Genomic DNA, 54888 nt, shown 5'->3' with positions numbered 1-54888 from the left:
AATGCGCTGACGCAGCAGGTCCAGGCTGCCAAGCAACAGGCCAAGGCGGCCGCCCCGGCGCCCGCCGCCGAAGAGGCCGCCAAGACCGCAACCACGGTCGCCGCCGCGGGCGGAACGCCCGTGACGTTCTCCAGTGCCGCCAAGGCGCTGGACCCGTCGCTGCGCAGCAGCGCGGATTTCGACGCCAACAAGGTCAAGGCCGTGCGCGCGGCCATCGAGAAGGGCACCTTCACGGTCGATGCCGATGCCATCGCCGACAAGCTGCTCTCGAACGCCCAGGAAATCATCGCCCACTCTCCCAAGAGCCACTGACCCGGCCCTTGTCCCGGCGCGGCCGTAGCGCACACGGTCCGCGTCCTGCATGGGCCGGTCGGCACAGGACCGACCCATGCACCACTCTCCCGCTTCACCTTCTTCCCCCCGCTCGCCCGAAGCCCTGCTCGGCACCGTCGAGTCGCTCCTGGCCGACGTGGGGGCCCTGCTCCTGCAGGCGGATGCTCCCGCGCTGGAGCACCGTGCCCCGCTGCTGCAGCAGGCAGCGCTCGACCTGTCCCGCTCCCTGGAAAACCGCCCTGCCTCCGCTCCGCCCCTGCCGGCCGACTGGGCACGCCGTGTCCAGGCCGTGCGCAGCCAGCTGTCCCTGCAGCGCGAGCAACTGGCCCGGCTCGCTGCGCTCACGAACCGCCAGGTGGCCACCTTCCTGCCGCCGGACCAGAACGGCGCGACCTACGGCAGCCGCGGCCCTGCCGGCAACGGCATGCACGGCGGCGCCGCCCGGATCTACCGGTCACAGGGCTGAACGGCGGCCGCCTGGCCGGGCAGGAGACGGCCGCGCCACAAAAAAAGGGCCCCCGAGGGGCCCTTCTTTCATCCGGCAGCATCAATGGCTGCGCATCTTCGCCCGCAGCCGGGCGATCGACTGGCTGTGCAGCTGGCAGATGCGCGATTCGGTCACACCCAGCACGGCGGCGATCTCCTTCAGGTTCATGTCGTGCTCGTAGTACATGCCCATGATCTGCTGCTCCCGCTCCGGCAGGGCCTTGATCGCCGTCACCAGGGAGGCGCGCAGGCGCTGGTCGCGCAGCATGGCCATGGGGTCGGCCGCGCCGTCGGCCACGTGGCGGTCGAGGAAGCCGTCATCGTCGTCGTCGCCGCGCGTCATGTCTTCCAGATAGACCAGCTGGGTGCCACGCACCTTGCTCAGCAGGGACTGGTATTCGGAGAGGCTGAGTTCGAGCTCGGTGGCGATCTCGGACTCCAGCGGGCTGCGGCCGAGCTTCTGTTCCAGCCGGGTCACCGCATGCTCGATCTCCTTCTGGCTCTTGCGCGAACTGCGCGACATCCAGTCGCCCTCACGCAGCTCGTCGAGCATGGCGCCGCGGATGCGCTGGGAGGCGAAGGTCTCGAACTGCACGCCCTGTGTCACCTCGTAGCGCGACAACGCCTCGTTGAGCCCGATCATGCCGACCTGGATCAGATCGTCCAGCTCCACGTTGGGCGGAAGCTTCGCGATCATGTGGTGCGCGATCCGTCGGACCAGCGGCGCGTGCTGGCGGATCAGTGCATCGCGGTTGAGCTGTCCTTTGGCGGTGTACATCGGATCAGTGGCTCCGTGCGAAGGGCTGGGCAGGCCGCTGCGTACCGAAGGGCGGGACGGCAGCGACCGGCGCGGCACCAATGGTGCCCGCGTTTTCCAGCAGTTGCAAGGCCAGGCGCTGCAGATCCTGCGGATGGTTGGCCCGCAGGGTGGTGGTGCGCAGTTCGCTGCCCAGGTGCCGCTCGGCGCAGCGCTGCAGGGTGGCGAGCGTGGCATGGACGCGGTGCAGGCTGGCGGGCCGGTCGGTGGGCAGCACCGAGGCCACCGTGCAGGGTACGCCGGCATGCAGCGCCATGTGCTTGAGCTGGCGGTAGCTGCGCATCGCATGGTCGCCGCCCTCGGCGATCAGCAGCGGCACCGCGGCCGTGTCGCGCACCAGAGGCGCCAGCGCCTCTGCCGGGGCATAGATCGCCAGCACCGCGTAGGAGCGGAAGAAGGGCTGCAGGGTCTGCTGGGCCGCGACCGCATCGGTGCTCTGGCGGGCCAGCCGTCGCAGTCCGTAGGCGGCCGGCAGCACGGCCAGCGAGGCCGCTGCGGCGGCGCCCGTGTCCAGCGGTGCACCGTCCTGCCAGGACGGCTCGGCCAGCAGATGGGCCAGGCCGGGGGAGGCATCGGTCTCGCGCGCGGTGCCGTCGAGCACCGCCACGGGGTAGCCCATGCGCTGCAGTGCCGAGCACACCTGGAAGAACGTCTCGAGCCCGTAGGCGGCATCCGGCTGCGCCAGGATGGCCAGCAGGCGCAGGGGTGACCCGGGCATCAGGCGCAGCAGGCTCGCGCCCTGGTGGAAGGCAGTGTCAAGCATCGACCAGGGCCCTTTCCGTGGCGAGTTCGGGAGAGTGCGAGAAGAAGAAGTTCAGGTCCGAGGCTTTCGGGTCGAACGCCGACTTCGCGGGCGAACGCATGGAGGTGGCGATCAGCTTCTGGGCATCGGCCGCTTCCCAGTCCTCGGGCACGCGCTGGCCGTTGGTCACGCCGCGCAGCACCATCTGGTGGCGGATCAGCGCATCCACTGCCGGGCCGAGCTTCACGGCCTCGTCCACCTTGGAGAGGATGGCCTGCTGCGAGCCGCCGGTCCGGAAACCGGTGAGCACGTCGTCCAGCGTGTCGCCGTGGCAGCCCGCGTTGAGCACCAGCAGGCGGTTCACGCCGGGCAGGTCGAGCACATCCAGCATGTCGCGCTTGCGCGGGTCACGCGGGGCGATGCCGGTGGTGTCGATCAGCACCATCTTCTTGCCGGCCAGCAGACCGAGCAGGTCCTGCAGGGCGGCGCGGTCGTGGGCGAGGTGCGCCACCACGCCGAGCATGCGGCCGTAGGAGCGCAACTGCTCGTGGGCGCCCACGCGGTAGGTGTCCAGGGTGATCAGGCCGACGCTGGCCGGGCCGTGGATGCGGGCGCACAGGGCGGCGAGCTTGGCGGTCGTGGTGGTCTTGCCCACGCCGGTGGCTCCCACCATCGCGTACACGCCGCCTTCCTCGTACAGGGGGCGCTGGTGCGCATCGGTCTTGAGGTTGCGCTCCAGCACTTCCATCAGCCAGCGCACGGCATGGGCGGCGCCCAGTTCCTCCGGCAGCCGCTCCAGCACGGCGCGCGCCAGCGAAGGCGAGTAGCCCGCCCGGATGAGCTTGAGCATCAGGTTGGACTGAATCGGGTTCTGCCGTGCCTGGCCCAGCCAGGCCAGCGTGTTGAAGCGGTCCTCGATGAGGTCCTTCATGGACTGCAGCTCGCTCATCAGGTTCTGCTGTCCGGACTCCTGGGCCAGCGAGGGCACGGGGGCCTGCACGCGGCGTTCGCGCACGGGCTGCTCGGGCGGCAGGCCCAGGGGGATGGCGTGCATCGGGTTGTGCCGCGGCAGGGGGGCGCTGGCGGGCGCCATGGCGCGCTCGGCCATGCGCGGGGCCTCGGTGCGGGACAGCGGTGCGCGCTGGGGCTGCAGCAACTGCTGCGGCGCGGCAACGGGGGCTGGCGCCGCGCCGTGCATGGCCTCGTGGCGGCGGCGCAGCATGCGCTCGCGCACATAGTCCTGGAAGGAGAGGGTGCTCATCGCCAGCTGTTCCGTATCCTGCGCCACCGGGTTGCGCGGTGCCTCGGCCCGCTGCGCCGCGCGCAGCGGCCGGCTCGACTGCGCCGGGTTGGCGGCCATGTCGGCGGCGCGTTCCTGCAGCCGGGAGGCGGACGGGGCGCGTTCCTGCTGCCTGGAGGCGGCGGGCGCGGGCTCGGCGGCGGTGCTCTCCAGCGAGGACAGCGTGTCCTCCGCGGTGGCCATCACCTCGACGCCGCCGGCGATCTGGCGGTTCGACAGGATCAGCGTGCCGTCTCCGAAGGCCATGCGCGCCTTGGCCAGGGCCTCACGGGAGGTGGGAGCGGTAAAGCGTTTGATGTTCATGCTGCACCTTTGAGGATCGGGCCGATGCGGATGGTGTGGGTTTCAGGGATCTCGCTGTGGGCGAGCACCTGCAGGCGCGGGGCGACGCGGCGCACGAGGCGCGAGACGGCGTTGCGGATGGCGTCGGGCACGAGCAGGCAGGCGGGCATGCCCATTTCTTCCTGCCTCATGGCCACTTCCGCGGCCTTCTGCGTGAGGATGTCGGCCACGCCCGGGTCGAGCGAGGGGCCGGAGGCGTTGCCCAGGGCCTGCACCAGCAGGCGCTCCAGGCCCGGCTCGATCGCGATGACGTTGAGCTCGCGGGTCGGGCCGTAGATCTGCTGCACGATGGCCGGCGAGAGGGCGATGCGCACGCGGCGTGCCAGCTCCACCGGATCGTTGATCGTGCCCGCATGCTCGGCGAGGGTCTCGATGATGGTGCGGATGTCCCGGATGTGCACGGACTCTTCCAGCAGCAGCTGGAGCACCTTCTGGAACGTTGCGATCGACACCATTTTCGGGACCACTTCCTCGATGAGCTTGGGGGCCAATTTGCCGACGTGTTCCACGAGCTGCTGCGTTTCCGTGCGGCTCAGGAGCTTGGCGGCCTGGACTTGCATCAAGTGTGACAAATGGGTGGCCATCACGGTTTCGGAATCAACGACCGTAAAACCCGCCATTTGTGCGGCTTCCTTCTGGTGGTCGTCGATCCAGTGGGCCGGCAGGCCGAAAGCGGGATCGGTGGTGGGCGTGCCGATGAGCGGCGTGCTGATGCCGCCGGGGTTGATCGCCAGGAACATGCCCGGGAAGGCCTCGCCTTCGCCCACCACCACGCCGCGCAGCGTGATGCGGTAGGCGCTGGGCTTGAGCTCGAGGTTGTCGCGCACGTGCACTGCCGGGGGCAGGAAGCCCACTTCCTGGGCGAACTTGCGGCGCACCCCCTTGATGCGGGTCAGCAGGTCGCCCTGGCGGCTCTTGTCCACCAGGGAGATCAGCCGGTAGCCGAGCTCCAGGCCCAGCAGGTCCACCGACTGCAGGTCGTCCCAGCTGGCTTCCCCGTCGCCCGCGGGGGCGGGCGGCGCCTCCACCGGCTTGGGGGCGTTGGCGCGCTGGTACAGCAGCCAGGCGGCATAGCCGATGCCGCTGCCCAGCACCAGGAACACGGCGTGCGGCATGCCGGGGATCAGGCCGAGCATGATCAGGATCGCGGCGGCCACGCCCAGCACGCGCGGCGACATGAAGAGCTGCTGCACGATCTGGCGGCCCATGTCCTGGTCCTTGCCCACGCGCGAGACCACCATGGCGGCGGCCACCGAGATCAGCAGGCCGGGAATCTGCGCCACCAGCGCATCGCCGACGGCCAGCAGGATGTAGCTGTTGGCGGCCTGCGAGGCGGACAGGTCGTGCTGCAGCATGCCGATGGCGAAGCCGCCCACGATGTTGATGAGCAGGATCAAAATGCCGGCGATGGCATCGCCACGCACGAACTTCGAGGCACCGTCCATCGAGCCGAAGAAGTTGGCTTCCTCCTGCACTTCGGCGCGGCGGCGCTTGGCCTCCTTCTCGTCGATCAGGCCGGCGTTCAGGTCGGCATCCACCGCCATCTGCTTGCCGGGCATGGCGTCCAGCGTGAAGCGTGCCGAGACTTCCGCGATGCGCTCGGCGCCCTTGGTCACCACCACGAAGTTGATCACCACCAGGATGGCGAACACGATCAGGCCGACGGCGAAATTCCCGCCGATCAGGAAGTGCCCGAAGGCCTCGATCACCGCGCCGGCGGCGCCGGGGCCGGTGTGGCCTTCCAGCAGCACCACGCGGGTGGACGCCACGTTCAGCGACAGCCGCATCAGGGTGGTGAGCAGCAGCACGGACGGGAAAGCCGCGAAATCCAGCGGCCGCAGCATGTAGGCCGCCACCATCATCACCATCAGCGCCACGGCGATGTTGAGCGTGAAGAAGGTATCCAGCAGCCAGGCGGGGATGGGCAGCACCATCAGGGCCAGGATGGCCACCACGAGCAGCGGGGCCGACAGGCCCTGCAGCGCGGAGGCATTGGTGCCGGCCCACTGGCGTGCGGAGGCGATCGTGGGGGTCTTCATGGCGCGTCACCTGCAGTGGAAGCGTCGGACGGGGCGGCCTTCGTGAGCGGATCGAGCTCCGGCGGCACGTAGGGGTCGGGCTGGGCGTCGGGCATGCGGCCTTCGCCGCGCAGGGCGGCCTTGAGCCGGTACACGTAGGCCAGGATCTGCGCCACGGCCGCGTACAGCTGGGCGGGAATCGGCTGTTCCAGCTCGGCATTGGCGTAGAGCGCACGGGCCAGCATGGGCGACTGCAGCACCGGCACGGAATGCTGGTTGGCCAGCTCGCGGATCTTGAACGCCAGCAGGTCGGTTCCCTTGGACACCACCTGCGGCGCGCCCATGCTGGCCTCGTCGTAGCGCAGCGCCACGGCGTAGTGGGTCGGGTTCATCACCACGAAGTCGGCCTTGGCCACGTTGCCCAGGCTGGCGCGGTTGGCGATCTCTCGTGCGCGCTGGCGCTGGCGGCCCTTGACCTCGGGGCTGCCCTCGGACTGCTTGTGCTCCTGCTTCACTTCCTCGTGCGACATCTTCTGCCGCGACTTGAAGAAGAAGGCCTGGAGCGGAACGTCGATGAGGGCCGCGAGGAACACGACCAGCAGCAGCAGCGCCATGCCGCCGGTGATCCACTCGGCCACGTAGCGCAGGGCCACGGGAGAGGGCTGCAGCACCAGCATCGCGATCTTCTCGATGCTGGTGCTCATGAAGCTCCAGGCCACGGCGGTGAGGATGCCGGTCATCAGCACCATCTTGATCACGGTGACCATCTGCTGCTTCGAGAACAGGTTCGAAAAGCCGGAAATGGGGTTCACCCGGCTGAAATTGGGCATCACCGGCTTGAAGGTGAAGAGCCAGCCGCCGGAGCCTATCGCGCTCGCCACGGCGGCCACGGCGGTCAGCAGGGCGAAGGCAAAGCTCGCGGCCACCCCGACGAAGGCCATGTCCTGCAGCCGCTGCAGCATGGAGCCGGTGGAGTGCACCGTCTCGGCGTTGAACGAGAGGTGGTGCGCGATGGCCCGCTGCAGGTGCTCGATCAGCGTGGGAGCCAGGGCATAGGTGCTGACCGCGCCCATGCCGAGGACGGCGAGGTGGGAAAGATCCCGGGACCGCGCAGCCTGGCCTTCCTCGCGCGCTTGCTGGAGCTTGCGCTCGGTCGCGGGTAGCTGTTTGTCTTGGCTGGAGGAGTCCATGGTGGCATGACGGAGGGGGTCATGCCGATTGTCGTGAGGGGGGCCGGAATCTAAAGCGCGAATAGACGGCCGGGGAGCCGCTTATTCGGCCATGCCGGCCTGGGTGGTGGGCCGGAGGCGGCGCACGATGGCCGGAGGCCGGGAAGGCCGCCGGCCAGCCCGGCCGTGCAAGGGGACGGGTGGGGCGTGGGCAGGGCGGCCATCCCCTGTCGCCGGGCTGCCGCGGTGCCGGCCGGGCGGGTCAGAAGCCCAGGCTGGCCAGCAGGTCGTCCACTTCCGACTGGTTGGTGACGATGTTCGGGGTGTTTTCCGGGTCCACCACCGGGCCGGCGAGGTGTTCGCGGCGGGGTTCGGGAGCGGCGGCGACCGGGGCAGGCGCGGGCGCCGGCATGGCCTGCGGGGGCGCCGTCTGGATGAGCAGTTGCACCAGCTGCTGCTCGATCGTGCCGGCCAGGCTCACCACGCGCGCGATCACCTGTCCGGTGAGGTCGTGGAAATCCTGCGCCATCATGATCTCGGTGAGATGCACGTCGGCTTCCTTGGTCACGCGTTCCACGTCGTGCAGGAAGTTCATGATCTCGCCCTTGGCCACTGCGGCAACCGGGTCTTTCACGAGGGACGCCACCACACGGCGCGTCTCCTCGGCGATGAAATCGTGCTGGGCCTTGGCCTGCTCGACGCGGTTGAGCACCTTCTCCGCGGCCTCGCCGGTGAGCCGGGCGATGTAGGAGAGGCGGCTCTGGGCGTCGGGCAACTCGCCCATCGAGCCCTTCAACTGCTCGGCATAGCCCAGTTCCCGCAACGCATCGTGCAGCTGGCGGGTGAGCTGGCCGATCTTGTTGTGGACATCCGCAGAGTCCGGGGCGTTGTGGTCCGGCGTGTCCATGGTCAGAGTCCCAGCTTCTTGAGGATCAGCGTGACTTTCTCTTCCAGCGTCGCCTTGGTGAAAGGCTTCACGATGTAGCCAGCCGCGCCGCCCTGGGCGGCCGCGACGATGTCTTCCTTGCGCGCCTCGGCCGTGACCATGAGGACGGGCAGGTGCTTGAGCTTGTCGTCCTTCTTGATCTCGGCCAGCAACTGGAACCCGTTCATGTTAGGCATGTTGATGTCGGTGACCACGAAATCGAACTTGCTGTTGCGCAGCTTGTTCAGCGCCGCGACGCCGTCTTCGGCCTCGTCGGCGTCGGTGAACCCGCTTTCCTTGAGCAGATTGCGCACGATGCGCCGCATGGTGGAGAAGTCGTCAACGATCAAAAAGCGAAGGGCAGTGGTCACGTGGGACCCTTTCGGTCGGAAATTGCAGGAGCTATTGTCAGGGGCAGCCGCTTTGGTGACAAGACGTTACGGCTGCTGTGTCGATGCAGGATTTTCACGCTTTTCCGCCGCCAGTTCCGATATGGGGATCTGCGGGGCCTTTTTGCCCAGCAGCCGTTCCTCGGCTTCCTTGGTCAGAACCGTGATGGTGATGCGCCGGTTCACGGGCGCGCGCGGGTTCTCGGGCTCCAGCAGGTCGCTCGCCGCGAGCCCCACCACGCGGCCCAGCTTGGCATCGGGCATGCCCGCGGCCACCAGCTCCCTGCGGGAGGCATTGGCACGGTCGGCCGACAGCTCCCAGTTGCTGTAGCCCCGGTCCCCGTTGCCGTAGGGCGCGGCATCGGTGTGGCCGGACAGGCTGATGCGGTTTTCCACCCCGCCGAGCGCGGCGCCGATTTCCCGCAGGATGTCGCGCATGTAGGGTTTTACCAACGCACTGCCGCTGTCGAACATCGGCCGGTTCTGGTCGTCCACGATCTGGATCTGCAGGCCGTCGGGCGTCACGTCGATGCGGATCTGCGACTTGAACTCCTTCAGGCGCGGGTTTTCCGAGATCAGCGCGTCTATCTTGGCCTGCAGGGCCTTGATGCGCATCTGGTCCTGCCGGGCCTGCTCGGCGCGCGCGTTCTCGATGTTGGTCCGCCGGCTGGTGGCGGTGTCGGAGTCCGAGCGACGGACCTGGCCATGCACCTTGGACAGGTCGTTGCCCCCGCCGGGAATGATGCTGGAGCTGTTGCCCGAGCCGTCGCCCCCCTGCATCGCCACCTTGAGCGGGGAGGCGAAATACGCGGCTATGCCCTGCAGCTCGCCCTTGGCGGTCGAGCCCAGCAGCCACATGAGCAGGAAGAACGCCATCATGGCCGTCACGAAGTCGGCATAGGCGATCTTCCAGGCGCCTCCATGGGCGGCGTGGCCGCCCTTCTTGATGCGCTTGATGATGATGGGCTGGAGCTTCTTGTCGGCCATGGCGTGCGCCTTTCGGCGGGTGTCCGGGTTACTTCTTGCCCTTCACGTGGCTTTCCAGCTCGGAGAAGCTGGGCCGGTCGCCCGAGAAGAGCACCTTGCGGCCGAACTCGATGGCCGTGGCGGGGTTGTAGCCCTGCATGCTGGCCAGCAGAGTGGTCTTGATGCACTGGAGTTCCTTGGCGGCGTCCTCGAGCTTCTGCTCCACGAGGCCGCCCAGCGGCTCCACCACGCCGTAGGCGAGCAGAATGCCGAGGAAGGTGCCCACGAGGGCCGAACCGATCATCCCGCCCAGCACCGAGGGCGGCTGGCCCACCGAGCCCATGGTGTTCACCACGCCGAGCACGGCCGCCACGATGCCGAAGGCGGGCAGGGCGCCGGCCAGCCGGGCCAGGGCCGCCACGGGGGCATGGGCTTCCTGGTGATGGGTCTCGATCTCGCTGTCCATCAGCGATTCGATCTCGTGCGCGTTCAGGTTGCCCGACACCATCATGCGCAGGTAGTCGGTGGTGAACTCGATCACGTGGTGGTCGTGCCCGACCGTGGGGTATTTCTTGAAGATTTCCGACTCGTGGGGCGCTTCCACGTCCTTCTCGATCGCCATCAGGCCTTCCTTGCGGGCTTTCTGCAGGATCTCGTAGAGCATCGCCATCAGTTCCATGTAGCGCGCCTTGGTGTACTTGGAGCCCTTGAACGCCATCGGCAGGGCCTTGAGCGTGGCCTTGAGCACCTTGGGCTGGTTGTTCACCACGAAGGCGCCCAGGGCGCCGCCCAGGATGGTGACGATCTCGAACGGCAGCGCATGCAGCACCACGGAGATATTGCCGCCGTGTGCGATGAAGACCCCGAAGATGCACCCCAGGCAGACGATGTAACCGATGATGACGAACATGCTTGAGCGAAGTGCGGCGGCGTGGTGGAGCGCTCCCGGCCGGGGGCGCGTCAGCAGCCTAATGTAAATGTATCGAGGTATTTATCGGCCGGAAAACCCGGTTCTGTAGCGTGCATGCCGCGCCGGGCCACATGGCCGCGCCCCGGCGCCGGTGTTGGCGCGAGAAAGCGGGCAAACCCCGCGTTTTCCACCCGTTGCCTGGTCGCCGGCCTCTCTAGAATGAACCCTGCGGCAGCTTCGGGCACCGTCCGCCACCCTTCTTCCAACCGCCGCCGCTCGCGCGCCGGCATGCAAGCGGCACCGAGCCGGCAGGAATCCATGGCAGCGATCGACGGCAAACACATCACGCTCGGCAACGAGACGCAGCTTCTGCTGGAGCTGGTGAACGGCGAGCAGTGCCTGGCGTCGGACAACCTGCCCGGCGCCATCAAGCACTTCACCTCGGCGCTGGCGCTCGATCCGCGCCGCCCCGATGCCTGGCTGCTGATGGGCCGCACCTTCCTCAAGATGGAAAACTGGGCCAACGCGATTGCCGCGCTGGAAACGGCCCTGGAACTCCAGCCTCAGATGGCCGATGCGCAGCACGGCCTGTCGCTCGCGCTCTTCAACATCGGGCGGCGCGAAGAGGCGCTGCGCATGATCGACGACGTCTGCCAGCGCGGCGGCAGCTCCGCCATGTGGGTGATGCGTGCCTTCCTGCACAGCCAGGCCGACCGCGATCCCGTCCGTACGCTGCAGGTCTACCAGGAATGGGGCCGCCGCTTCGCCGATCCGCTCACGCGCAAGGCGCCGCCACTCACGGGCATCGACCGCGATCCGCGGCGGCGCCTGCGCATCGGTTACGTGACCGCCGACTTCCGCGAGCACTCGATCGCCTTCTTCATGCTGCCGGTGCTGCGCCACCACGATCCCGCGGCGGTCGAGGTGCACGTCTATTCCGGCGGGCGGCGCGATGCCATCACCGACGCCATGCAGGCCTGCGTGCCCCATTGGCACGAGATCCAGGGGATGAGCGACGACCAGGTGCACGGCCTCATCCGCTCGCACGCCATCGACGTGCTGGTGGACCTTTCCGGCCACACGGCGGGACACCGGCTGTCCGTGTTCGCGCGCCGTGCGGCGCCCGTGCAGGTGACATGGCTGGGGTTCATGCTGCCGCTGGGCATGAAGGCCATGGACTACCGGCTGACCGATGCCGGCATCACGCCCCCCGGGCACGAGGGCTACTACAGCGAGCGCCTCTTCCACCTGGCCTGCATGGCGAGCTATGCGCCGCCGACCTACGCGCCGCTGTGCGCCACGCCCCCCGTCGCGGACGGTGCCCAGCCCACGTACATATCGCTGAACAATTCGGCCAAGATCACGGACGCCATGCTGCGCGTGTGGGCCCGCATCCTGGAAGCGAGGCCGGATGCGCGCCTCATCATCATGGTCAAGGAGCGCACGCCGGAGGCCGCGCAGGCGGCGATGCAGCCCCGGGTGGAGGCGGCCGGCCTGCCGCAGGACCGCGTGTTCGTGATGCACCAGCAGCCGCTCGCGCAGTTCATGGAACTGGGCCATATCGCCGACGTCGCGCTGGACACCTCGCCGATCTCGGGCGGCACCACCACCCTGCACGCCCTGTGGATGGGGCTGCCCGTGGTGGCGCTGGACGCGGAACGCGGCGTGGACGCCAGTTCCGCGCGCACCCTGCAGGGCGTGGGCTACGGCGAGTGGGTCGCGCAGGACGAGGACGGCTACGTCGAACGTGCCCTGGCCCTCATGGCCGACACCGCCACCCTGGTGCGGTTGCGGCACGAGACCCGCGAGCGCCTGTCCGCCTGCGCGCTCATGGACTACACGGGCCGCACGCGCGAGCTGGAGAAGGCATTCCGGCTGATGTGGCTGAATTTCCTGGAAGGCCGCGACCAGTTCCTGAATGTGTTCGCCGATCCGGAGCCCGCCATGGCGCGCCTGGAACGCGGGGACCGCGGCAGGACGCCGGCGCGCGGCGCCGCCCCCGCATGAGCGCAGGCAGCTCCACCGATCCCATCCCCCTGCTGGTGCCGGACGTGCCGGACCCGCAGGCGTTGCTGCCTTACCTGCAGCGCATGCATGCGTCCCGCTACTACTCGAACGGCGGCCCGCTCGTGCGCGAGCTGGAGGCCCGTTTCGCGGAGCGCTTCGGAGTGTCCCGTGCCCAGGTCGCGACCGTGGCCAGCGCCACCCTCGGCCTGGAACTGGTGCTGCAATCGCTGGGATTGCGCGAGGGAGCCCGCGTACTGGTGCCCACCTTCACCTTCGCCGCGACGGCGACGGCCGTCCTGCGGGCCGGCCATGTGCCGGTGCTCTGCGACGTGGAGGATGGCAGCTGGCTGCTGACGCCGGAGATCGCCGCCGCCGCCCACGCCGCCGGTGCCGTGGATGCCGTCCTGCCCGTGGCAGCCCTCGGCATGCCGCATGACATGGCCGCCTGGCGACGCTTCGAAGAGACCACGGGCCTGCCGGTGGTGATTGACGCGGCGGCCGGTTTCGGCAGCCAGTGGCTCGCGGATGCCCACGGCACCCTGGTGTTCAGCCTGCATGCCACCAAGTCGCTGCCGGCCGGAGAGGGGGGATTCGTGGTGTCGTCGCGTCCCGGGCTGGCCGAGCGGGTGCGCCAGTTGTCCAACTTCGGCATCAATCTCGACCCTGCCTCGCATCTGCCCGTGGGCGCATTGGCCGCCGCCGGCACGAATGCCAAGATGAGCGAACTGCACGCCGCGGTGGCGCTGGCATCGCTCGCCTGCTGGGAGCAAGGTGCCCGGACGCGGCGCACGCAGCATCGCGCCATGCAGGAGGCCCTGGCCCGCGCGGCGGGCGGAAGGCTCGCCTGGCAGCAGGTCGGGCCGGCCGGCGGCATCGCCGCCCCGACGCTGCTGTGCGCGCGCATGCCGGACGCCGCCTGCCGGGACCGGCTCGAAGCCCTGTGCGCCGGGCAGGGCATCGCCACCCGGCGCTGGTACCAGCCCCTCATGCACCGCATGGAGGCCCTGGTCCCCCGGAGCATCGTGCGGCCCGCGCCGCGGGCGGAAGCCCTTGCCGGCACATTGATCGGATTGCCTTTCTTCCCGCACATGCCCGGTGCGCAGATGTCGCGGCTCATCGGTGTGATGGAGCAGGCAATGCGGGGGTAGGCGAAGGCCATGAGCGGAACGTCCTTCGCGAGAATCGGCGTTCCGGGTTTCCGTCCGGTCCGCCTTACGCCGACCGGAATCCCCAGCAGCCTTCGCAACATTCCAGAGAAGAGTCGACCATGCCGATGAGTGCCGTTTCTCCCCACTTCTACCGCGATGCCGGGCACCATGCTGCGGAGATGCAGGGCCTGTTCCGTGAGAGCTGGGTCTTCGTCTGCATGCGCCTGGAGCTCGAGGGCCTCGTGCACCGCGGGGTGCAGGTGGCAGGGGTGTCGCTGCTGCTGCAATGCGACAGCCAGGGCCGGCCACGTGCCTTCCTCAACGTCTGCTCTCACCGGCATGCCCAGTTGTGCGGATCCGGTGCCCACCGCGGCCCGGCGCGATGCCCCTACCATGGGTGGGTGTACGACCGGGAAGGGGTGCCGGTCGGCATTCCGGCGAAGCAGTGCTTTCCGGAAGTGGTTGCCGAGCCGTCCCGCTTCCGCCTGCAGGAGTTCGGCTGCGAGGCCGTGGGCCAGTTCGTTTTCGTCCGCATTGCGGAGACCGGCCCTTCCCTGCGGGAATACCTGGGCGGGCAATATGGCTTCCTCGAGCGGGCAAGCCAGGGCATGCAGGGCGTGCTGGACGAATTCCGCGAGCCGGTCGAGGCCAACTGGAAGATCGTGATCGAGAATGCCCTGGAGGGCTACCACGTGCCTGCCGTCCATTCGCGCACCTTCATGCAGATCGATGGAATGGACCGGGCCGAGGCGGCCCCGCGCTTCTTCCTCGAAGACCGGCTGCACAGCCACCTGGAGCACGCGGCCGATGCGGAATGGGTCGCACGGTTCGCCCGCATGGAGCGCAAGATCGGACAGTGGCCCTGGCGCTTCGAGCACTACACGCACCACCACATCTTTCCCAACCTGACCGTCACGTCGTTCATGGGGTACAGCTTCCACGTCCAGTCGTTCGAGCCGACCGAGGCACGCCGGACCACCGTCCATTCCAGGACCATCGGCGTGGAGTTCCAGAACTCCACGCCCGCTGGCGCCAGGATGATGGAGCACATCCATGAGGATGGCCACGCGTTCACCCGCAAGGTGTTCGCGGAAGACGGCGGCATCTGCGCCAGGGTGCAGGCGGGCGTGGACCAGGCGCAGCGGCCGGCCGTCGTCGGCGAGGGCATCGAGGACCGGGTCGCCCATTTCCAGAATGCCTATGTGCATGCATTGTCCCGGGGGCGGCAGGCCCTGGCCGGCCCTTCCGGGAGCGGGGCGGCATGAAAGCCATCATCCTGGCCGGGGGCCTGGGTTCGCGCCTGAGCGAGGAAACCCAGCAAAAGCCCAAACCCATGGTGGAGATCGGCGGGCGGCCCATCCTGTGGCACATCATGAAGATGTACTCGCACCATGGCATTCACGATTTCGTCGTGTGTTGCGGCTACAAGGGATATGTCATCAAGGAGTATTTCGCCAATTACTTCCTTCACATGTCGGACGTCACGTTCGATCTGGCAAGCAACCGCATGGAGGTGCATGAACGCTATGCGGAGCCCTGGCGGGTGACGCTGGTGGATACCGGCGACGCGACCCAGACGGGCGGCCGGTTGCGCCGTGTGCAACGGTATGTCAGCAACGACGAGGCGTTCTGCTTCACGTATGGCGACGGTGTGGGCGACATCGACATCGCGGCGCTCATCCAGTTCCACAAAGCGCATGGGCGGCTGGCCACGCTCACATCCACCCGCCAGCCGGGGCGTTTCGGCGCGCTGGACCTGGAAGACGATCGCGTGCTGTCCTTCCGGGAAAAACCCGACGGCGGCGGCGGCATGGTCAATGGCGGATTCTTCGTTCTCTCTCCGGCCGTGTTCGATCTGATCGAAGCCGACGACACGGTCTGGGAAGGGCCTCCGCTCGAAGCACTCGCCCGCAACGGTGAACTGCGGGCCTATCGGCACGAGGGGTTCTGGCAACCGATGGACACGCTGCGCGACAAGAATTATCTGGAGCAGCTCTGGCAGGGCGGCCGTGCGCCGTGGAAGACATGGTGAATGCCGCAGTGGTGCCTGCAGAAGGCTTCTGGGCCGGGAAAAAGGTCTTCCTCACCGGCCATACCGGGTTCAAGGGGACATGGCTTTCGCTCTGGCTGCAGCGGCTCGGCGCCGAAGTGACCGGCTATGCCCTGGGGCCCGAATCCACGCCCTCGATGTTCGCGCTCACCCGGGCTGCCCACGGCATGCGCTCGGTCATCGGCGACGTGCGCGATGCGGCGCTGCTGTCCGCCGCCCTGGAGGAGGCGGCACCGGAGGTCGTTTTCCACCTGGCTGCGCAGCCGTTGGTGCGCCAGTCGTATGCCGATCCGGTGGCCACCTATTCGACGAATGTCATGGGCACCGTCCATCTGCTGGAGGCCGTACGGCGCACGCCCGCGGTGCGCGCGGTCGTCGTGGTGACGAGCGACAAATGCTACGAAAACCGGGAGTGGCTCTGGGGCTACCGGGAGGACGACGCGCTGGGGGGCTTCGATCCGTACAGCAACAGCAAGGCCTGTGCGGAGCTGGTGGCGGCCTGCTACCGGAATTCCTTCTTTTCGCTCCAGCAGCACGGAAGGCATGGCGTGGCGCTCGCCACTGCGCGCGCGGGGAACGTGATCGGGGGCGGCGACTGGTCCGCGGACCGCCTGATTCCGGATTTCCTGCGTGCGGCCGGGCAAGGCACCGCGCTGGAGTTGCGCCATCCTGCCGCGGTGCGGCCGTGGCAGCACGTTCTCGAGCCGCTGGCGGGCTACCTTTGCCTGGCCCGGCAGATGGTGGAGCAGGGCGGCGCGATATCCGGGGCGTGGAACTTCGGGCCTTCCGATGAGGATGTCCGCAGCGTAGGCGACGTCATCCGGCAACTGGCTGCTGCATGGCCGCAGCCCGTCGATTGCCGCTTTGCCGCGGCAACTGGCGGCTTGCACGAAGCCCGCATGCTCAGGCTCGACAGCAGCAAGGCGCATGCCGTGCTCGGATGGCGCTCCCGGTGGACGCTCTCCCAGGCGCTGGAGCGCATCACGGACTGGCACGCCGCCCATGGGCGCGGCCTGGACATGCGGCAGGTCACCGAAGACCAGATCGACTCGTATTGCGCCGCCGGGCGCTGAAATTCCATGGACAAGCTGCACCACATCCGCGAGCAGATCGCCGCACTCGTCGGGGAATACGCTGCCCTGGCGTATCGCTCCCAACCGTTCCTGCCGGGCGCGACGGCCATCCCGCCCTCCGGCAAGGTCATCGGGGAACCCGAGCTGCAGAACATGGTGGCCGCCTCGCTCGACGGCTGGCTGACCACGGGCCGTTTCAACGATGCCTTCGAACAGCGCCTGCGCGAGTACCTCGGGGTGCGCCATGCGCTCACGACGAACAGCGGCTCGTCGGCGAACCTGCTGGCCTTCTCGGCACTCACTTCTCCGGCCCTGGGCGAGCGGGCCATCCGCCCCGGCGACGAGGTGATCGGCGTGGCCGCAGGCTTTCCCACCACGGTCAATCCCATTCTCCAGAATGGAGCGGTGCCGGTTTTCGTGGACGTGGAACTCGGCACCTACAACATTGACGCCAGCCTGATCGAAGCGGCCATATCACCGCGCACCAAGGCCATCATGCTGGCCCATACATTGGGAAATCCCTTCAACCTGGAAATGGTGCAGGCGCTGTGCCGCAAGTACGGGCTCTGGCTCGTCGAGGACTGCTGCGATGCGCTGGGCTCCACCTACGATGGCCGGCTGGTGGGCACCTTCGGCGACATCGGCACCCTGAGCTTCTACCCCGCGCACCATATCACCATGGGGGAAGGCGGCGCGGTCTTCACCAACGACGATGAACTGGCGCGCATCGTCACCTCGTTCCGGGACTGGGGCCGGGATTGCTATTGCGGCCCTGGCAAGGACAACACCTGCGGAAAGCGCTATGGCTGGCAACTGGGGGATCTGCCGCACGGCTACGACCACAAGTACACCTACTCGCACGTGGGCTACAACCTCAAGATCACCGACATGCAGGCCGCGTGCGCGCTGGCGCAGATGGACCGGCTGCCAGGCTTCATCGCGGCGCGGCAACGCAATTTCGAGCAACTGCTGTCCCGGTTGAAGTCCTGCGAGGAATTCCTCGTGCTGCCGCGGGCGACAGAAAATTCGCAACCCTCCTGGTTCGGCTTTCCCTTGACCCTGAGGGAAGCGGCCGGAACCCGCCGTGTCGATCTGCTGGAATACCTGGAACAGAGCCGCATCGGCACGCGCCTGCTGTTCGCCGGCAACCTGACGCGGCAGCCCTCCATGCAGGGGCAGAACTATCGCGCGGCCAGCAGCCTGAAAAATACCGACACCGTCATGGAGAGCACGTTCTGGCTGGGCATCTATCCAGGGCTGACCGAGGCGATGATCGATTTCACCGCGGATCGCGTCGAAACCTATCTCGGCCTCAACTTCTAGCAGGCGCACCATGCATTTCGAGGAGAGCACCCTGCCGGGCTGCTACGAGATCCTGCTGCCCGTGCATCCGGACGAGCGGGGCCGCTTCGTGAAGACCTTCAGCAGGGCCGCGTTCGCCGCACGGGGCCTTGAATGCGACTGGGCGGAAAGCTTCTACAGCGTCTCGCGGCGTGGCGTGCTGCGGGGGCTGCATTTCCAGCTGCCTCCCCATGCACATGCCAAGCTGGTGCACTGCAGCCACGGCCGGCTGTTCGACGCCGTGGTCGATCTGCGCAAGGGCTCGCCCACGCACGGGCAAGCCGCCCTCTTCGAATTGGACGCCGAGCGGGGCAACCAGGTCTATATCCCGCCAGGGTTCGCACACGGCTGCTATGCGCTCACCGAGGGCGCGACCATCGTCTATCACGTCACCTCGGCCCACGCGCCGCAGCACGACGCGGGAATCCGCTGGGACTCGGCCGGCATTCCCTGGCCGGACCAGGACCCGATTCTTTCCAAGCGCGACCGTAGCCACCCCGGCCTGGATGCGTTCGCCAGCCCCTTCACGATGCCCGGGGAGCTGCGCCATGGCGGCTGAGCAGCATGTGTTCCTGACGGGAGGCACCGGATTCATCGGCCGGCACGTGCTCGCCGCCTTGCTGGACGCGGGGCACCGCGTCACTGCGCTGCGCCACCCGCAAGACGCCCGGCTCGCCGGGCATCCCCGCCTCGGCTGGCACACCCATCCCATGGACCGTCTGGAGGCCGCCGACCTGGCCGGGGTGGACGTGCTGCTGCATCTGGCATCGCCCGGCGTGCCGCCGCAGCAGGCGTCCTGGCAGGAGCTGTTCTACTGGAACGTCAGCGTGCTGGTGCGGTTGCTGGACGCGGCCCGGGCGGCCGGAGTGCGCCGCGTGGTGGCGGCGGGCACCTTCGCGGAATACGGGCGCAGCGCGGATGCCTACGATGCCATTCCCCCCGGTGCGCCCCTGGCCCCCACCTACGGCTACGCGGCCTCCAAGGCCGCCGGTTTCCAGGCGGCGCACGCCCATGCGATCGAGCACGCCATGGAGCTGTGCTATCTGCGCATCTTCTCGGTCTTCGGTGAAGGCCAGTACGCCGGCAACTTCTGGCCGGCGCTGCAGCTTGCGGCCCAGGGTGGGCACGACTTCCCGATGACTCCCGGCGCGCAGGTGCGCGACTATGTGGCGGTCGAGGCCGTGGCCCGCGCCTTCCTGCATGCCGTGGAGCGCCAGGACATCGAGGCGGGCATTCCCTGGGTGCGCAACGTGGGTTCCGGCGAACCCGTGTCGATGCTGGACTTCGCGCAGCGCTGGTGGGCGCTCTGGAAGGCTCCTGGCCGGCTGCTGTCAGGTGCCTTGCCTTACCGTCCGAACGAGGTCATGCGCTGCGTTCCCGAAATCGCGGACGACCTGTTTCTTGCTCCGCTTCCGACCGAAAGAGATACCCATGCGCGATCCTGATGAACTCTCCGGCCTGCAGGGTGCCCGCGTGCTCATCACGGGTGCCGGGGGCATGCTGGGAAGCGCATTCGCCCGCCACCTGGCCGCACACGTCCCCACTGCCGTGGTCGCGGCGCTGGACCGGAGCGCATTCGACGTGCGCCACCGGGAGCAGGCCGAAGCACTGCGTGCATGGAGGCCGGATATCGTCATCCATTGCGCCGTGTGTTCGGACGTCAATTGGTGCGAGGACCATCCCGACGAGGCGGCGCAGGTGCAGGTCCTTGGCTCCCGCCATGTGGCCGCGCTGGCCCGGGAATGCGAAGCCCGCTTCTTCTTCCCGCAGACGTTCCTGGTCTACGACGGGAGTGAGACGGTGGACGAGACCACGCCCGCCCGGCCGCTGAGCGTGTATGGGCGGCTGAAACTGGAGGCGGAGCAGATGGCGCTGCAGCACGCGCCCGATGCGCTGGTGGTGCGCATGGGCGGATTTTTCGGCGAGCAGGCACGTGACAAGAACTTCGTCGGCAAACTGATTCCCCATCTCGCGGGCATGTTGTGCTCCGGGGCGGACCGGATGGAAATCGGCGACCGGGTCTGGCAGCCCACGCTCACGGACGACCTGGCCTACAACGGCCTGCTGCTGCTGGCGCGTGGCGAGACCGGCCGCTTCTGCATGGCTTCCCACGGCCAGGCTTCCTTCTTCGAGCTCGCATCGGAGATCGTGCGGTTGCTGGGCCTGGACGGGCGGATCGAGATCGCCCGGGTGGCTGCGGAAACCATGGCCCGCAAGGAGAAAGCCATGCGGCCGGCCGCCGTCGTGATGCGCAATGCCGCGCTCCAGGCCCGCGGCCTGGACCGCCAGCGCAGCTGGCAGGACAGCCTGGCCAGCTACCTCGCCCAACCCTACTTCACCACGATGTTCGCCCCATGACTTCGCAACTGCTGGCCCCTTTCACGCACGAAGAAACCTTCGGCCATTTGCGCAACCGCGTCGCCATGGCCGCCATGACCCGCGGCTTCGCGGATGCCGGGCACCGGTGCACGGCGGATATCGCCGCTTACTACGCCCGACGCGCGGAGGCGGGCGTGGCGCTCATCCTGACCGAAGGGATCGTGATCCATTCTTCGGCGGATGGCTACCGGAACGTGCCGCACTTGCAGACCGACGAGCAGGCGCAAAGCTGGGTGCCCGCCATCCGGCAGGTGCAGGCAGCGGGAACGCGCATCGTCGCCCAGCTCTGGCACTGCGGCCGGATCTCCCATCCCGATTTCACGGGCGGGCTGGCGCCCGTCAGCTCCACGGGCCGCGCCGCTGCGGGCATCAACCGGCAGAACGGCCAGCCGTATGGCGAGCCCCGCGCCTTGCTGGCATCGGAGATGCCCGACCTCTACCGCCTGTTCGAGGACGCCGCGCGCCGGGCGCTGGCGGTGGGGTTCGACGGGGTACAGATCCACATGGGCCATGGCTACCTGATCGACCAGTTCCTCGATGCGCGCATCAACGACCGCACCGACGCGTATGGCGGTTCGGTCGAAAACCGCTGCCGGATCGTGCTGGAACTCGTGGAACGCCTGCTGCCGATCTGCGGCCCCCGGCGCCTGATGGTCCGGCTGTCACCCTCGCGCATGATGGGGGGGCTCTACGACTGGCCGGATCTGGACGAGATGCTCGCATACCTCATCCCGGGCCTGGATCGCCTGGGACTGCGGCAACTGGACATCAGCTGCGCGGACGCACCCTATGCGGAAACGTCGGGCAGGATCATCCGGCGGGTGCGGCCGCTGTGGCCGCACTTCCTCATGGGCGGCGCATCGTTGTCCACCGAGGACGCCGAGCTGGAAATCGCGGAAAGGCTTCTGGACATGGTCACCTGGGGCCGGGCCATCCTGGCCAATCCTGATTTCGTCCGCAAGCTGGAACGCGGGGAGGCGCCGGGGCCCATGGTTCCTGAAATGCGCGGCGTGCTGTATTGATGTTCCCGCAGCCCTGCCGCATGCGTCAGCCGACGCGTCCGGCGAAAAATTCCGCGATCGTGAACTCCTGCGCACTTTCCGCATCGGCCTGGCGCATGGCTGACGGCAGGTCGGCATAAACCTCTCTCCACCAGTCGGGTGTGCCCACGAAGCCTTTGTTCAGCGTCAGGTTGAAAAGCGGGATGTTCTTGAAAGACAGCACGTCGGCGTATTCGTCCATCGGCACGAGGTGGTTGGCCGCGAAGCGGTAGCCATCGGCAAGATCCCGGGCCGGCTCATTCCATTGACGGGCCAGGCTCTGCCACAGCAGGCATTCCACGGCAGCCTTCTGGATCTGCTGATAGTGCTCGTCGGTGCGGTGCCGAATCTGGTCGGGGCCCCGCATGTCTTCCGGCAGCGACCACAGCGCGCACATGTCCTCGGTGCGGCTGACAAGAAATCTCTCCGAGAAATGGAAGGGAATCTGTTTCCAGGAGGAGTGCGCCAGGAAGCCGAATTTCCCGGCGTTCCTGCTTCCGTCGTCGAACAGCTCTTCTATGGTGCGATAGAGCGAGCCCGTGATGACGGTATCGCTGCGCATGCGCACTGCATAGGGCACTCCCACCTCGCTCAGATGCAGGGCACCTGCCTTGGCCGAGCGGATGATGGCGTTGCGGCTGTCCACCATGGCCTCCGGCTGATGCAGGGTCAGCACGGCATCCACCCAGGGGCGGCAGGCATCCAGGCTGGCCGCGCTCTGGTGCTCCCAGGTCACCAGACACACGTAGGCCTCAGGATGGGCCATTCGCTGCCAGGCGAGCGCCATCGGCGTATAGGAAAAGACCGGTCCCTGCACGAAGATGCCGAGGGAAGGAGTGCGGTGTGGCGTCGTACGCTGGATGGACAGGCCCTCGAACACCCGGGCGAACGCCTGGAGCTGGTCGATATCTCCGTGGCGCGGGCTGTGGGTCAGTGCCGGCACGCACCGGTAGTCTCCCCAGAAATTGCGGATCTGGTTCATGATCTCCGCCGAATGCGCCGCGAAGACCACCACCAGCACGTCATCGTGGGGCTCCTGCATCAACGCCTCGGGGCTCTTCACGGTGACGCCATGGATCTGTTTGCCCTGATTGGCCGCAAAGGGACATACCGTGTACTCCACAGGCAAGCCCAGCAACGGGTAGTAGTCCGTGAAAGCCTGGCCGCCTCCCCATCCGATCAGGCGGATGCGGGACAGGTCGATGTCGGGATACTTCAGCAGAACGCGGTCGAGGCCGCCTCGGACTTTGGCCATGGCTCAGCGGTAAAAATAAAGACAGGTGTCCCAGCGATCCTCGGTGTGGTGCTGCAGGCCGATCGAGTAGCCGGGGGATATCGCATCCACCAGGGCCGGGATCTCCAGCAGATCCGTCGCGCGGTGATAGGCGGAAATCGCCATTTTGGGCAGGCCCGACCGGATGGCGCCGCGCGCGCCGCGCAGCGCCGGGATCTCGAAGCCTTCGATGTCCATCTTGATGAAGGTGGGCGGTGCGTCGATGATGTCGTCGATGCGGCGCACGGACACGCTTTCCAGCGTGGCATCCGGGCTTACGGCGATGCTGCTTCCGTGTCCCCCGAGGTGGTGGAACGGCACTTGTGCATCGGAGTCCCCCACGGCGAATGGATGGAGGGATATCCTGGATTCCAGGTCCGTGCCCGCATAGCTGCTCTGCAGCTTGCGCAACACATCCAGGTTGAACCGGTCGGGCTCGATCATCCAGGAGTGCTCCATGCGATCCCCCGTGATGCCCAGCAACCCCGTCGTCGATTCGCCGATCGATGCGCCGCAGTCCACGAATCTTTCGTTGTCTGAAAAGTCCAGCAGGCCGGAACGGAAGTACAGGGTGGAATACGGTCTCGCGACAGTGAGATACCACTCGGGATTGCAGCTCAGGTGGAACATCAGCACGCTGTGCAGCGTATCTACGGAATGTGGATCCTCCAGCCGGCCCTCCAGCAACTGGAACTCCTCGAACCGGCTGCTGATGACGGGCGCCCAATCCGCCGTGCGGTAGTCCACGCGGTCGTTCATGTCGAACAGCCGGGTGACCTGCTCATGGTTGAGGTGGGCAATGCCTTCGCGCGAACACAGCCGATCGAAAAAGCGCCGTGAATAATCCGTGCGGCAGCAGTTGATGGCGATGATGTCCGGATCGCCCTTCACCATCCCGAGAAACTGCCGGGTCGGGATGATGTCCACGCCATGGTATTTTTCACCGCCACGGCACTTGAAATCGTCGACCACCGCAAGAGCCCAGCCTTCATCGCGCGTCGCCCGGATGAAGACCTCCGCGAACGTCTTGGTCCCCAGAAGGATGAAGCGCGCCTGGCGGCCCTTGCGTGCCAGGATTTCACGTGCCTGCCCGGGAATGCAGAAATGCGGATCGCGACGGTAGAGCTCCAGCATTGCGGCCAGCGCGTCTTTGCGATGAATGCGGCCAAGGTTGATGCGGCTGGCCAGGGCGCCTGGCGCGAAGGGCGTTGTCCTGGAATTCATGGGAGGTGCGTACGCTGCCATTTGGGGGCTGTGGACCGGTGCAGGCGCGCCTTCAGTTCCACGAAAAGCGCCGGGCCGGGTTGCCCATGATGGTGATGTTGGGCGGGATGCGCCCGTACACGACGCTGCCGGCGCCGACCTTGACGTTGTCTCCGATCACCGTCCCGCTCGTGATGACGCAATTGGGGTGGATCGACACGAAATTGCCGATCCTGGCTCCCCCGCCGATGGAGCAATGGCTGTTGATCTGGCACCAGTCTCCTATGCGCACGTCGTGACCGACAACGGTGTATTCCTGGATGCACACGAAATCACCCACCTGCACATCCACGGAGATACCCACGCGGGGGCCGATGATGCAGCCGCGGCCCAGCCGGGCGTGCCGGGTCACGTGGGCCTGTGGGTGCACTACCGTGGCAAAGTCGACATCGTGCACGGAACGAAGGACTTCGGTGTATTTGTGCCGTGCAGCGGGATCACCCAGCGCCGCCATGAAAACATCGCCATCGACCGGAACATAGGTCAGGGGGTCGCCCACAATGCCGACGGAGCGCTCCAGACCGTCCAGTGCCGAAGTCCGTGAATCGAGGAAACCCTTCGGGCGGAACAGCGGATTGTCATCCTCGATGTACGTCAACACCTCGCGGCCGAAGCCGCCGGCCCCCACGATGAGCAGGTTCCGGCGCGGTTCGATCGTGTCTTCGGTACGGGCAGTCATGGGGGATGATCAGCTGATGGTGAGCCCGCCGTCCATGATGAGCGTCGTTCCCGTGATCCATCGGCTGGCCTGGGACAGCAGGAATACAGCGGCGTTCGCCACGTCGTCGGGGCGGCCAAAGCCGAGCGGGTAGTTGCCGCGCTCCTGCTCCATCGAGCCCACCAGCGTGGCGGTGGCGTCGAGCAGCGGTGTCTCCACCAGGGCGGGGGAAAGGCAGTTCGCACGGACGCCCCGCTTGACCACTTCCATCGCGAGGCAGCGGACCATCGCAATCAGCGCGGCCTTGGTGCCCGAGTACGCTGCCACGCCCGGCACGCCGATGTGCGCCGCGATCGAGGCGATGAACACCAGCGAGCCACCCTGCGCAACCAGGTTGCGCTTGAGCAGTGCCTGTGTCAGCAGCATGGGGGCATCGACATTGATGGCCTGCACTTCGCGCAGATGCTGTTCGGTGATCATCCGCACGGGGGACAGGCGCGAGATGCCTGCACTGTGGACAACGCCGCTCAGTGGCGACGGGCCGATCTGCTCCACCAGGGCAGAGCGATCGCCAGCCTGGGTCAGGTCGGCCCGCACTGCAAGGTGGCTTGCACCGGGGGCCGCGGCCTGCAGGGCCTCGAGCGTGCGGGCGAGGCGGGCTTCGTCCCGCCCCACGCCGATCACCTGGGCCCCCATGCGGGCGCATGCGAGGGCAATGGCATGGCCAAGGCCGGACGTTGCCCCCGTCACGAGGATGCGCTGGCCTGTGAGATGGAACGGCGTCGGGGCGGCATCCATGGGTCAGGACTCCAGCATGGCCGGGAATCGGGCCCCCGAAATGTCCAGAATGCATGTGCCCCAGGAAAGGCCGATGCCGAATCCGCTCAACAGCAGCTTGTGCGAGCCGTTCTCCAGCACCTCGTTGAGCCGCGCCGTCATCGTGACGGGCAGGGTCGCGCCGCTGGTGTTGCCGTAGTCAGCCAGCGTCGAGGGCACCTTCTCCGGAGCGAGCGCCAGCTTCTTGCGGATGGTTTCGTTGATCATCCGGTTGGCCTGGTGGAAGACGAAGTAGTCCACGTCGTCCTTCGATACGCCCGCATATTGGAGCGTGCGTTCCACGGCGGGCGGGACCCGCTGGGTGGAGAAGCTCAGCACCGCCGGCCCGTCGAGCAGCAGGCGGTCCGGCCATTGCAGCTCGCCATCCTCGTCGCGTGTCGGGACGCTGTGGTGGAAGGCGTAGGGTTCCCGGTGCCCGCCCACCGGCTTGATGATGGCCTTGTAGCCACTGCCGTCGTTGTTGAGGTCGAAATACATGGGCGGGGCTGCCGGGTCGAACTCGAGGGCCGTGGCGGTTCCCGCATCGGAAAACAGGGGATCCCGCTCGCTCGCGGAACGGTCGCCCACCAGCAGCAGGCCCTTCTTCACCGCGCCCGACGCAATCATGCTGCCCAGCAGGTGCAGGCCGAAGGGGTAGCCGGAGCAACCCAGGTTCACGTCGAATGCGATGGTGGAGTGCGGCAGCCCCAGGCGGTCCTGCAGGATGATGGCGGTCGAGGGAATCGGGTAGTCGGGCGACTGCGTGACCACGATGAGCGCATCCACTTCCTCCCGGGCCCACTGCAGTTCCTCCAGGAGCTTTTCGGTGGCGTCCATCGCCAGGTCGGAAAAGCACTGCCATGACGCGCACAGGCGGCGCTGCCGGATGCCGATGTTGCGCACGAGGCGCTCCCTTTCGGAGCGCATTTTCGGCGGGCAATCCTCCAGGTTGGAGACCACGCGCTTGGGCACGCAACTCGTCATGCCTGCGAAACGCACGTTGTGCAGGGTGGACAGACCCATGGTATTGCTATCCCAGCAGGTTGTAGAGGTCGGTGATCGTGGTGCAGTTCTTCAGGTCGTCCCCCACGATCGTCTTGCCGTACTCCACGTCGAACATCACGATGACGCCCAGGGCGGCAAGGGAGTCCCACTCGGGCAGGGCACGCAATTCGGTACCGGGGGTGACCTCCACCGGCTCCTGGAAGTCGACGGCTGTCAGAAAGCTTTCGATGAACTGCTCGATGGAAGGCGAAGGCATGCGTGCTCCAAAAAGAAAATTGCCGCTGAGACCCATATTTCGGCCCCAAGCGGCAGTGTATTAGCCCGCGGAGGACTTTTTCAGCCCTGCAGCAGCTTCAGCACCTGCTGCGGCAACTGGTTGGCCTGGGCCACCATGGCGGTACCGGCCTGTTGCAGGATCTGCGTGCGCGACAGGTTGGCCGTTTCCTTGGCGAAGTCGGCATCCATGATCCGGCCACGGGCGGCCGCCATATTTTCTCCCTGGATGTCGATGTTGGCGATGGCGCTCTCGAAGCGGCTCTGCAGTGCGCCCAGGTCGGCGCGTGCGGAGTTCACCTGGTCGATGGCGCTGTCGATCTTCTTCAACGCCACCCACGCGTCCTTCTGCGTGGCAATGGTGACGGTGTCGATGCCCTTCTGGTCCGTGCCGGTGGCGGCCGTCAGGGTGGGCGCCGTGAATCCGGAGTTGGCGACGGTGAACCCCGAGAACGTCACCGCGGCGGGGGCTGGCGGCGTGGCATCGGTGAGCTTGGCCGACGCGAATTCCAGGTCGTAGGTGCCGTCGTCCTTCTTGGTCAGAAAGGCCGTCACGCCGGTATCCGACGACTTGTTGTTGATGGCGCTCATGATCTGGCCCATGCGCTCCACCCCGGAGCCCGCGGCCTTGATGTCGCCCAGGTCGATAGTGGTGGACGTGCTGCCCATGTTCACCGCGATGGTCAGCGTGCCGGCGGCGATGGCCGTGTTGTAGCCGCTGATGGTGGTGTCGGAAGCGTCGACCGAGATGGCCGTGGAGGTGCTGGAGTAGCTGATGTTGGCCAGCCCGGCTGCACGGGTGTCGGCCAGCGAGCCCAGCGTGACGTTGTCGCCGGAGTTGGCGCCCACCTGGAACAGTGCGCCTGCGAAGCTGCCGTCGAGGATCTTCTGGCCGTTGAACGTCGTCTGCTTGGAGACGCGGTCGATTTCGTCGGTCAGCTGCTTCACTTCCGACTGCAGTGCGGTCCGGTCGGCCTTGCTGTTGGTGGCGTTGCTGGCCTGCACGGCGAGCTCGCGCATGCGCTGCAGCATGTCGCCCACCTTGCCCAGCGCGCCTTCGGCCGTCTGCGCCAGCGAGATGCCGTCGTTGGCATTGCGCGATGCGACAGCCAGGCCGCGCACCTGGGTGTTCATGCGCTCGGCAATGGCCAGGCCGGCGGCATCGTCCTTGGCGCTGTTCACACGCAGGCCGGACGACAGGCGCTGCATGGACGTGCTCAGCGAGGAGGCGGACATGCCCAGGTTGCGCTGCGCATTGAGTGAGGCGATGTTGGTGTTGATGGTCGAGGCCATTGCGGAACTCCTTCGCAAAAGGGATGGGCACTGCTGCCGTGGCCAAGGAGGCACCACCTGCAGCGGGCAGCCCTAGCGTTGGAAGGAATTCTGCGGGGCGCCGGTTTTTCCGGACGGGCGAAAAAAGGGAGGAAAACAGGCCAGTTCGTCTGTTGCATGCGAGCAACAGGCGGATGCGGAGGGGTGGGACGGCCTGCTTGTAAGAATTTTTTTCTTCGGAGCGCTCAAGTTTCCCGGCACTCCGCCCGATAACCCAAGCAACAGGTTCACACCAGCGAATTTGTTGACCGGCAAGCGATGGATGGGTTCACGTGACTGCCGCCCCGGTCTTGGCTGCCAGCCTCAGGGGCTGGCGTTGTGATCGGCGGCCTAGCCGGACTTTAGTAACCAAGGAGCGTTTCAAATGACCACCACCATCAATACGAACATCGCTTCGCTCAATGCGCAGCGCAACCTCACCGCATCGCAATCCTCGCTCACCACGTCCATGCAGCGCCTGTCCTCCGGCCTGCGTGTGAACAGCGCCAAGGACGATGCCGCCGGCCTGTCCATCGCCGAGCGCATGAACACCCAGATCAAGGGCTTGGCCGTCGCCGGCCGCAATGCCAACGACGGCATCTCGCTGGCGCAAACGGCCGAAGGCGCGCTGGGCAAGGTGGGGGACATGCTGCAGCGCATGCGCGAACTGGCTGTGCAGTCCAGCAACGCGACCAACAGCCAGAAGGACCGCGACGCCCTGCAGTCGGAAGTGAAGCAGCTGACCAACGAAATCGACCGCGTGGCCAAGCAGACCAGCTTCAACGGCCAGAAGATCCTCGACGGCAGCTTCGCAGGCGCGCTGTTCCAGGTGGGCGCCAACTCCGGCGAGAACATCACCGTGGGCGCGCTGACCAACTCTTCCGCCTCGGGCCTGTCCAATATCCAGTACTCGACGGGCAGCGTGACCTCCATCAGCGCCGCCGACACCACGATCACCGGCTACAGCACCAAGATCGCTGCCGGCTCCATGACCATCCAGGTGGGTTCCGCCTCCGCCATCGACCTGGGCGAAATCAAGGCCGCGGGTTCCGGCGTGGAGCGCCTGGGCCAGGTGGTTTCCGCCATCAACAACAAGTCGGCGGATACCGGCGTGACGGCCTTCCTGACCAAGAAGGACGACGGCTCGTACGACCTGGAGTTCGCATCGTCGAAGCTCAACAGCGCCACGCCGCCGGTGCCGGAAACCATCACGTTCACGGGCTTCTCCGTGGCGAACAACGGCTTCGCCGCCCCGACGCTGGCCGCCGCCACCGGCACGGACCAGAAGGGCATCGACACCCTGACCGTGTCCACGCAGAAGGACGCCTGGGTGGCCCTGAAGAAGATCGACAGTGCCATCGACCAGGTGAACTCCGCACGCGCCGACCTGGGCGCACTGCAGAGCCGCTTCGAGAACGCTTCCGGCAACATCGACATCCAGGGCGAGAACCTGTCCGCTTCCCGCGGCCGGATCGTGGATGCCGACTTCGCCAAGGAAACGGCCAACCTGTCGCGCACGCAGATCCTGCAGCAGGCCGGTACCGCCATGGTGGCCCAGGCCAACCAGCTGCCCCAGGGCGTGCTCTCCCTGCTGCGTTGACAGGGGGCTTATAAGGGGTGGCGGCAGGGGGCCGGCCCCTTCCAAAGCGGCAACAGGGTGGTTCCTGTGGCCGCTTTTCCCGCTTTTGGCGTGGAAGGTTTTTGCCAGAATCGTGTTTCATCAATGAAGACGGGCCGGAAGGCCCCGGGAGATCGACATGGCCATTACCTCGATCGGGATCGGCAGCGGACTGCAGGTGGAAAGCATCATTTCCCAGACCGTCGCGCTGGAGAAGAAGCCCCTCGACAAGCTGCAGGTGACCGCTGACGCCATCCAGACCAAGATCTCGACCTATTCCAAGATCAAGTCCCTGGTCTCCACCCTGTCCGACGCGGCCTCCAAGCTCACGCGCGACAGCGCCTGGAACGGCTTGGCGGTGTCGTCGAGCAACAGCGATGCCGTGTCCGTGGCGGTCTCCGGCGTCGCGAGCGCCACGTCCTTCTCCATGAGCGTGCAGCAGCTCTCGCGTGCGCAATCGGTGGCGTCCAGCTCGGTCGCCAAGGACGCCGCCGTCGGCGCGGGCAACATGACCCTCCAGCTGGGCTCCTGGGATTCCTCCAAGAATCCTCCGGAATTCACTGCCGGCTCCACGGCGGCCTTCAACATCAGCGTGTCCGCCACGGACACGATGACCTCCATCGCCACCAAGATCAACGAAGCCGACGGCGGCATGACGGCCACGGTGCTGCGCGACGCCTCCGGCGAGCGGCTCATGCTGCGCTCCAAGGCCACGGGGGAAACGGCCGGCTTCCGGGTGCAGGTCTCGGAGGATTCCGCCAATCCCGGCCTGTCCAAGCTGGCGTTCGATCCGCAGGGCTCCCCGAACACGGGCATGGCGGCCAACACCGTGCAGTACGCGCAGAACGCCAAGGCCAAGATCAACGGCATCGACATCAGTTCCACGACCAATGTGTTCGCGGACACGATCCCGGGCCTCACGCTGACGGCGTCCAAGGTCACCACGGACGACGTGGATGTGACTGCGAAGTCGGATACGGCCACCATGAAGAAGAACATCCAGGATTTCGTGGACGCCTACAACGCCGTGAACACCCTCCTGGGCGATGTCACCAAATACGATAGCGATACCAAGACTGCTGGAGCGTTGCAGGGCGACGGCACCACCGTCGGCCTGCAGAACACCCTGCGTGCAGCCATGGCCACCGCCACTGGCGGTACGGCGGCGCTGCAGACACTGTCGGATTTCGGCATCCAGATGCAGCGCGGCGGCTCCCTCACTGTCGCTGACAGCACCAAGCTCGACAACGCGCTCAAGACGCCCGATACCCTGAAGGCCTTCTTCGCCGCGGATCCTGCTTCCGGCGATACCAGCACGGGCCTCGGAGTGCGCATCAAGTCGCTGACCTCCACCATGCTGTCGTTCGACGGGCTCATGAACAACAAGACCGACGCACTCTCGGCGGAGTCCAAGCGCAACGCGGACGATCAGGCTGCCGTGAACAAGCGTGCCGACACGCTGGAAAAGCGCATGCGAGCTCAATACACGGCCCTCGACACGCAAATGGCCAGCATCTCCTCACTCAGTTCCTACATGCAGCAGCAGATTGCAAAGTGGAATGCCTGACGCCGTGGCGCCTGCGTTCCTGCACCGATTCCTGCGTGAAATGGCCTTGAGTTCTCCCGTGGTTTGCCGATAAGAAAGGTAAGCAGCATGAAGGAGTTCTCGATGTTTACGCCAGTCAGTTCCCGCGCAGCCTCGGTCTATCGCCAGGTCGGTGTCCAGTCCAGCGTGGATGGCGCATCGCCCCACCAACTGATCCAGATGCTTTTCGACGGTTTGATGCAGTCGCTCAACGCCGCCCGCGGCAGCATGCAGCGCGGCGAAGTGGAAGAGAAGGGGCGCCACATCGGCCGGGCCGTGCGCATCCTGGAGGAGGGCCTGAAAGGCGGACTCAATCCCGCCCAGGGCGGCGAGATCGCATCGAACCTTCGCTCGCTCTATGACTACTGCGTCGGCCGCCTGACCATGGCCAACCTGCGCAACGATGCGGCGCTCGTGGAAGAGGTGGTCACTTTGATTGCTCCCGTGGCCCAGGGCTGGAGCGAGATCGGTGCGCAGGCGCACCGGCCGTCCTGAGGGAGCGCCAGAAATGTCCCATATGCTCATTGACTATTACAAAGCCATCGAAGACAGCAGCGCGCGGATGCTCGAAGCCGCCAAGCTCAAGGACTGGGACGAGGTCGTGCGCTGCGAAGGCGCCTGTGCCGTCCTGATCGAGCAGCTGCGCTTCAAGTCCCAGGACCAGCAGCTGCTGCCCGAGCACCGCCGCGAGAAGACGCGCATCATGCAGCGCATCCTGCGCAATGATGCCGAGATCCGCTGCCTGGCCGAGCCCTGGCTCGCCCAGTTCGAGCACCTGTTCGAGCGCCAGCCGGTGATCATGCACTGACGGGTGCGCCCGCCATGCCGCGGGCCACGCACGGCACCGCCCGGTGCTCCCCGGCGGTGCCGGATGCGCAAATGCCTCGCTTCCTTCGCAGGGAGCGGGGCATTTTTCTTGTGGGGAGCGTGGGGGGCGGGACGGCGAAAGGGCCCTTCGCGAGGGCCCGCTGACCGGCACGCCGCGCCTTGTGGCGCAGGGCCCGCGGTCAGACCTGCATGTTCATGATGTCCGTGTAGGCCTGGACCATGCGGTTGCGCACGTGCAGTGTCGCCTGGAAGCCCACCTGGGCCTTCTGGATGGCGATCATGGTTTCCTCCAGGCTCACGGACGGATTTTCCATCTGCACTTCCTGCTGCAGCCCGCTGGCCCGGTCCTGGGCGGCGCTGACGGACTGCAGCGCGCCCTTGAGCGCCGTGGAGAAGCCGACTTCCTGGCCGGAGGCTTCCGGCGCGGCCGTGGCACGGCGCGCCAGGCCGGCGCCCGTCAGGGGAGCGGTGGAGCTGGAGATGCGGAGGTCCATGGCGGGCGGAGGAGGGGGTTGCGGGATGGTGCAATCGTAGGGCCCGGAGCCGGCAGCATCCTGGCGAATAGCTGGGAAAACGGGCGCCTTATCCGGCTGCCGGAGGGGAGGCGGGCAGCCAATAATCGCGGCACGCCAGATCCCGTGTGCCGTGGCGGTCCCCTTGGAAAGCACCATGTCCGCAGTCGCCGAAATCCCCGTCGCTCCCCCTGCCAGCCCCAGCGTGCCGTCCGTGCTCCAGCGCTTTTCCGCGCTGGACCGTTCCAAGCGGCTGCGCTTCGGCGCAGGCATCGCGCTGCTGGTGGCTGCGGTGGTGGCCGCGGTGGTGCTCAACCGCCAGCCGGACTACAAGGTGCTGTTTTCCAACCTGAGCGACAAGGACGGCGGAGCCATCGTGGCCCAGCTGTCCACCATGAACGTTCCCTACAAGTATTCGGAGGGCGGAGGCGCCATCCTGGTGCCGGCCGAGCGCGTGCACGATGTCCGCCTGCGCCTGGCCACCCAGGGCCTGCCCAAGGGCTCGGTGACCGGCTTCGAGCTCATGGAGACCAACCGCTTCGGTGTGACGCAGTTCCAGGAGCGGCTGAACTTCCAGCGCGGGCTCGAGGGCGAACTGACCCGCTCCATCCAGGCCCTGTCGTCCGTGCAGAGTGCCCGCGTCCACCTGGCGCTGCCCAACCAGAACGGATTTTTCCGCGAGCAGCAGAAGCCTTCCGCTTCCGTGCTGCTGAGCCTCTACCCCGGACGCTTCCTCGACCGCACCCAACTGGCCGGCATCGTGCACCTGGTGGCGTCCAGCGTGCCCGAGATGTCGCCTTCCGCCGTCAGCGTGCTCGACGATACCGGCAAGCTGCTCTCGCAGTCCCCCGACACGGCCGCCGGCAGCGCCATCGACGGCCAGCAGCTGTCCTACGTGCAGCAGATCGAGCAGCAGTACACCCGCCGCATCCTGGACATCCTGGAGCCGGTGGTCGGCAAGAACAACGTCAAGGCCCAGGTGACGGCCGAGGTGGATTTCTCGCAATCGGAGCAGACGTCCGAGCAGCACCGTCCCAACCAGACGCCCGACAGCAGTGCCGTGCGCAGCCAGCAGGTGGTGGAAAGCTCCGGCGGCACCCAGGGCAACCAGCCGCCGGCCGGCGTGCCGGGCGCCGCCAGCAACCAGCCGCCCCAGCCGTCCACCGCCCCCGTCAACGGCGCCAACCCCGCTCCCACGGCCGGCAACGGCCAGCAGGGCCAGGCTGCCGGTGCCAAGCGTGAATCCATCACCAACTACGAAGTGGACAAGACGGTGCGCGTCACCCGTGCCGGCAGCGGTGCGATCAAGCGCGTCAGCGCCGCCGTGGTGGTGAACTACCAGGCCATCGCCGAGGCGGCGGGCAAGGCGCCGCAGGCCAAGGCCTTCACGCCCGAGCAGATCGAGCAGATGACGGCCCTGGTGCGTGAAACCATCGGGTACAACAAGGATCGAGGCGATTCCGTGAACATCATGAACACCCAGTTCCTGGTGGACAACGCGCCGGCGGTCGAGCTGCCGCTCTGGAAGCAGCCCGAAATGATCGAGCTGGCCAAGAGCCTGGGCTGGCCGGTGGGCATGTCGCTCTTCGCCGCGCTCATCCTGCTGGGGCTGGTGCGGCCTGCGATCAAGGGCATGAACCAGCCGCCGGCGCCCGCCGCGGCGGCGGCCGCCTCGGGCCGCCAGGTGGATGCGATCGAGGCTGACGAACCCGAGCGCCCGGCCCTGGCCGCACCCACCAAGCCGGAAGACCTGATCCAGACCCCCGAGCAGATGCGCCTGGAGGAGGCGCGTGTCCTGGCCAAGGAAAATCCCATGGCTGTCGCCAACATTCTCAAGGTGTGGGTAAACGGCGAGTCTTGAAACGCGGCCGCCATCCGTCGATGATGGCGCCGATGAGCACTCCCACCCACCCCTTTCCCTACAGACCGGTGACCTTCCATGGATGAGCAAGGCCTGAACGACGCGGCGATCCTGCTGATGTCCCTCGGCGAGGAGGAAGCTGCCGAGGTGTTCAAGCACCTGTCTCCCAAGGAGGTGCAGAAGCTCGGCGAAACCATCGCCCGCATGCGCTCCGTCTCCAAGGACAAGGTGGACGGCGTCATCAACCGCTTCTCCAACGACGCCGCCGCGCAGAGCCTGCTCGTGTCCGACACCAGCAATTACGTCCGCGCCGTGCTCAAGCGTGCACTGGGCGACGACAAGGCCGCGCTGCTGATCGACCGGATCTTGCAGGGCGGCGACGTCTCGGGCATTGAAAGCCTCAAGTGGATGGACCCGCTCTCCGTGGCGGAACTGCTGCGCAACGAGCATCCGCAGATCGTCGCGGCCATCCTCGTGCACCTGGATCCCGAGCAATCCGCGGCGGTGCTGATGCAGCTGTCGGACCGACAGCGTGGCGAAGTGCTGCTGCGCGTGGCCACCCTCGAGGGCATCCAGCCGACGGCGCTCAAGGACCTCAACGAAGTGCTCTTCAAGGTGCTCGCCGGTGGCGACAAGATCCGCAAGAGCTCCCTGGGGGGCGTCAAGGCGGCCGCCGAGATCATCAACCTGCTGGGCTCCAACATGGACACGGTGGTGCTGGAGTCGATCCGCGGCTACGATCCCGACCTGGCCCAGAAGATCATGGACAAGATGTTCGTCTTCGACGACGTCAACAAGCTGGACGACCGTGCCATCCAGACGGTGCTGCGCGAAGTGGCCTCGGAGACCCTGGTGGTCGCGCTCAAGGGCGCCCAGCCGGAACTGCGCGAGAAGTTCCTCTCCAACATGTCCTCGCGGGCCGCGGAAGCCATGCGCGAAGACCTGGAGTCGCGCGGGCCCATGCGGCTGTCGGAGGTCGAGGCGCAGCAGAAGGAAATCCTCAAGACCGTGCGGCGGCTTTCCGACGAGGGCCAGATCGTGATCGGAGGCGGTGGCGATGACGCATTCGTATAGTCCCCGCGGCGCCTATACGCGCTTCATCCCGAGCGAGGAGATCGCCGATGTGACGCAGTGGCATTTCGGCGCCGTGGACGGCTCCGACCTGCTTGCGCCGGTCGAGGTGCAGCCCGAGGCCGCCGAGTTGCCGCCCCCGGGCATCGACGAAGCCACCCACCTGGCTGCGGTCGAGGCCGCGCGTGAGGAGGCCTTCGCCCAGGGCAAGGCCCAGGGCGAGGAGGAAACCGCCCTGGCGTGGCAGCAACGCATGGACGACTACATCGGCGGACAGGGCCGGGAGACCGCCGCGCGCCTGGAGCGTCTGGTGCTCGCGGCCGACGCCGGGCTGAACGATCTGCAGCAGCGCATGGCGCAGGAGATCCTGGATCTGGCCTGCGACATCGCCCGCCAGGTCGTCCGGCAGGAGCTGTCCAGCGGGCCGCAGGCCCTGCTGCCCGTGGTGCGGGAGGCGCTGGGCATGCTGGTGGCCGAGGGGCGCCAGGCCACGGTGCGCATCCATCCGTCCGACTGGTCGTTCCTGGAGCAGCCGCTCACCACGGAGTACGCCGGGGCGAAAATCCAGTGGGTGCCGGATGCCTCCGTGGGCGAGGGTGACTGCCTGGTCGAATCCGCGGGCACGGTGGTGGACGGCTCGCTCGACAGGCGCTGGCGCCGCGCCATCGCGGCCCTGGGGCTGTCGTCGGCCTGGAAGATCGAGGAGCCGGGCCATGGCTGACAGCGCCACCGTGCCGGATCCGCAACTGCAGGATTCGCCCTGGGATGCGTTCCTGTCCGGTGCGCGCGGGCGCCTGGCCGAGGGCTCGGCGCTGGAAACCCGCGGAACCCTGACGCGCCTGACCGGGCTCGTCCTGGAGGCTGCGGGCATCCGCGTCCCCGTGGGATCGCAATGCCTGGTACAGATGCCGGGCCACGAGGCCGTGCTGGCGGAAGTCGTCGGCTTCTCGGGCGACCGGGCCTTCCTCATGCCTGCGGGCGACATCCACGGCCTGTCCAGCGGCGCGAGCGTGGTGCCTGCCGCGCCTTATGTCCCCGTGCCGCGCCTGGGCGATTCCTCGCGTCCATCGACGGCCGCGGGCATTCTGCGCCTGCCCATGGGCGACGGCCTGCTGGGCCGCGTCGTGGACTCGCAGGGCCTGCCGCTCGACCATGGCGGGCCGGTGCAGGACGTATCCTCCGAGCCCATGGACCGGCGCCAGATCAACGCCATGGACCGCGACCCCGTGCGCGAGATGCTGGACACCGGCGTGCGGGCGATCAATGCGCTGCTCTCCGTGGGCCGGGGGCAGCGCCTGGGGCTGTTCGCGGGCTCCGGCGTCGGCAAGAGCGTGCTGCTCGGCATGATGGCCCGATACACCCAGGCGGATGTCATCGTCGTGGGGCTCATCGGCGAGCGCGGGCGCGAGGTCAAGGAATTCGTGGAGGACATCCTGGGCGAGCAGGACCGCGAGCGGGCCGTGGTGGTCGCCGCGCCGGCCGATGCGCCGCCGCTGCTGCGCATGCAGGGCGCCGCCTATGCGACGGCCATCGCCGAGCACTTCCGGGACAAGGGCAAGCACGTGCTGCTGCTCATGGATTCGCTCACCCGCTATGCCATGGCCCAGCGCGAGATCGCCCTGGCCATCGGCGAGCCGCCAGCCACCAAGGGCTATCCGCCGAGCTGTTTCGCCAAGCTGCCGGCGCTCGTCGAGCGCAGCGGCAACGGCCTGCACGGCGTGGGCTCCATCACCGCCTTCTATACCGTCCTGTCCGAAGGCGACGACCAGCAGGATCCCATCGCAGACTCGGCCCGGGCCATTCTCGACGGCCACATCGTGCTGTCCCGCGCACTGGCGGAGACCGGGCACTTCCCGGCGATCGACATCGAGCAGTCCGCGTCGCGGGTCATGCACAACGTGGCCTCGCGCGAGCATTTCGACCTCGCGCGCCGGTTCCGCGCCGTGTACTCGCGCTACCAGAAGAGCCGCGACCTGATCCAGGTCGGCGCCTACATGAGCGGCTCCGACCCTGCGCTGGACGAGGCCATCCGCCTGCAGCCGGCGATGGCGGCCTTCCTGCAGCAGAACATGTTCGAGGCATCCCCCATGCAGGACAGCCTGCACGCCATGGCGGCCGTGCTGGGCCTGCAGGCCTGACCGAAGGAGCAGTACCGCCATGGCCTCCCTCAATGCCTTCCTGGTCGCCGTCGAGATGGCGGAGCGGCAGCGCGACGCGGCGCGCCAGGCCCTGCAGGATCTCCAGCGCGCCCGGATCGCTTCCGAGGCCCAGCTGGAGCAGCTGCAGGGCTACGCGCACGAGACGGAAGGACGCTGGGGCATGCGCGCCGACGCAACGGTCAAGCCGGAGGTCATGTTCCACCACTACCATTTCATGGACCGACTCGGGTATGCCATGGGAGTTCAGAGCAGCGTGATCGGCGAGCAGGAAGGGCGCGTGCGTGCCGCGGGCCAGGCCCTGCTGCAGGCCGAGCTGCGCGTCGCGGCGCTGCGCAAGGTCGTGGAACGCCGGCGCCACGACATCGCCCAGGCCGAGGCGCGGCGGGATCAGAAACAGACGGACGAGCGCGCCGCGCTGCGGTTCGGCAAGGCCCCGGGTGCGGGGCAGGGCCCTGGCGGGCCAGAGGAGCCATCGACATGAGCAACGACATCCAGAACCGCACGGCCCGCGCGCCGTCTTCGTCCCATGCAGCGCACGAGTCCAGGGGCGCCCGGGGCGCCAGCAAGGCCGGCAGCGCAACCGCCGCGGATGCCGGCACCGACGCCGCCAGCGGCCAGGGCGGTTTTTCGATGCTGCTGGCATCGCTCGGGGCGGGGCCGGACGGTACCGATACCGGCGCGCTGCCGGGTACGGACAATGGCCTGGGGGCCGCGCTGGCCAGCAGTGCGCTGGCTGCGGATACGCTCCCGTCCGGCGGTGCGGCGGGCGCTATCACGGGCGCACCGGGGATGAATCCGCTGTCCATGGCGCTGCAAGGCATGGTGCCGGCCGGCACGGCCGGGGCCTGGCCTGCCACGGCGGGCTCCCTGGGCGGCGGGGCGGGAGGCTCCCTGGCGCAGGGGCTCCGCCCTGCAGGGCTGATGGATGCGAGCAGCCTGGTGGGCCAGACGGCGCTGATCGACGGGGCCGGGGATCTCTCCGGGACTGCCGCCAACGCGGCCGGCAAGGCCTTCGCTGCGTCCCGGGGCGGCATGGCGCGGTCCGGGCATGCCGCCATGGGCGCAGGTGCCGGCCCCACTCCCGATACGGCCGGTGCCGGTGGCGGTCTGTCCGTCCCGGTCCTGGGTGGCAAGGGCGGCGATCTTCCCGGAGCGCATGCCCTGGCCCAGGCCATGGCCTCTGCGTCCTCCACATCGGCGGAGGCGACAGCACAACCAGACCGGCGCGAGGCGGGCTCCGCCGCAGGTCTGCAGGCCGGCGCGCGCGGGGGGGAGGCCTCCATGGCCGCGGCTTCCGCTGCGGGCGGCGCTCTGCAGGATATGGCCCGGCAGGCGGGAGGGCGGGCGGAGGTGGCCCCGACGGCGGCTTCCGGCATGGAGCGGACCGTGGTGCCGGCATCGCTGGACGGCTCGCAGGCACCAGGTTCCTTCGCCGCGGGCGCTACCGGGGACGGGACGGCCGGTGTACCGGACGCCTCGCAGATTCCCATGGAAGACCAGATTGCCGAACAGGTGGCCTACTGGGTGCACCAGAAGACGCAGAATGCCGAACTCACGATCGACCGGGACGGCCAGCCGGTCGAGGTGTCCGTGTCGCTGACGGGCAACGAGGCCCATGTCGCATTCCGCAGCGACCAGTCACAGACCCGGGACATGCTGGACACCAGCGTCGCCCAGCTGCGCGAACTGCTGCGCGGAGAAGGCCTGGAACTCGCGGGCGTGTCCATCGGGCAGTCCGGCGCGGGCGCTGGCGGCGACGCCTCGGGGCGGCCATCCGGGCGTGGCGAGGGTGGCGCGCGCGTCGGCCGCGTGCAGGCGGCTGCAGGGACCGTGCAAGGGGCCGCAGACATCCCCCGGCCCTCGGCCCGTCCGGACCGCGCACTGGACGTCTTCGCCTGAGTCCGTGCGGTGGGCCGCGGAGGGGCTTGCACAACAGCTGGAAAGAGGGCGTTTCCGCCGCTATTCTGGCTATTATCCGCCGCGCCAGTACCCAATAATGGCCTCTAGCGGAAGGTACGTGCTCGATGACGGGCGCGGAGCCCTTCCAGGGTGCCCGGTCCCGGCCAGCCCCTCTCCACCGAATCCGTTGCGCAAGGAAACCCAACGTGTCTGCCTCCCCCCCTGCCGCAGCCGCCGCCAAGCCGAAAAGCAAGAAGCTGGTCCTCATCATCGCCATCGTCGCGGTGCTGGTGCTGGCCGGCGGTGGCGCGGCCTGGTTCTTCCTCTCCAAGCGCAGCCATGGCGACGAGGACGAGGAGGGCGGCGGAGGCCACGCCAAGGCCGCTGCGCCGGCCGAACACAAGGAAAAGGTGGCGCCCATCTTCCTGCCGATCGAGAACATGGTGGTGAACCTCGCCGACCCCGGAGGGGAGCGTTTCGCCCAGATCGGCATCACGCTGGAACTGGCGGACGCCAAGACGTCCGAGCAGATCAAGCAGTACCTGCCCAGCATCCGCAGCGGGATCCTGATGCTGGTGTCGCAGCGCACCGCCCAGGAACTCCTCGGGCGCGAAGGCAAGGAAAAGCTGGCCACGGACATCCGCCGCGAGGTGTCCAAGCCCCTGGGCTATACCGCGCCCAAGCCGCGCAAGCGGCCCGCCAGCGACGAGGAAGAGGACGGCGAGGAGGCTCCACGCCCGAAGGCCGACAACAACCCCGTGCGGCAGGTGCTTTTCTCCAGTTTCATCATCCAGTGACCCGGCAGGAGATTTCCCATGAGCGAGTCATTCCTTTCCCAGGAAGAAGTCGATGCCCTGCTGGAAGGCGTCACGGGTGAAAGCCAGAAGTCCGTCGAAGAGGCTGCGGACACTGGCGCCATCCGCAACTACGACATCTCCAGCCAGGAGCGCATCGTCCGTGGTCGCATGCCGACCATGGAAATCGTCAACGAACGGTTCGCCCGCAACTTCCGCATCGGCCTGTTCAACTTCATCCGGCGCAGCCCCGAGATTTCGGTGGGCACGGTGTCCGTGCAGCGCTACAGCGCCTTCCTGCGCGAGCTGGCGGTGCCCACGAACTTCAACATCGTGGCCATCCGCCCCCTGCGCGGCAGCGGCCTGATCGTCTGCGAGCCGTCCCTCGTGTTCGGCATCATCGATACGCTCTACGGCGGCGTCGGAAAATTCCAGACCCGGATCGAGGGGCGCGACTTCTCCCCCACCGAGCAGCGCGTCATCAACCGCCTGGTCGATGTGATCTGCGCCGAATACAAGAAGGCCTGGCACGGCATCTACCCGCTGGAGCTGGAATACCAGCGCTCCGAGATGCAGCCGCAGTTCGCCAACATCGCGACCCCGAGCGAGATCGTGGTGTCCACCGCCTTCCAGCTCGAGATCGGCGACCTGTCGGGGGCCATCCACGTCTGCATGCCCTATGCGACGCTGGAGCCGATCCGCGACGTGCTCTACTCCTCGACGCAGGGCGATTCGATCGAAGTGGATCGCCGCTGGGTGCGCGTGCTGACGCGCGAGATCCAGGCGGCCGAGGTCACCCTCGTGGCCGAACTGGCCCGCGCGGATGCCACCGTCGAGCAACTGCTCGCCATGAAGCCCGGCGATTTCATCGAACTCGACCGCGAGCCGCGCATCCAGGCGTCGATCGGGGGCGTGCCCATCTTCGAGTGCCAGTACGGCACGCACAATTCCAAGTACGCCATCCGCATCGAGGAGTGCCTGCGCAACCCCGATCTGAACTGGCTGGGAGAGAAAAATGTCAACTGACGGCGACAACAGCAACGACAACGACGGCAAGGCCGCAGCGGACGACCCGTTCGCCGGCTGGGCCGAGGCGCTGGAGGAGCAGAAGAGCTCCGACGAGCCGCAGCCCACGGACCAGGGCGGCCCTCTCGCGGGCGAGGCCGTGCGCCCCTTCTCCTCGAGCAACGAGGCGCCGGTCAACGACATCAACATGGTGCTGGACATTCCCGTCCAGCTGTCGGTGGAACTGGGCCGCACCAAGGTGCCGATCAAGTACATCCTGCAACTGGCGCAGGGCTCCGTCGTCGAACTCGACGCCCTGGCCGGCGAGCCCATGGACGTGCTGGTCAACGGCTACCTGATCGCCCAGGGCGAGGTCGTGGTGGTCAACGACAAGTTCGGCATCCGGCTGACCGACGTGGTCACGCCTTCGGAGCGGCTGCGCCGCGTGAGCCGTGGATAACGCCTCGGGCGCCGGCATGGCGCAGACCCTGATCGTCGTCGTCCTGTTCATCGCCGCGGTGGCGCTGCTGCCCTGGCTCATCCGCCGCCTGCAGCAACGCCAGGCGGGCGCCGCGGGCTCCGGTCCGGGCGCGGCGGCCAAGGTGCTCTCCGCCGTGCCGGTGGGGCCCCAGCAGCGGGTGGTGACGGTGGAAGTCGGCCCGGAGCACCAGCGCGTCTGGCTGGTGCTGGGCGTCACGGCCCAGCAGGTGCAGTGCCTGCATGTCATCCATCCTTCCGCTGCAGAGCCGTCGCCCCTGGCCCATGTTCCACCACCGCACACGTCCTTCGCCGGCGAGATGGTGGCGGCCACCCGGCGCCAGGATGCGCCCGCTGCGCATGGCTGAGGCCGCGCGCTCCTGCGGCATCCGGCCGCGGCATGCCGGCCTGGCCGCGGCGGGTGCGCTCGCCTGTGTGGCACTGGCTCCTTCCGCCTGGGCGCAGGCTGCCGGCGGCGGCAGCCTCCCTGTCCTCATCGGGGCCGGCGCGGGCGGGACCAGCTATTCGGTGCCCATCCAGACGCTGCTGTTCTTCACGGCACTGTCCTTCCTGCCGGCCGTGCTGCTCATGATGACCGGCTTCACCCGCATCGTCATCGTGCTGTCCCTGATCCGCCAGGCGATCGGCACGCAGTCCGCGCCCCCGAACCAGGTCATCGTCGGCCTGTCGCTGTTCCTGACGTTCTTCGTCATGGGGCCCACCTTCGACCGTGTCTATGCGGACGCCTACCTGCCCTACAGCAACAGCACGATCACGTTCGAGCAGGCCGTCGAGCGCGCCGAGGCGCCCATGCGTTCCTTCATGCTCAAGCAGACAAGGCAGTCGGATTTCGCCCTGTTTGCCCGGCTCGCGAAGCTGCCGTCCGGGGCCACGGCGGAGACCGCACCCATGCGCGTACTGGTGCCCGCGTTCGTCACCAGCGAGCTCAAGTCGGCCTTCCAGATCGGGTTCATGATCTTCATTCCGTTCCTGGTCATCGACATGGTGGTTTCCAGCATCCTCATGTCGCTGGGCATGATGATGCTGTCCCCGGTGCTGGTGGCGCTGCCGTTCAAGCTGATGCTGTTCGTGCTGGCGGACGGCTGGAACCTGCTGCTCGGCTCCCTGGCCGCCAGCTTCGTGACCTGACGCCAACGAGAAGGAATTCCCCATGACCTCCCAAATGGTCCTGACGATGGGGCGCGACGCGCTCACGCTGCTGCTCATGGTGTCCATGCCGGTGCTCGGCGCGGTCATGGTGGTCGGGCTGCTCGTCAGCATCTTCCAGGCCGTCACCCAGATCCAGGAGGCCACGCTCGCCTTCGTGCCCAAGCTCATCGCCGCCATGGTCGTGTTCGCGGTGGTGGGCCCCTGGATGATCACCTCCCTTGTGGACTACATCCGGCGCACCATCGAATCCATTCCGTCCGTGGTCACCTGAGCGCGGCGTGATCACCTTCTCCGAGGCGCAGATCATGGCCTGGCTCTCGCCGGTGCTGTGGCCGTTTCTGCGGGTGCTGGCCGTCTTCATGGTCGCGCCGGTGTTCTCGATGCGCAACATCCCCGTCCGGGCCAAGGTCGGCCTGGCCTTCCTGGTGGCTGTGTGCGCGCAGGCCGCGATGCCCGACCAGCCCGTCATCAGCGTCAACGGCCGCGGAGCGCTGGGCGCGGTCGCCCAGCAGGTGGCAGTCGGCATGTCGGTCGGCTTCGCGGTGCGGCTGGTCTTCACCGCGGTCGAGCTGGCGGGCGAGGTCGTCGGCCTGCAGATGGGGCTCAACTTCGCGTCCTTCTTCGACCCTTCCTCCAGCGGGCAGGTCAGTGCGGTGGGCCGCTTCTTCGGCCACATGGCCATGCTGCTGTTCGTGGTCATCAATGGCCATCTCATGGTGCTCATGGCCGTGGTGAAGAGCTTCGACAGCTTCCCCGTGGACGGCAATTTCCTGCAGTCCATCGGCCAGATGCGCCTGCACGAGCTCGGCGCCTCGCTGTTCTCCAGCGCCCTCTGGATCGCACTGCCCATGATCGCGCTGCTGATGTTCGTCAACCTCGCACTCGGCGTGATCTCCCGTGTGGCACCGCAGATGAACATCTACGCGGTGGGGTTTCCGGTGACCCTGACGGTAGGGCTGCTGGGCATCGCCGCCACGCTGCCCATGCTCGAGCAGCCGGTGCTCACCCTCATGCAGCAATCCATCGACCTCTTCGCGTCGCAGCGGTGACCCGGGTGCTCCCTGCCGTGCTGCGTCACACCAGCTGGTTGCGGATGGCGTACACCGTCAGCTCGGCGTTGTTGCTGAGCTTGAGCTTTTCCAGCACGCGCGACCGGTACACGCTCACGGTCTTCGGGCTCAGCATGAGCTCTTCCGCAATGTCCGAAAGGCGCTTGCCGGACGCGATCTTTACCAGCGTCTGGAGCTCGCGTTCGGACAACGCCTCGTGGGGCAGTTCGGGGGCGGGCTGTGCCAGGCTGTCCGCAAGCATCTGCGCCACTTCCGGTGTCAAGTACTTGCGGCCCTTCATCACGGTGCGGACGGCCTCGATCAGTTCCATGGGATCGCCGGCCTTGTTGGCATAGCCCTGCGCACCGGCCCGCAGGCACCGCAGGGCGTACTGGTCCTCGGGGTACATCGACACCACGAGCACCTTGATGGCCGAATCCGTTTCCTTCAGGCTGCTCAGCACCTCCAGCCCGCTGCGGCCCGGCATGTTCAGATCCAGCAGCAGCACGTCGCAGGGCGCCGTGCGCAGGATCTCGCGCAGTTCCGAGTAACCGCCGGCCTCTCCGGTCACCTGGATGTCCGTCGCTTCAGTGAGCGTGTCGCGGATGCCGCGCCGCAGCACGGCATGGTCGTCGCACAGCACGACATGGATCATGGCATTTCTCCTGGGTCCGCTACTCCCTGGCTGTCCTGCGGCTCCAGCGGGATCGACACGATGACCGACGTACCGCGTCCCGGCTGGCTGCTGACGTCCAGCCACCCTCCGACCGTTCTTGCCCGTTCCTGCAGGCCCTTGATCCCGAACGACTTCGGCTTGTCCCGCATGGCGGGTTCCATGCCGCAGCCATCGTCCGTCACCTCCAGCGTCAGCACCCGCTCGCTGTCCGAGAGGTCGATGGTGACCTGCCGGGCCCGTGCGTACTTCGACACGTTGGTCAAGGCTTCCTGCGCCGTGCGGTAGGCCACCAACTGCACGTCGCCGGGCACCTCGATCGTATCCCGGCTGGAATGCAGCCGGGTGGGAATGCCCGTGCGGCGCTCGAAGCTCTCGGCCAGCCACTGCACCGCGGCCACCAGCCCCTGGTCGAGGATGGGCGGGCGCAGATTCATCATGATGCGCTGGCTCGCCTCGATGGCATGCTGCAGCATCTCCGTCGCGCTGCCGGCATGTTCCCGCACGGCGCCTTCCGTGCAATGCCTGGCGATCCAGCCCACGTCGAAGCGCACCGCCGTCAGGGCGCCTCCGATATCGTCATGGATCTCGCGGGCGATCGCCGCGCGCTCCCGCTCGATGGAAATCTGCAGGTGCTCGGTCAGTTCCGCCAGCCGCCTTTCCGATGCCGCAAGGTCGCGCACCGCCTGCTCCCGCGCCCTGCGCGCCTCGTGCACTTCGATGGCGCGGCCGATCACATGCGGCAGCCGGCCCATGTCGTCCTTCAGGAGATAGTCCGCCATGCCCAGGCGGATCGCATCCACGGCCGCCGCCTCGCCGATGGCGCCGGACAGCAGCACGAAGGGCGGGGCATCGCCGCGTTCGCTCACCCAGCGCCACGCGTCCAGCGCCGTGAAACCCGGAAGCCGGTAGTCGGCGAGGACCAGATCGAAACGCTCCGCGTCCAGCCACGCCACGAAAGACTCCATCGTGTCTGCGTGGCGGATTTCATACATCCCGTTGGCGCGGCGCAACGTAATACATGCCAAAGCATGGTCCGCAGGGGAATCTTCGAGATGCAGGATGCGCAGGGGTTTAACCATTACTCCTGAAGCCATATGAACGCTATCATAGGATACATATTGGAACAAACAGCGCGCCAGAGCGCCGTTTGCGCCCTGCGGGAGCGCATTGCCGACCGGGCGGTGCGTCGTTGCCGGTGGTGTGCCCACCAGCGTGTTTGCCGGAATGGATTTAGCGTGCCTTGAGCCGCCTGCTGCCATGGAGAAACCATGCAATCTACGCTAACGGGCCCCGATGAGCCAGGAGTTCAGCTCCCCGTCATGGTGGCCGCAGAACTTCAGGATTCCCTGCTCGTCGTCATGCGCGACCTGCACCGCCTCGAAGGCCTGCTCAGCCATGCGACCGACAATCTGCTCGCGCGCTTCGGAGAGGCCAACCAGGCTCTCTCGGATGAGTTCATCCAGGGCTCCCCTGAACTGCAGTCATTGCGCACCGCATTGAGGAGCGCCGTCACGGAGCTGCAGTTCCAGGACATGGCCTCCCAGCTGATCTGGCACACCACGAAGGTACTGCAGGGCTGCGCGTTCCGGCTTGCCTCCGAAGCCATGGGCTCCGAGGAGGGCGAGGAGGCCGCACCGTTCGCCGAGATGGCGCCAGACCGCCCCAATCCGGTCACCCAAAGCGAGATGGACGCTGGTTCCATTGATCTCTTCTGACCTTGCCCCGTCTGGTTACCTTATATATTCAAGTGAGTTGGAGCCCTAAATGCAATCGATCCTCGCCGTTGATGATTCGCCCTCCATGCGCAAGATGGTGTCCTTCACTTTGACGGGTGCCGGCTACCACGTGGTGGAGGCCGTCGACGGCCAGGATGCCTTGGAAAAGGCGGAAACCCATGACATCCAGCTGGTCCTCGCCGACCAGAACATGCCCCGCCTGGATGGCATCGGCCTCACGCGCAAGCTGCGCGAGCATCCGCGCTTCAAGACCATCCCCATCCTGATCCTCACTACCGAGTCCAGCGACCAGATGAAGCAGGCCGGCCGCAATGCCGGCGCCACGGGCTGGCTCGTGAAGCCCTTCGACCCCAACCGCCTGATCGAAGTCATCCAGAAAGTGATCCGCTGAGCCTCGGCGTCATCCACAAGCACAAGGGGAGCCATTCATGGCCGAAACTTACCAAGAAGGCGCAGGCGGCGATTTCGACCTCAGCCAGTTCTATCAGATCTTTTTCGAGGAAGCTGGAGAGAACCTGGACCAGATGGAGCACATGCTGCTGGACCTGGACCTGAGCGCGGCCAACGACGAAGAACTCAACGGCATTTTCCGCTGCGCGCACTCCATCAAGGGGGGCGCCGCGACATTCGGCTTCTCCGATGTCGCGGAACTCACCCACCAGATGGAGTCGCTGCTGGACCGCCTGCGCAGGCATGAGCTCCAGCCCATCCCCCAGATGGTGGACGTTCTGCTCGAATCCGCTGACGCCTACCGCAGCCTGCTGGCCCGCCATCAGGCCGGAGGCCAGGGAGAAGCCCTCTCCACCGGCGACCTGGTGCGCCGCATCAGCGAACTTGCCGCGGGCGTCGTTCCTGCCGCGGGCCCCGTCACGCCCCCGGCGCCGGCACCGGCGCCCGTGCAGGCCGCCGCGCCAGCTCCCGCCCCCGTTGCCGCTGCCTCGTCGATGCCCGCACCGTCCGGCCCCGGCGTGGCCCGTTCGCTGGAAATCCGCATCGGCCCCGTCGAGCGCAACGAGCAGGCGGACGCCGTCAAGGATCTGTTCCGCGACATCGTCGGCCTGGGCACGATCCGCGACCTGCCCTCCGACCAGGCGGGCGTGCGCGTGTTCGGGGTCGAAACCACCTCCACGGACGACGACTTGCTGGATCTGTTCGCATTCCATGTCTCGAAGGAGCAGGTGCGGATCACCGCCGCCGGTGCGTCCGAAGCCGATCCTGCCGAAGAGGCTCCCGGCGTGGCCGCTGCGCCTTCCGCCCCCGGCGGCGCACTGGAGGCTTCCTACGGTTTCTTCCCGGGTGCCCCCGGCATGCCTGGGGAGCGCTCCGAGTCCGCTGCCGCGGGCGCCTCCGCCGGGGCCTCCGAAGGTGCCGCTTCCAGGCAGGTGGCCGCCGGCGGCCGCGCCTCGGAGACCAAGGCCGTCAGCCAGGCGCAGATGGAATCCACCACCATCCGGGTGGCCGTCAACAAGGTGGACCAACTGATCAACCTGGTGGGCGAACTCGTCATCACGCAGGCCATGCTGGCGCAGAACAGCCGCGGCCTCGACGGCGCGGTGTACCAGCAACTGCTCGCGGGCCTGGCGGACCTGGACCGCAACACCCGGGATCTGCAGGAATCGGTGATGTCCATCCGCATGATTCCGATGTCCATCGTGTTCAGCCGCTTTCCGCGCATGCTGCGCGATCTGGCCAACAAGCTGGGCAAGAAGGTCGATCTCGTCACCCTGGGCGAAGCGACCGAGCTCGACAAAAGCCTCGTCGAGAAAATCACCGACCCGCTGACCCACCTGGTGCGCAACAGCTGCGACCACGGCATCGAAATGCCGGCGGACCGCCTCGCTGCCGGCAAGTCCGAGCACGGCACCATCACGCTGTCCGCATCGCACCAGGGCGGCTCCATCGTCATCGAAGTGCGTGACGACGGCCGCGGCCTGTCGCGCGAGAAGATCCTGCGCAAGGCGCGCGAGCGCGGGCTGGATGTTTCCGACCAGATGAGCGATGCGGACGTCTGGGGCCTCATCTTCGCGCCCGGCTTCTCGACCGCCGACGAGGTCACCGACGTGTCCGGCCGCGGCGTGGGCATGGACGTCGTCAAGAAGAACATCGCTGCGCTCAACGGTTCCGTGGAGATCGATTCCGCCGAAGGCTACGGCATGCGCGTCTCGGTCCGGCTGCCCCTCACGCTGGCCATCATGGACGGCATGTCGGTCGGTGTCGGCGAAGAGGTGTACATCCTGCCGCTGTCGTCCGTCGTGGAGTCCTTCCAGGTCAACCCCGACGACGTCAACACGGTGGCCCAGGGCTCGCAGCTGGTCAAGGTGCGTGACGAGTACATGCCCGTCATCGCCCTGGAGCGGACCTTCCAGGTGCCGCGCATCGACCAGAGCAAGTCCAGCAACATCATGGTGGTCGTCGAGGCGGACGGCAGCCGCGTTGCATTGCTGGTGGACGAGCTGCTGGGGCAGCACCAGGTCGTGGTGAAGAACCTCGAGACCAATTACCGGAAAGTGCCCAACGTGTCGGGCGCCACCATCCTGGGCGACGGCACCGTGGCACTGATCCTCGACACGGGGGCCCTGGTCCGCCGGGTCCGCCATTGATACGCCGCTGGGCAGATTGAAGGAGAGCCACTCATGGCGACTGTGATGGAAAAAACGAGCGAAGCGGCTGGCGCTTCCGTGGGAGGAGCCCGCGAATACCTGACGTTCCGCCTCGACCAGGAGGAGTACGGTATCGACATCCTCAAGGTCCAGGAAATCCGGGGCTACGAGCCGCCGACCCGTATCGCGAACGCGCCCGAGTTCATCAAGGGCGTCACGAACCTGCGCGGCACCATCGTGCCCATCGTGGACATGCGGCTCAAGTTCGACTGCTCCAAGGCCGAATACAACAGTTTCACGGTGGTCATCATCCTGAACCTGCGCAACCGGGTCGTGGGCATCGTGGTCGATTCCGTGAGCGATGTCATGGAACTCACGTCCGACCAGATCCGGCTGGCCCCGGAAATCGAAAGCTCCATCGACAGCAACTGCATCGTGGGGCTCGGCTCCGTGGGCGAGCGCATGCTCATCCTTCTCGACATCGAGAAGCTCATGTCCAATCCGGACATGGGCCTTATATCCACGCACGATTGATCTGACGGGAGGGCGAGGCAGACAGGCCCTCCCAAGTCAGCGCGGAACAAGAGTGGCGTTTCACCGGTGCATCGGCCGGTTGCCAGAGATGCGGAACTGAAACGAATCCAACCATGCGCCAGACCTCTTCTTCTTCCGTCCCTCCGCGCGATACGGCGGAGTCCGGTGCCGCCCCGTCCTCGGGACCCCTGGCCCAGGGGCGGGAGTTCGTCTGGACCAATGCGGATTTCTCTCGCGTGCAGGCACTCATCTACCAGCGCGCCGGCATCAGCCTGCACGACGGCAAGCACGCCATGGTCTACAGCCGCCTGTCCCGGCGGCTGAGGGACACGGGGCATACCAGCTTCCACGAATACCTGAGCTGGCTGGAGAATCACGACGGGCCGGAATGGCAGGAATTCGTCAACGCACTGACGACCAACCTCACCGCATTCTTCCGCGAGCAGCACCACTTCGAGATCCTCACGGGACTGCTGCGCAGCCGCCCCTCCGGACCCTGGAGCGTCTGGTGCAACGCCGCATCCACGGGAGAGGAGCCTTACTCCATCGTGATGACTGCGATCGAATCGCTGGGGGCCAATGCCCCCTTCAAGCTCACGGCGAGCGATATCGATTCGCGCGTGCTGGCCACCGCATCCGAGGGTGTGTACCGACTGGACAGCGTGAAGGGCCTGAGCCCCGAACGGCTCCAGAAGTTCTTTTTGCGGGGCAAGGGCCCGAACGCCGGCCTGGCGAGGGTCAAGCCCGAACTGCGGCGCGCCATCGAATTCATGAGCGTCAATCTGATCCGCGACGACTGGCCATTCCGAGAGCCCTTCGACGTGGTTTTCTGCCGCAATGTCATGATCTATTTCGATGCACCCACGCAGCGCAGGGTCCTGGAGAAGATCCACCGCGTGCTGAAGCCGGGAGGCATGCTGTTCGTCGGGCACGCGGAAAACTTCAGCGAATCCCGCGATCTGTTCAATTTGCGCGGCAAGACCGTCTATGAGCGCCGATGAAGGCCGCATTCCGCAAGAAGCCCTCTATGACCCCAAACCGCCCTGGCTCCCTTCCCGCGTCTGGTGCTTCCTCCCCTCCCTCGTCGCTTGACGGGGCTGACCGCCGCCGGGCCCCCCGCATCGCGCCCCTGAGCGCCGATATCTATTCGGCCGCAGCTGCGCCCGCCAAGCAATCGACTTTGCAGGAGCTGAAGGCCCGCTCCCGCCGCCCCGGCGAAGCGTCCTTCTTCTTCTTCGACCACCATTTCCAGCACAACGCGGTCAAGGTACTCCCCGGAGAGTATTTCGTGTCGGACGAAAACCTCGTGATCATGACGGTGCTCGGATCCTGCATCGCCGCCTGCCTGTGGGACAGCCGCAGCCGCGTCGGCGGGATGAACCACTTCATGCTGCCCGACGGCGACTCCAACGACGTTTCCGGCCGCTACGGGTCCTACGCCATGGAACTGCTCATCAACGAGATGCTGAAGCTGGGCGCGCGCAGGGAAACCATGCAGGCCAAGGTCTTCGGCGGCGGACAGGTCATGCACAACTTCACCACCATGAACGTGGGTGAGCGGAACACCACCTTCGTGATGAATTACCTGCAGACCGAACGAATTCCCATCGTTTCGGAAGATGTGCTCGATATCTACCCGCGGAAAGTGGTATTTTTCCCCGTGACGGGCAAGGCCATGGTCAAGCGGCTGGCCCATGCCCATCCGGAAGCCCTGGTCGCGCAGGACGTCAAGGGCAATGCGGCCACCGTGGCCAAGGCCACGGCCGGCGGGTCGGTGGACCTTTTTTGATTGAGAAGGACAAGAGGGAATGAGCAGGAAGATCCGGGTGATCGTGGTGGATGATTCCGCGCTGGTGCGCAGTCTGCTGTCGGAGATCATCAATCGGCAGCACGACATGGAGTGCATCGGGACGGCCAACGATCCGCTCATCGCCCGGGAAATGATCCGCGAGATGAATCCCGACGTGATCACGCTGGACGTCGAAATGCCGCGCATGGACGGCATCGACTTCCTGGGCCGGCTGATGCGTCTGCGTCCCATGCCCGTCGTCATGATCTCCACCCTTACGGAGCGCGGGGCGGAAGTCACCATGAAGGCCCTGGAACTGGGTGCGGTCGATTTCGTGGCCAAGCCGCGCGTGGGCCTGTCCAGCGGGCTCAACGAACTTGCCACCCAGATCGTGGACAAGATCCGCGTGGCTGCCGTCGCCCAGGTGCGCAGGGCGCCCGCGCTGCGCCCGGCCGACAGAGCCGTGCAGCCAGGTGGGGCGGCGCCCCCTGCGCCGGCCGCCACGCTGCTGGGACGCCTTTCCACCGAAAAGCTCATCTGCATCGGCGCGTCCACCGGCGGGACGGAAGCCATTCGTGAAGTGCTCGTGCAGATGCCGGCAGACTCCCCCGCCATCGTCATCACGCAGCACATGCCACCCGGGTTCACGACGAGTTTCGCCGCCCGGCTCAACGGTCTTTGCCAGATCACCGTCAAGGAAGCGGTGAACGGTGAGCGCATCCTGCCGGGCCATGCCTATATCGCTCCAGGTGGCAAGCAGTTCCATGTCGCCCGCAGCGGCGCCAACTACGTGGCCGTGGTGGACGATGGCCCTCCGGTGAACCGCCACAAGCCGTCGGTGGAGGTCCTCTTCAAGTCCGCGGCCGCCGTGGTGGGCAAGAATGCCTTCGGCGTCATGCTCACCGGCATGGGCAACGACGGCGCTGCCGCCATGCGCGAGATGAAGGATGCCGGCAGCTACAACTACGTGCAGGACGAGGCCAGCTGCATTGTCTTCGGCATGCCCCGCGAGGCGATCGCGCACGGCGCCGCCGACGAGATCCTGCCGCTCACCCAGATCGCACCCGCGCTGATCACCCGCCTGCGTGGGGCGACGGACCGCCTCCACCACCGCATCTGAGGCATCGCGGCGACAGCGGCGGAATGCATTTTCCGCCGCGCCTGCCTGCACTCACTGCTCGGACAGCTTCGTCCAGCGTTCCAGGGCCGCCATCAGGTCGTCCTCGATCTCTCCTTCCCGCGCGTGCAGCGCCGCGGCCTGCGCACCGTCGCGGACATAGAGACTGCCGTCCGCCAGTTCCGCGCGGATCGCGTTCTGCTCCGCCTCGAGGGCCGCGATGCGCTCCGGGAGCAGCTCCAGTTCCCGTTGCTCCTTGTAGCTGAGCTTCTTTTTCACAGTCGCGGCCCGCTTGCCGGATTGCGCCGTCGCTTCTTTGGCCACAGGTTCCTGGGCCGCAGGGCGGGCAGAGGCCCCGGCAAGTGCCCGGCTGCGCCGCGACTGCACCAGCCAATCCTGCACGCCTCCCTCGTATTCACGCCAACGCGCATCGCCCTCATAGGCAATGGTGCTGGTGACGACGTTGTCCAGGAACATCCGGTCATGGCTGACGAGGAAAACCGTGCCGTCATAGGATTGCAGCAGTTCTTCCAGCAGATCCAGCGTGTCGATGTCCAGGTCGTTGGTGGGCTCGTCCAGCACGAGGACATTGGCCGGGCGCGCGAAAAGGCGTGCCAGCAGCAGGCGGTTGCGCTCCCCGCCGGACAGCGACCTCACGGGAGACTGTGCACGGGCGGGCGAGAAGAGGAAGTCCGACAGGTAGCTCCTGACGTGCTTGCGCTGCTTTCCTATCTCGATCCACTCACTGCCCGGGCTGATGAAATCTTCCAGGGTCGCATCGAGATCCAGCGCGTGGCGCATCTGGTCGAAATACGCGACTTCCAGATGGGCGCCCCGGCGGACACTGCCCGTGTCCGGCGCCAGTTCGCCCAGGATCAGCTTCAGCAATGTCGTCTTGCCGGCGCCGTTGGGTCCGAGCAGCCCCACCTTGTCTCCGCGGAGGATCGTGGCGGAAAAGTCCTGCACGATGGCTTTGTCGCCGAACGCCTTGGTCACATGCGCCAGTTCGGCCACGATCTTGCCCTGGTAGCCGGATGCGGAACCGGAAGCGATATCCATCCGTACGCTTCCCAGCGCATCCCGGCGCGCCGTGCGGCTGGCTCTCAGGGCTTCCAGCCGGCTGATACGGCTCTGGCTTCGGGTGCGGCGGGCCTCCACTCCCTTGCGTATCCATATCTCTTCCTGGGCCAGCAACTTGTCGGCCTTGGCGGAGATCACCGCTTCCTGCGCCAGTTGCTCGGCCTTTTGCAGCACGTACTGTCCGAAATTGCCCGGGAACGACAGCAGGCGTCCCCGGTCGAGTTCGACGATGCGGGTGGAAATGCGGTCCAGGAATGCGCGATCGTGCGTGATCGTGACCACGCTGCCCGGAAATGCCAGCAGCAGCTCTTCCAGCCATTCGATGGAATCCACATCGAGGTGGTTGGTCGGTTCGTCGAGAAGCAGTACGTCGGGCCGTGTCACGAGCGCTTGCGCGAGGGCGACCCGCTTTTTCAAGCCGCCTGACAGGTCTCCCACGCGGGCTTGCGGATCCAGGTGCAACCGCTGCATCGTTTCCTCCACCCTGCGCTCCCAGCTCCAGCCGTCCACGGCTTCGATCTCGGTCTGCAGCGTATCCAGGTCGGCTCCCATGGCGCTCTCATAGCGTCGCCGCAGTGCGACCACGTGCGCCAGCCCTGCGGCCGTGGACTCGAACACCGTATGCCCTGCATCCAGCAGCGGCTCCTGCGCCACATAGGCAATCCGCAGGCCCTGTTGGACATGCAGAGCCCCGTCATCTGTATGTGCCAGCCCCCCGAGAATCTTGAGCAGGGACGACTTGCCTGCGCCGTTGCGGCCGATCAAGCCCACGCGTTCGCCCGCCTCCAGGGAAAAGTCGGCATGGTCCAGCAGGGCGGTATGCCCGAAGGCCAGCTGTGCGTCGAGGAGGGAGATGAGAGCCATATATAGAGAGGTGGAATACGCAGCCAGGGGGACGTCGTGCCCGTTTGTTTGGGCGGGTTGGCAAAAATGCCTGCACGGCGCTAAATTGTTGCTATACTAGCGGGCTTCGCTACTGAAGATTGCTGTGAGTCCTGAGGGGTTTGCGGTGGATGTAGGTGGCGAGGGTGGTGGAAGAGAAAAGTTTTGCTGAGAGTTGCGCTGGTGATAAAAGCTGGTGTAGAATTCGAGGCTTCGCTGATCTGAGGTGCTGCAAGAGATTGCGGTGGTTGAGGTTGGTGGGTGGTTGGAAGCTGAAAGGCAAATAACCACAGAGTTTGACAGGACTTTAAAAAACCTGTTAGAATTCAAGGCTCCGCTGATTGCAGCGAGTCGAGAAGAAAAGAGAAAATCTGATCTTCTGGTTCCTTAAAAATATACAGCCGATAAGCGT

Annotated in this window: 56 protein-coding genes (1 of these 56 only partly in view); 36 read left to right on the top strand and 20 right to left on the bottom strand. The window is 66.8% G+C overall.

The features are described from left to right. Positions 1 to 312: the 3' portion of a flagellar biosynthesis anti-sigma factor FlgM gene (gene flgM, locus BLR05_RS14495; RefSeq protein WP_092835384.1), read on the top strand. It extends 30 nt beyond the left edge of the window; the window shows 312 of its 342 coding nt (coding positions 31-342); its start codon lies off the left edge, out of view; the stop codon is at positions 310 to 312. 76 nt (positions 313 to 388) lie between these two features. Continuing rightward, entirely contained in the window at positions 389 to 799 is a 411-nt protein-coding gene (locus tag BLR05_RS14490) for a hypothetical protein (RefSeq protein WP_092835382.1), read from the top strand. An 81-nt stretch (positions 800 to 880) separates the two neighbouring features. Here BLR05_RS14490 and BLR05_RS14485 read toward each other — a convergent pair whose 3' ends face one another. The 9 genes from BLR05_RS14485 to motA all read right to left on the bottom strand — a co-directional run bounded on the left by BLR05_RS14485 (position 881) and on the right by motA (position 10397). Then, positions 881 to 1597, bottom strand: coding sequence for an RNA polymerase sigma factor FliA (locus BLR05_RS14485; protein ID WP_092835380.1), 717 nt, complete (start codon positions 1595 to 1597; stop codon positions 881 to 883). A 4-nt stretch (positions 1598 to 1601) separates the two neighbouring features. Next, positions 1602 to 2399: a hypothetical protein gene (locus BLR05_RS14480; RefSeq protein WP_092835378.1), complete on the bottom strand. Its 798-nt coding sequence runs from the start codon at positions 2397 to 2399 to the stop codon at positions 1602 to 1604. Then, a complete protein-coding gene (gene flhF, locus BLR05_RS14475) occupies positions 2392 to 3981 on the bottom strand; it encodes a flagellar biosynthesis GTPase FlhF (protein ID WP_092835376.1) in 1590 nt (529 codons plus the stop codon). The genes BLR05_RS14480 and flhF overlap by 8 nt, the downstream gene beginning before the upstream one ends. Continuing rightward, positions 3978 to 6059, bottom strand: coding sequence for a flagellar biosynthesis protein FlhA (gene flhA, locus BLR05_RS14470; protein WP_092835374.1), 2082 nt, complete (start codon positions 6057 to 6059; stop codon positions 3978 to 3980). Before flhA ends, flhF begins: the two co-directional genes overlap by 4 nt. Further along, on the bottom strand, positions 6056 to 7228 hold the full coding sequence (locus BLR05_RS14465; protein WP_092835372.1) for an EscU/YscU/HrcU family type III secretion system export apparatus switch protein: 1173 nt from the start codon (positions 7226 to 7228) through the stop codon (positions 6056 to 6058). The genes flhA and BLR05_RS14465 overlap by 4 nt, the downstream gene beginning before the upstream one ends. 241 nt (positions 7229 to 7469) lie before the next feature. After that, positions 7470 to 8114 carry a protein phosphatase CheZ gene (locus tag BLR05_RS14460; RefSeq protein ID WP_092835370.1) on the bottom strand — a complete coding sequence of 215 codons (645 nt, stop codon included), beginning with the start codon at positions 8112 to 8114 and terminating at the stop codon, positions 7470 to 7472. A gap of 2 nt (positions 8115 to 8116) precedes the next feature. Further along, entirely contained in the window at positions 8117 to 8503 is a 387-nt protein-coding gene (gene cheY, locus BLR05_RS14455) for a chemotaxis response regulator CheY (protein WP_092835368.1), read from the bottom strand. 66 nt (positions 8504 to 8569) lie between these two features. Next, on the bottom strand, positions 8570 to 9508 hold the full coding sequence (gene motB / locus BLR05_RS14450) for a flagellar motor protein MotB (RefSeq protein ID WP_092835366.1): 939 nt from the start codon (positions 9506 to 9508) through the stop codon (positions 8570 to 8572). A gap of 28 nt (positions 9509 to 9536) precedes the next feature. Next, entirely contained in the window at positions 9537 to 10397 is an 861-nt protein-coding gene (gene motA / locus BLR05_RS14445) for a flagellar motor stator protein MotA (RefSeq protein ID WP_092835364.1), read from the bottom strand. Positions 10398 to 10715: 318 nt separating this feature from the next. On the opposite strand from motA, the gene BLR05_RS14440 reads away from it, so the two are divergent. The 10 genes from BLR05_RS14440 (at position 10716) to BLR05_RS14395 (ending at position 21417) form a co-directional block, all read left to right on the top strand. Continuing rightward, complete coding sequence (locus BLR05_RS14440) at positions 10716 to 12404, top strand: O-linked N-acetylglucosamine transferase, SPINDLY family protein (protein WP_092835491.1); 1689 nt, start codon at positions 10716 to 10718, stop codon at positions 12402 to 12404. After that, complete coding sequence (locus tag BLR05_RS14435; RefSeq protein WP_208606017.1) at positions 12401 to 13552, top strand: DegT/DnrJ/EryC1/StrS family aminotransferase; 1152 nt, start codon at positions 12401 to 12403, stop codon at positions 13550 to 13552. The genes BLR05_RS14440 and BLR05_RS14435 overlap by 4 nt, the downstream gene beginning before the upstream one ends. Positions 13553 to 13671: 119 nt before the next feature. After that, positions 13672 to 14817: an aromatic ring-hydroxylating oxygenase subunit alpha gene (locus BLR05_RS14430; protein WP_225979010.1), complete on the top strand. Its 1146-nt coding sequence runs from the start codon at positions 13672 to 13674 to the stop codon at positions 14815 to 14817. After that, positions 14814 to 15584: a glucose-1-phosphate cytidylyltransferase gene (gene rfbF, locus BLR05_RS14425; protein WP_092835362.1), complete on the top strand. Its 771-nt coding sequence runs from the start codon at positions 14814 to 14816 to the stop codon at positions 15582 to 15584. Before BLR05_RS14430 ends, rfbF begins: the two co-directional genes overlap by 4 nt. Further along, positions 15578 to 16675, top strand: a complete 1098-nt coding sequence (gene rfbG / locus BLR05_RS14420) for a CDP-glucose 4,6-dehydratase (protein WP_092835485.1) — start codon at positions 15578 to 15580, stop codon at positions 16673 to 16675. Before rfbF ends, rfbG begins: the two co-directional genes overlap by 7 nt. A 6-nt stretch (positions 16676 to 16681) precedes the next feature. Next, positions 16682 to 17998: a lipopolysaccharide biosynthesis protein RfbH gene (gene rfbH / locus BLR05_RS14415; RefSeq protein WP_092835360.1), complete on the top strand. Its 1317-nt coding sequence runs from the start codon at positions 16682 to 16684 to the stop codon at positions 17996 to 17998. 10 nt (positions 17999 to 18008) lie between these two features. After that, on the top strand, positions 18009 to 18575 hold the full coding sequence (locus BLR05_RS14410; RefSeq protein ID WP_092835358.1) for a dTDP-4-dehydrorhamnose 3,5-epimerase family protein: 567 nt from the start codon (positions 18009 to 18011) through the stop codon (positions 18573 to 18575). Next, entirely contained in the window at positions 18565 to 19461 is an 897-nt protein-coding gene (locus BLR05_RS14405; RefSeq protein WP_167361267.1) for an NAD-dependent epimerase/dehydratase family protein, read from the top strand. The genes BLR05_RS14410 and BLR05_RS14405 overlap by 11 nt, the downstream gene beginning before the upstream one ends. Then, the gene (locus BLR05_RS14400) at positions 19448 to 20374 is read left to right on the top strand and encodes an SDR family oxidoreductase (RefSeq protein ID WP_167361266.1); all 927 of its coding nucleotides are present in this window, start codon (positions 19448 to 19450) and stop codon (positions 20372 to 20374) included. Before BLR05_RS14405 ends, BLR05_RS14400 begins: the two co-directional genes overlap by 14 nt. Continuing rightward, entirely contained in the window at positions 20371 to 21417 is a 1047-nt protein-coding gene (locus BLR05_RS14395) for an oxidoreductase (protein WP_092835352.1), read from the top strand. The genes BLR05_RS14400 and BLR05_RS14395 overlap by 4 nt, the downstream gene beginning before the upstream one ends. 25 nt (positions 21418 to 21442) lie before the next feature. Here the strand turns inward: BLR05_RS14395 and BLR05_RS14390 are convergent, their stop codons facing one another. From BLR05_RS14390 to BLR05_RS14360, 7 genes are all read right to left on the bottom strand, one after another. Beyond that, on the bottom strand, positions 21443 to 22690 hold the full coding sequence (locus BLR05_RS14390) for a WavE lipopolysaccharide synthesis family protein (RefSeq protein ID WP_092835350.1): 1248 nt from the start codon (positions 22688 to 22690) through the stop codon (positions 21443 to 21445). A 3-nt stretch (positions 22691 to 22693) separates the two neighbouring features. Continuing rightward, entirely contained in the window at positions 22694 to 23842 is a 1149-nt protein-coding gene (locus tag BLR05_RS14385; RefSeq protein ID WP_092835348.1) for an FkbM family methyltransferase, read from the bottom strand. Positions 23843 to 23984: 142 nt separating this feature from the next. Continuing rightward, positions 23985 to 24650, bottom strand: a complete 666-nt coding sequence (locus BLR05_RS14380; RefSeq protein WP_092835346.1) for a NeuD/PglB/VioB family sugar acetyltransferase — start codon at positions 24648 to 24650, stop codon at positions 23985 to 23987. A gap of 9 nt (positions 24651 to 24659) precedes the next feature. Then, positions 24660 to 25427 carry an SDR family NAD(P)-dependent oxidoreductase gene (locus BLR05_RS14375; protein WP_092835344.1) on the bottom strand — a complete coding sequence of 256 codons (768 nt, stop codon included), beginning with the start codon at positions 25425 to 25427 and terminating at the stop codon, positions 24660 to 24662. A 3-nt stretch (positions 25428 to 25430) separates the two neighbouring features. Beyond that, entirely contained in the window at positions 25431 to 26468 is a 1038-nt protein-coding gene (locus tag BLR05_RS14370) for a ketoacyl-ACP synthase III (RefSeq protein WP_092835342.1), read from the bottom strand. Positions 26469 to 26475: 7 nt separating this feature from the next. Beyond that, a complete protein-coding gene (locus tag BLR05_RS14365; protein ID WP_092835340.1) occupies positions 26476 to 26706 on the bottom strand; it encodes an acyl carrier protein in 231 nt (76 codons plus the stop codon). An 80-nt stretch (positions 26707 to 26786) separates the two neighbouring features. Beyond that, positions 26787 to 28016, bottom strand: a complete 1230-nt coding sequence (locus tag BLR05_RS14360) for a flagellin (protein ID WP_092835338.1) — start codon at positions 28014 to 28016, stop codon at positions 26787 to 26789. A gap of 403 nt (positions 28017 to 28419) precedes the next feature. Here BLR05_RS14360 and BLR05_RS14355 point away from each other — a divergent pair, with 403 nt between their 5' ends. From BLR05_RS14355 to BLR05_RS14340, 4 genes are all read left to right on the top strand, one after another. Beyond that, positions 28420 to 29634 (top strand): flagellin, encoded by a 1215-nt coding sequence (locus BLR05_RS14355; protein WP_092835336.1) that lies wholly within the window; start codon positions 28420 to 28422, stop codon positions 29632 to 29634. Between the two features lie 157 nt (positions 29635 to 29791). After that, entirely contained in the window at positions 29792 to 31219 is a 1428-nt protein-coding gene (gene fliD / locus BLR05_RS14350) for a flagellar filament capping protein FliD (RefSeq protein WP_092835334.1), read from the top strand. A gap of 102 nt (positions 31220 to 31321) precedes the next feature. Next, a complete protein-coding gene (fliS, locus tag BLR05_RS14345; protein ID WP_092835483.1) occupies positions 31322 to 31732 on the top strand; it encodes a flagellar export chaperone FliS in 411 nt (136 codons plus the stop codon). A gap of 13 nt (positions 31733 to 31745) precedes the next feature. Continuing rightward, the gene (locus BLR05_RS14340; RefSeq protein ID WP_092835332.1) at positions 31746 to 32045 is read left to right on the top strand and encodes a flagellar protein FliT; all 300 of its coding nucleotides are present in this window, start codon (positions 31746 to 31748) and stop codon (positions 32043 to 32045) included. A gap of 199 nt (positions 32046 to 32244) precedes the next feature. On the opposite strand, the gene fliE is transcribed toward BLR05_RS14340, so the two are convergent. Continuing rightward, positions 32245 to 32559, bottom strand: coding sequence for a flagellar hook-basal body complex protein FliE (fliE, locus tag BLR05_RS14335; RefSeq protein WP_092835330.1), 315 nt, complete (start codon positions 32557 to 32559; stop codon positions 32245 to 32247). 175 nt (positions 32560 to 32734) lie between these two features. Between fliE and fliF the strand changes: the two genes are divergently transcribed. From fliF to fliR, 13 genes are all read left to right on the top strand, one after another. After that, a complete protein-coding gene (gene fliF / locus BLR05_RS14330; RefSeq protein WP_092835328.1) occupies positions 32735 to 34438 on the top strand; it encodes a flagellar basal-body MS-ring/collar protein FliF in 1704 nt (567 codons plus the stop codon). A gap of 78 nt (positions 34439 to 34516) precedes the next feature. Further along, positions 34517 to 35512 (top strand): flagellar motor switch protein FliG, encoded by a 996-nt coding sequence (gene fliG / locus BLR05_RS14325; protein WP_013596644.1) that lies wholly within the window; start codon positions 34517 to 34519, stop codon positions 35510 to 35512. Then, entirely contained in the window at positions 35496 to 36230 is a 735-nt protein-coding gene (locus BLR05_RS14320) for a FliH/SctL family protein (protein WP_092835326.1), read from the top strand. The genes fliG and BLR05_RS14320 overlap by 17 nt, the downstream gene beginning before the upstream one ends. Continuing rightward, positions 36223 to 37647, top strand: coding sequence for a flagellar protein export ATPase FliI (gene fliI / locus BLR05_RS14315; protein ID WP_092835324.1), 1425 nt, complete (start codon positions 36223 to 36225; stop codon positions 37645 to 37647). The genes BLR05_RS14320 and fliI overlap by 8 nt, the downstream gene beginning before the upstream one ends. A 19-nt stretch (positions 37648 to 37666) precedes the next feature. Further along, complete coding sequence (gene fliJ / locus BLR05_RS14310; protein ID WP_092835322.1) at positions 37667 to 38149, top strand: flagellar export protein FliJ; 483 nt, start codon at positions 37667 to 37669, stop codon at positions 38147 to 38149. Next, positions 38146 to 39567 carry a flagellar hook-length control protein FliK gene (locus BLR05_RS27500; protein WP_092835320.1) on the top strand — a complete coding sequence of 474 codons (1422 nt, stop codon included), beginning with the start codon at positions 38146 to 38148 and terminating at the stop codon, positions 39565 to 39567. Before fliJ ends, BLR05_RS27500 begins: the two co-directional genes overlap by 4 nt. A gap of 206 nt (positions 39568 to 39773) precedes the next feature. Beyond that, a complete protein-coding gene (locus tag BLR05_RS14300; protein WP_092835318.1) occupies positions 39774 to 40364 on the top strand; it encodes a flagellar basal body-associated FliL family protein in 591 nt (196 codons plus the stop codon). Positions 40365 to 40382: 18 nt separating this feature from the next. Further along, positions 40383 to 41387 (top strand): flagellar motor switch protein FliM, encoded by a 1005-nt coding sequence (gene fliM / locus BLR05_RS14295; RefSeq protein WP_092835316.1) that lies wholly within the window; start codon positions 40383 to 40385, stop codon positions 41385 to 41387. Continuing rightward, positions 41377 to 41826 (top strand): flagellar motor switch protein FliN, encoded by a 450-nt coding sequence (fliN, locus tag BLR05_RS14290; RefSeq protein ID WP_092835314.1) that lies wholly within the window; start codon positions 41377 to 41379, stop codon positions 41824 to 41826. The genes fliM and fliN overlap by 11 nt, the downstream gene beginning before the upstream one ends. Positions 41827 to 41842: 16 nt before the next feature. Next, the gene (locus BLR05_RS14285; protein WP_092835480.1) at positions 41843 to 42211 is read left to right on the top strand and encodes a FliO/MopB family protein; all 369 of its coding nucleotides are present in this window, start codon (positions 41843 to 41845) and stop codon (positions 42209 to 42211) included. Then, positions 42204 to 42992 carry a flagellar type III secretion system pore protein FliP gene (fliP, locus tag BLR05_RS14280; protein ID WP_225979008.1) on the top strand — a complete coding sequence of 263 codons (789 nt, stop codon included), beginning with the start codon at positions 42204 to 42206 and terminating at the stop codon, positions 42990 to 42992. Before BLR05_RS14285 ends, fliP begins: the two co-directional genes overlap by 8 nt. Before the next feature lie 22 nt (positions 42993 to 43014). Next, positions 43015 to 43284, top strand: a complete 270-nt coding sequence (fliQ, locus tag BLR05_RS14275) for a flagellar biosynthesis protein FliQ (protein ID WP_092835310.1) — start codon at positions 43015 to 43017, stop codon at positions 43282 to 43284. Between the two features lie 7 nt (positions 43285 to 43291). Beyond that, complete coding sequence (fliR, locus tag BLR05_RS14270; protein WP_092835308.1) at positions 43292 to 44062, top strand: flagellar biosynthetic protein FliR; 771 nt, start codon at positions 43292 to 43294, stop codon at positions 44060 to 44062. A 25-nt stretch (positions 44063 to 44087) separates the two neighbouring features. Here the strand turns inward: fliR and BLR05_RS14265 are convergent, their stop codons facing one another. Together BLR05_RS14265 and BLR05_RS14260 are read right to left on the bottom strand one after the other, a co-directional pair. Next, positions 44088 to 44717 carry a response regulator gene (locus tag BLR05_RS14265; RefSeq protein ID WP_092835306.1) on the bottom strand — a complete coding sequence of 210 codons (630 nt, stop codon included), beginning with the start codon at positions 44715 to 44717 and terminating at the stop codon, positions 44088 to 44090. Continuing rightward, positions 44714 to 45817 carry a hybrid sensor histidine kinase/response regulator gene (locus tag BLR05_RS14260; RefSeq protein ID WP_092835304.1) on the bottom strand — a complete coding sequence of 368 codons (1104 nt, stop codon included), beginning with the start codon at positions 45815 to 45817 and terminating at the stop codon, positions 44714 to 44716. The genes BLR05_RS14265 and BLR05_RS14260 overlap by 4 nt, the downstream gene beginning before the upstream one ends. A gap of 189 nt (positions 45818 to 46006) precedes the next feature. On the opposite strand from BLR05_RS14260, the gene BLR05_RS14255 reads away from it, so the two are divergent. From BLR05_RS14255 to BLR05_RS14225, 7 genes are all read left to right on the top strand, one after another. After that, entirely contained in the window at positions 46007 to 46453 is a 447-nt protein-coding gene (locus BLR05_RS14255) for a hypothetical protein (RefSeq protein ID WP_092835302.1), read from the top strand. Between the two features lie 49 nt (positions 46454 to 46502). Then, entirely contained in the window at positions 46503 to 46865 is a 363-nt protein-coding gene (locus tag BLR05_RS14250; protein ID WP_011797390.1) for a response regulator, read from the top strand. 37 nt (positions 46866 to 46902) lie between these two features. Next, positions 46903 to 49074 (top strand): chemotaxis protein CheW, encoded by a 2172-nt coding sequence (locus tag BLR05_RS14245; RefSeq protein WP_092835300.1) that lies wholly within the window; start codon positions 46903 to 46905, stop codon positions 49072 to 49074. A gap of 33 nt (positions 49075 to 49107) precedes the next feature. Then, positions 49108 to 49608: a chemotaxis protein CheW gene (locus BLR05_RS14240; protein ID WP_092835298.1), complete on the top strand. Its 501-nt coding sequence runs from the start codon at positions 49108 to 49110 to the stop codon at positions 49606 to 49608. A 113-nt stretch (positions 49609 to 49721) separates the two neighbouring features. Beyond that, positions 49722 to 50609, top strand: a complete 888-nt coding sequence (locus BLR05_RS14235) for a CheR family methyltransferase (RefSeq protein ID WP_092835296.1) — start codon at positions 49722 to 49724, stop codon at positions 50607 to 50609. Between the two features lie 26 nt (positions 50610 to 50635). Beyond that, positions 50636 to 51397 (top strand): chemoreceptor glutamine deamidase CheD, encoded by a 762-nt coding sequence (gene cheD / locus BLR05_RS14230; protein WP_013596628.1) that lies wholly within the window; start codon positions 50636 to 50638, stop codon positions 51395 to 51397. Positions 51398 to 51416: 19 nt separating this feature from the next. Next, the gene (locus tag BLR05_RS14225; RefSeq protein ID WP_092835294.1) at positions 51417 to 52517 is read left to right on the top strand and encodes a protein-glutamate methylesterase/protein-glutamine glutaminase; all 1101 of its coding nucleotides are present in this window, start codon (positions 51417 to 51419) and stop codon (positions 52515 to 52517) included. 51 nt (positions 52518 to 52568) lie between these two features. On the opposite strand, the gene abc-f is transcribed toward BLR05_RS14225, so the two are convergent. Continuing rightward, positions 52569 to 54458: a ribosomal protection-like ABC-F family protein gene (gene abc-f, locus BLR05_RS14220; RefSeq protein WP_092835292.1), complete on the bottom strand. Its 1890-nt coding sequence runs from the start codon at positions 54456 to 54458 to the stop codon at positions 52569 to 52571. Positions 54459 to 54888 lie beyond the last annotated feature (430 nt).

Source organism: Paracidovorax cattleyae, from assembly GCF_900104515.1.
Classification (GTDB): domain Bacteria; phylum Pseudomonadota; class Gammaproteobacteria; order Burkholderiales; family Burkholderiaceae_C; genus Paracidovorax; species Paracidovorax cattleyae.
This window is presented reverse-complemented; position numbering and strand designations above follow the sequence as displayed.

Excerpts from the sequence above, each read along its gene's own strand:
- fliM (WP_092835316.1), top strand. The coding sequence starts at position 40,383 with ATGAGCGAGTCATTCCTTTCCCAGGAAGAAGTCGATGCCCTGCTGGAA.
- BLR05_RS14340 (WP_092835332.1), top strand. The coding sequence starts at position 31,746 with ATGTCCCATATGCTCATTGACTATTACAAAGCCATCGAAGACAGCAGC.
- BLR05_RS27500 (WP_092835320.1), top strand. The coding sequence starts at position 38,146 with ATGAGCAACGACATCCAGAACCGCACGGCCCGCGCGCCGTCTTCGTCC.
- BLR05_RS14235 (WP_092835296.1), top strand. The coding sequence starts at position 49,722 with ATGCGCCAGACCTCTTCTTCTTCCGTCCCTCCGCGCGATACGGCGGAG.
- BLR05_RS14245 (WP_092835300.1), top strand. The coding sequence starts at position 46,903 with ATGGCCGAAACTTACCAAGAAGGCGCAGGCGGCGATTTCGACCTCAGC.
- BLR05_RS14240 (WP_092835298.1), top strand. The coding sequence starts at position 49,108 with ATGGCGACTGTGATGGAAAAAACGAGCGAAGCGGCTGGCGCTTCCGTG.
- flhA (WP_092835374.1), bottom strand. The coding sequence starts at position 6,059 with ATGAAGACCCCCACGATCGCCTCCGCACGCCAGTGGGCCGGCACCAAT.
- BLR05_RS14395 (WP_092835352.1), top strand. The coding sequence starts at position 20,371 with ATGACTTCGCAACTGCTGGCCCCTTTCACGCACGAAGAAACCTTCGGC.
- fliQ (WP_092835310.1), top strand. The coding sequence starts at position 43,015 with ATGACCTCCCAAATGGTCCTGACGATGGGGCGCGACGCGCTCACGCTG.
- fliN (WP_092835314.1), top strand. The coding sequence starts at position 41,377 with ATGTCAACTGACGGCGACAACAGCAACGACAACGACGGCAAGGCCGCA.
- BLR05_RS14365 (WP_092835340.1), bottom strand. The coding sequence starts at position 26,706 with ATGCCTTCGCCTTCCATCGAGCAGTTCATCGAAAGCTTTCTGACAGCC.
- BLR05_RS14355 (WP_092835336.1), top strand. The coding sequence starts at position 28,420 with ATGACCACCACCATCAATACGAACATCGCTTCGCTCAATGCGCAGCGC.
- BLR05_RS14360 (WP_092835338.1), bottom strand. The coding sequence starts at position 28,016 with ATGGCCTCGACCATCAACACCAACATCGCCTCACTCAATGCGCAGCGC.
- motA (WP_092835364.1), bottom strand. The coding sequence starts at position 10,397 with ATGTTCGTCATCATCGGTTACATCGTCTGCCTGGGGTGCATCTTCGGG.
- fliI (WP_092835324.1), top strand. The coding sequence starts at position 36,223 with ATGGCTGACAGCGCCACCGTGCCGGATCCGCAACTGCAGGATTCGCCC.
- BLR05_RS14465 (WP_092835372.1), bottom strand. The coding sequence starts at position 7,228 with ATGGACTCCTCCAGCCAAGACAAACAGCTACCCGCGACCGAGCGCAAG.
- BLR05_RS14490 (WP_092835382.1), top strand. The coding sequence starts at position 389 with ATGCACCACTCTCCCGCTTCACCTTCTTCCCCCCGCTCGCCCGAAGCC.
- fliD (WP_092835334.1), top strand. The coding sequence starts at position 29,792 with ATGGCCATTACCTCGATCGGGATCGGCAGCGGACTGCAGGTGGAAAGC.
- BLR05_RS14320 (WP_092835326.1), top strand. The coding sequence starts at position 35,496 with ATGACGCATTCGTATAGTCCCCGCGGCGCCTATACGCGCTTCATCCCG.
- fliE (WP_092835330.1), bottom strand. The coding sequence starts at position 32,559 with ATGGACCTCCGCATCTCCAGCTCCACCGCTCCCCTGACGGGCGCCGGC.
- BLR05_RS14255 (WP_092835302.1), top strand. The coding sequence starts at position 46,007 with ATGCAATCTACGCTAACGGGCCCCGATGAGCCAGGAGTTCAGCTCCCC.
- fliS (WP_092835483.1), top strand. The coding sequence starts at position 31,322 with ATGTTTACGCCAGTCAGTTCCCGCGCAGCCTCGGTCTATCGCCAGGTC.
- BLR05_RS14400 (WP_167361266.1), top strand. The coding sequence starts at position 19,448 with ATGCGCGATCCTGATGAACTCTCCGGCCTGCAGGGTGCCCGCGTGCTC.
- BLR05_RS14480 (WP_092835378.1), bottom strand. The coding sequence starts at position 2,399 with ATGCTTGACACTGCCTTCCACCAGGGCGCGAGCCTGCTGCGCCTGATG.
- BLR05_RS14375 (WP_092835344.1), bottom strand. The coding sequence starts at position 25,427 with ATGGATGCCGCCCCGACGCCGTTCCATCTCACAGGCCAGCGCATCCTC.
- BLR05_RS14485 (WP_092835380.1), bottom strand. The coding sequence starts at position 1,597 with ATGTACACCGCCAAAGGACAGCTCAACCGCGATGCACTGATCCGCCAG.
- fliJ (WP_092835322.1), top strand. The coding sequence starts at position 37,667 with ATGGCCTCCCTCAATGCCTTCCTGGTCGCCGTCGAGATGGCGGAGCGG.
- abc-f (WP_092835292.1), bottom strand. The coding sequence starts at position 54,458 with ATGGCTCTCATCTCCCTCCTCGACGCACAGCTGGCCTTCGGGCATACC.
- flhF (WP_092835376.1), bottom strand. The coding sequence starts at position 3,981 with ATGAACATCAAACGCTTTACCGCTCCCACCTCCCGTGAGGCCCTGGCC.
- BLR05_RS14250 (WP_011797390.1), top strand. The coding sequence starts at position 46,503 with ATGCAATCGATCCTCGCCGTTGATGATTCGCCCTCCATGCGCAAGATG.
- motB (WP_092835366.1), bottom strand. The coding sequence starts at position 9,508 with ATGGCCGACAAGAAGCTCCAGCCCATCATCATCAAGCGCATCAAGAAG.
- BLR05_RS14405 (WP_167361267.1), top strand. The coding sequence starts at position 18,565 with ATGGCGGCTGAGCAGCATGTGTTCCTGACGGGAGGCACCGGATTCATC.
- cheD (WP_013596628.1), top strand. The coding sequence starts at position 50,636 with ATGACCCCAAACCGCCCTGGCTCCCTTCCCGCGTCTGGTGCTTCCTCC.
- BLR05_RS14225 (WP_092835294.1), top strand. The coding sequence starts at position 51,417 with ATGAGCAGGAAGATCCGGGTGATCGTGGTGGATGATTCCGCGCTGGTG.
- fliG (WP_013596644.1), top strand. The coding sequence starts at position 34,517 with ATGGATGAGCAAGGCCTGAACGACGCGGCGATCCTGCTGATGTCCCTC.
- BLR05_RS14285 (WP_092835480.1), top strand. The coding sequence starts at position 41,843 with ATGGCGCAGACCCTGATCGTCGTCGTCCTGTTCATCGCCGCGGTGGCG.
- BLR05_RS14430 (WP_225979010.1), top strand. The coding sequence starts at position 13,672 with ATGCCGATGAGTGCCGTTTCTCCCCACTTCTACCGCGATGCCGGGCAC.
- rfbG (WP_092835485.1), top strand. The coding sequence starts at position 15,578 with ATGGTGAATGCCGCAGTGGTGCCTGCAGAAGGCTTCTGGGCCGGGAAA.
- BLR05_RS14385 (WP_092835348.1), bottom strand. The coding sequence starts at position 23,842 with ATGCTGGAGCTCTACCGTCGCGATCCGCATTTCTGCATTCCCGGGCAG.
- rfbF (WP_092835362.1), top strand. The coding sequence starts at position 14,814 with ATGAAAGCCATCATCCTGGCCGGGGGCCTGGGTTCGCGCCTGAGCGAG.
- BLR05_RS14410 (WP_092835358.1), top strand. The coding sequence starts at position 18,009 with ATGCATTTCGAGGAGAGCACCCTGCCGGGCTGCTACGAGATCCTGCTG.
- fliP (WP_225979008.1), top strand. The coding sequence starts at position 42,204 with ATGGCTGAGGCCGCGCGCTCCTGCGGCATCCGGCCGCGGCATGCCGGC.
- fliF (WP_092835328.1), top strand. The coding sequence starts at position 32,735 with ATGTCCGCAGTCGCCGAAATCCCCGTCGCTCCCCCTGCCAGCCCCAGC.
- rfbH (WP_092835360.1), top strand. The coding sequence starts at position 16,682 with ATGGACAAGCTGCACCACATCCGCGAGCAGATCGCCGCACTCGTCGGG.
- BLR05_RS14440 (WP_092835491.1), top strand. The coding sequence starts at position 10,716 with ATGGCAGCGATCGACGGCAAACACATCACGCTCGGCAACGAGACGCAG.
- BLR05_RS14460 (WP_092835370.1), bottom strand. The coding sequence starts at position 8,114 with ATGGACACGCCGGACCACAACGCCCCGGACTCTGCGGATGTCCACAAC.
- BLR05_RS14265 (WP_092835306.1), bottom strand. The coding sequence starts at position 44,717 with ATGATCCATGTCGTGCTGTGCGACGACCATGCCGTGCTGCGGCGCGGC.
- BLR05_RS14390 (WP_092835350.1), bottom strand. The coding sequence starts at position 22,690 with ATGGCCAAAGTCCGAGGCGGCCTCGACCGCGTTCTGCTGAAGTATCCC.
- BLR05_RS14260 (WP_092835304.1), bottom strand. The coding sequence starts at position 45,817 with ATGGTTAAACCCCTGCGCATCCTGCATCTCGAAGATTCCCCTGCGGAC.
- BLR05_RS14380 (WP_092835346.1), bottom strand. The coding sequence starts at position 24,650 with ATGACTGCCCGTACCGAAGACACGATCGAACCGCGCCGGAACCTGCTC.
- BLR05_RS14370 (WP_092835342.1), bottom strand. The coding sequence starts at position 26,468 with ATGGGTCTGTCCACCCTGCACAACGTGCGTTTCGCAGGCATGACGAGT.
- BLR05_RS14435 (WP_208606017.1), top strand. The coding sequence starts at position 12,401 with ATGAGCGCAGGCAGCTCCACCGATCCCATCCCCCTGCTGGTGCCGGAC.